The following is a 57,541-nucleotide window of genomic DNA, read 5'->3' on the forward strand; positions in this document are numbered from 1 at the left end:
TCGCAGTGGCGCCCGACCGAGTACGAGCGCCCCATCGACTCCTTCGGCGGGGTCGCCCGCAAGCCGTGACGTGCGACGGCGGCCGGACCGGGCCGGCCGCCGTCGAAGTCACGGAGGGTCAGTCGTCGTCGGTGTCGTTCGCGTCGTCGGCGTCGTCGTCGGCCTCGTCCGCGGGGGCCTGGACGACCGTGCCCTTGGCGGCGTCGACGTAGACCTCCTTGACGGTCCCGTCGGTGCCGGCCACCTCGATCTCCCACGTCGTGCCCTCGAGGTCGGACGAGACGACCCAGCCGCCGCTCACCTGGCCGAGCGCGGTGCGCTGGGCGGCGTCGACGAGCACGGTCGGCCGGGTGGGGGACTTCTCGGCCGTGTCGTCGGTGGCGGCCGACGCGATCCCGACCCCGGCGACACCGGTGGCCAGGCCGGCGGCGAGGACGCCGGTGACGATGAGGGTCTTCCTGCGCATGGTCCGTCTCCTTTTGGTGGTTCCGTGCTTGTTCCTCCACCATCGCGGGACACGGCTTATCGGGGCCCTGCGGGTTTCCTAAGGAATTCCCAAGTCCACGACCACCCGCGCGCCCGCCGGCCCGTTCCCCGCCCGCAGCGACCCGCCCGACTCCTCGGCCGTGCGCCGGGCGATGTCCAGGCCCAGCCCGGTCGACCCGGCCCCGCTGGCGCCCCGTTCGACCAGGCCGGAGCCGGGGAAGCCGGGGCCCTCGTCGGCGACGGTCAGCCGCGCGCCGCCGGGCCGCGCGTCGAGGTCGACCGAGAACGCGGTGCCCTCGGGGGTGTGCGCGAACACGTTCTCCAGCAGCAGGTCGACGAGCGCGGCCAGGTCTTCGGCGCGGACCGGGACGGGGAGGGGGCCGGGCGCGAGCCGTACGGAACGGCGGCGGTTCTGGTCGTCGGCCAGGGCTGACCAGAACGCGACCCGCTCGGCGACCACCTCGGCGGCGTCGCAGCCGGGGCCGCGTTCGGCCCCCGACCGGCGGGCCTCGGTGATGACCTGGGTGACCATGCGCTCGACGCTGGCCACGGCCGCGCCGACGCGGGCGGCGTCCTCGCGGTCGCGCATCGCGTCGACCTCCAGCCGCAGCGCCGTCACGGGGGTGCGCAGCCGGTGGGACAGGTCGGCGACCGACTCGCGCTCGCGCCGCAGCAGGCCGTCGATGCGCCCGGCGAGCTGGTTGAGCGCCGCGCCGACGTCGCGGATCTCGGGCGGGCCGCCGGGGGTCACCCGCGCCTCCAGGTCGCCGCCGGCCAGCCGCCGCGACACCCCGGCCGCCTCGGCCACCGGGCCGATCAGCGACCGGGCCAGCCGGTCGGCCACCAGCGCGCCCACGGCCAGCAGCGCCAGGCCGATCAGGCCGAGCACCAGCCAGGTGCGCGTCACCCCTTCGCGCAGCCGCTCGGGCGGCACCAGCGCCCGGACCACGGTCGTGCCGTCGCCCTGCACGGCGACCAGCACCTCGCGGCCCTGCGGCGTGTCGACGGTGAGGCTGCGGCCGAGCCGCGCCAGCCGCACGCCCGGCCCACCGGCGGCGGGCTCGCCGACGAACCGGTCGCCCGGCAGGAACACCGTCACCGGCACACCTGCGGCCTTCGCCTGCGCGATGGCGGCGGCCAGCGCCTCGCGGTCGCCGAGCGCGGCCGTCGCCGCCACCGACCCGGCCCACGCCGCCGCGGTGCCGGTGGCGCGTTCGGCGGCCAGCGCCTGCACCAGCACGGCCAGCGGGACCAGGAACGCCACCAGCACCAGCGACGTGGTCGCCAGCGCCAGCGACGAGAGCCGCCGCCTCACCGGCCCGGGTCGACGATCTTGACGCCGACCCCGTGCACGGCGTGCAGGTAGCGGGGCCGCTGGGCGGTCTCGCCGAGCTTGCGCCGCAACCACGACAGGTGGACGTCGACCGTCTTGTCGCCGCCGCCCCAGGCCATCCGCCACACCTCGGCCAGCAGTTCGCGTTTCTGCACGACCTGACCGGCCCGCGCCGCGAGGTAGGAGAGCAGGTCGAACTCCTTGGGCGTCAGGTCGAGCCGGCGGTCGTCGAGCCAGGCCTCCCGCGCCGCCGGTTCGACCCGCAGGCCGCCGACGACGATCACCTCGGGCTCGGCCTGCTCCCGGCCGCGCCGCAGCACCGCCCGCACCCGGGCGTCGAGCTGGGCCGCGCCGAACGGCTTCACGACGTAGTCGTCGGCGCCCGCGTCGAGCGCCTTGACGATCTCGGGTTCGGCGTCGCGGGCGGTCGCCACGATCACCGGGATCGCGCTGACGGCCCGCAGCATGCGCAGCACCTCGCAGCCGTCGACGTCGGGCAGCCCGAGGTCGAGCACGACGAGGTCGGGCCGGTCCTCCAGGGCCCGCGTCAGCCCCTCCATGCCGTGGGGCGCCGACGTCACGGCGTGCCCGAGACCGGTCAGCGCCCGGGTGAGGGCCGATCTGACCTGGGGATCGTCCTCCACGAGAAGCAGGTGTGCCACCTGTCCGCCTTTCTGGGTACTACCTGTCGAGGTTCCCCGAGAAAGGCGGACGATGCGCGGAGCGGGACTGGCGGCCTGGCTGCTCGCGGCGGTGTGCGCCGCGTCGGCGGGCACCTGGGCGGTCTCGCTGATCGCCCCCGGCGGGGCCCTGTCCGAGGCCCAGGTGGAGGAGGCGCTCGTCACGGCCTCGGCCCAGCCGCCCCCGCCCCCGGGCGTGACCCTGCGCGCGGGCGGCAGCTTCGCCTACGCCGAGGGCTCCGTCACCGCCGCCTGCTCCGGCGACCGGGCCGTGCTGCTGTCGTGGACGCCGGCCCAGAACCACAGCGTGGAGGACGTCGACCGGGGCCCGGCCCCGCGGGCGTCGGTGACGTTCGAGTCGGCCGACGACCGCACGACCACGGTGACGGTCCGCTGCCCCGGCCCGGTGGCCTCGGTCGTGCGCGGCACCGACGACTAGCGGGTCGTCCAGAAGATCAGGATGCCCTCGTAGACCGACTCGGGGCCCTCGGCCAGCAGCCGGAGCTGTTTCCCGTCGAGGTCGAGCAGGACCACCTCGAACCTGTCCTCGCCGATCCGGGTCGCCATGACGTGGTCGTCGTCGAGCCAGCCGCCCACGCTCAGCCCCTTGGCCAGGGGGAAGCGGCGGCGCTCCGCGCCGGTCGCCGCGTCGAGCACGCACAACCGCCCGGCGGCGCAGCCGGTCAGCAGCAGTCCGTCGCGGGTGGCGTGCAGGTCGCCGGTGCCGGTCAGCTCCCTGACCACCTCGCCGGTCAGGGTGTAGACGGTGGTCGTGCCGCCGGTCTCGCGGGCCAGGGTGCCCTTCTCCGGTCCCCAGCGGAACGGCTCGGTGCCGCCCGCCGCGACGCGCACCACGGACGAGGTCCCCTTGACGGCGTCGACCAGCACGAACCCGGTGACCGAGTCGCCGTCTTCGGTGCCTCCCGTGGACATCAGCAGGGTCGAGCCGTCGCCCGACCAGACGGGGTGGCGGCCCAGCTCGGGGCGGGAGACCGTGTCCACCTCGCGGGTCGTGCCGGAGCGGCGGTCGGTGATCTGGACGAAGTCGAAGTCGGGCGCGAACAACCGCCGCCCCGGGAAGACCGCGACGAACTGCCCCCCGGGTGAGACCCGCACGTCGGCCAGGGCCCCGGCCGAGGTGAAGGCGCCGGTGCCCGGGTCGCGGACGTACCCGGTGTTGCCCCCGCCGTCCCGCGTGTCCTCGTAGGAGGACGCCCAGAGGCCGTCGGCGGGGTTCTCGTGCAGCGTGACGCCCACGGACGCGATCTCGACCTCGACGGTGGCGGTCGCGGCCATGGGCCGCGCCACGACCGGGGCGACCACCACCGCGGGGGCCCGCGGCGGCGCGGCGGCCGGGGCGTCGGGCCGGGTCAGCACGACGGCCGCCGTCACGCCGGCGGCGATCAGGAGGGCGATCCACCACGACCGGGGACGGCGCGGCCGGCCGGGCTCGCCGGGGACCGTCGTCTCGCCGAGCAGCCGCATGAGCGCCGCCTGGGCGGTCGGCCGGGCCGCCGGGTCCTTGTCCAGGCACGCCTCCACCAGGTCGCGCAGCTCCCCGTCGAGGCCGGTCAGGTCGGGCTCGCGGGTCAGGATGCGGTTGACGACGGCGGGCACCGGCTCGGTCCCGAAGGGCGGCCGTCCGGTCGCCGCGCAGACGATCGTCGACCCCCACGCGAACAGGTCGGCCGCGCTGCCCGCCGGGCCGCCGCGGAACTGCTCGGGGGCCATGTACGGCGGCGTCCCGACGACGTCGGCGACGGCGGCCGAGTCGCCGAGCTGGGCGATGCCGAAGTCGATCACCCGGGGCCCGTCGCGCCCCAGCAGCACGTTGGCGGGCTTGAAGTCGCGGTGCACCACGCCCGCCCGGTGGATCGCCGCCAGGGCCGTCATCGTCCCGATGGCCAGCCGCCCCAGCTCCGCGCCGCGCAGCGGCCCCCGTTCGGCCAGCGCCAGGGCCAGGCTGGGGCCGTCGACGTACTCGCTGACGATGTAGGGCGACCCGTCGGCGACGCCGGTCTCCAGCACCTGGGCGGTGCAGAAGGTGCGCACCCGCCGGACCATCTCCGACTCGGCCAGGAACGCCTCGGCGTCGCCGTCGCGCAGCACCTTGACCGCCACCCGCTCCCCTGAGGGGGACTCGCCCAGGTAGACGACGCCCTGGCCGCCCTCCCCGAGCCGGCCGACGATCCGGTGGCCGCCGATCATCACGGGAGCACGCCGAACCGGAAGAACACTTCGTCGCTCGTGTCGTCGATGGTCGCCAGCACCCGCACGACCTCGCCGAGCAGGTCGACGACCCGGACCTCGTCCCCCTTCTTGAGCGGCACCCGCACCAGGACGTGGCGGTCGGTGAACCACCCGTAGAACAGGGAGTCCTTGGGAATCGGCACGGTCGCCAGCCGGGCGCCCGAGCCCATGTCCCAGACGCAGATCTCGTCGGACTTCGGGCAGAGCGTCGCCAGCCGCCGGCCCGACGGGCTGAACCAGCTGCGGTCGCGGGGCATGCCCACCCAGTGGAGGGTCCGGGTCACGAAGCCCCGGCCGTCGTAGATCTTCACCCCGACGTGGGTGGCGTCGGCGTACCCGCGCGCGACCTGCCCGTCGGGGGTGAAGCCGTAGGGGTAGTTCGGGCCGCCGGTGTACTCCGACTCCACGATCTGCGCGGTGCGCCGGTTCACGTCGACGACGGCGAACCCGTCGGTGCGCTCCTCGTCGGTGTTCTCGACGGAGAGCACGACCCTGGTGCTGTCGCGGGACCAGCTCGGGATGACGGTCCGCTGGGGTTTGCGCACGGTGTTCACCGAGAACTCGGCCCCGGTCCGCAGATTGCGGAACCGGACGTAGTCGAAGTCCGACTGCAGGTACTTGGCCCACGGGCTCAGCACCACCCACTGGCCGTCGGGCGACACCGAGGGCTCCTCGCCCCGCCCGACCTCGGTGTAGGTGCCGTCGGCACGCCTGACGTACGCGGCGAAGGGGTTCTTCAGCGTCAGGTAGCTGCTGAACCGCACCGGGTCGTCGGGGCTCTCGTGCAGCGTGATCGGGGTGCCGGGGACCTTGACCTCGGTCGTGTCCTCGGGCACCGACTCGAGTTCGGGGGCGATCGTCGCGGCGGTGGTGACCGTGGGCGCGGCCGCCTGCACCCGCACGTACTCGACCCGGGGCGGCACGGCGAGGTAGACCGCCAGGCCCGCGACCAGCGCGCCGGCGAGGAAGGCGGCCGCGGCCGGCCAGGGGAGCCGGCGCCGCGCCGGGTGGGTCACCCGGCCGGTGACCTGGAGCAGCGACTCCTCGCCGATGAGGCGTAACAGCACGTCACTGGCGACCGGCCGTTCGGCGGGGTTCTTCGCCAGGCAGGCCGACAACACGCCGCGCAGGTCGACGTCGATCCCGGTCAGGTCGGCGGGCTCGCGCACCACCCGGTTCACGGTCGCGGCCACCGAGTCGCCGGCGAACAGGTCGCGCCCGGTCGCCGCGAACACGATCGTCGCCGCCCAGGCGAACACGTCGGCCGGGGGACCGGGCGGCGCCGCGTCGAACTCCTCGGGCGCCCGGTAGGCGGGCTTGCCGACGTGCCGGGTGACGGTGGTCTCCGACGTCCGCAGGGCCTCGTTCAGCCCGAAGTCGGCCATTCGGGGACCGTCGGGCCCCAGCACGATGGTGGCGGGCCGGATGTCGCCGTGCAGCACCCCCGCCTGGTGGATGGCGACGACCGCGCTCATGGTGCCGACCGCGAGACGGTGCAGCGCCGCCCCGGTCAGCACCCCGCTCTCCTGTACGGCCTCCGCCAGCGTCGGGCCCTCGACGTGCTCGGACACGACGTAGGGCCGGTCGCCGAGCGTGCCGCCGCCGAGCACCTGGGCGACGCAGAACGCGGGCACCCCCCGCAGCGGGTCGACGGCCGCCGTCACCCTGTGGGGCTCGGCGACGGGCGCCAGCAGCCGGATGACGACGGGAGTGCCCCGTGGATCGGTGGCCAGGTAGGCGTCCTCGGGCCCCGGCTCGTCGATCTTGCCGGTGATCCGGTACTCCCCGACGTCGGTGGGATCGTCGGGCCCCAGCGGAACGGCGCGCCCCATGCGGACATTATGGGCGCGTGCCTACGGATGCCACATCTTCTCCAGAGGATGTTTGTGCACCTGCCGGTAGACGGCCCGCTGCGCCCACCGCCCGGTCGTGAGGAGCCCGATGCAGAACACCAGGGTTCCGCAGGTCACGATGATCGCCCAGCTGATGCGGTAGGCGGCGGTGAAGCCGGGACCGGGCGCGAGCACCGTGACATGGGTGGCGATGACGCTCCCGATGATGGCCACGCCGAAGGTGACGCCCGTCTGCCGCATGGTCGAGACGATGCTGGCGGCCACCCCGGCCTGCGCGTTGGGCATCCCGGAGACGGCCGTCGTGGTGATCGCGGCGTTCATCCAGCCGAGCCCGAACCCCATGAGGCCGTAGCAGAGGAGCATGCGGGGGCCGGTCGGCAGGTCGGCCGGGACGGCGGCCAGCAGCCCGGCGCTGATGCTCCCGATGCTGCCGATCACCAGCGACCGGCGGGGTCCGTACCGGCCGACGACCCGCCCGGAGATCGGCCCGCACAGCGCCTGCAGCAGCGGCATCGGCAGGATCGCCAGGCCCGCCTCCAGCGGTGAGAAGCCCCGGACGTCCTGCAGGTAGAGGGTGTTGGCGATCAGGAAGCCGCCCTGCGCGGTGTACATGAGCAGCGCGATGGCGGTGGCCCCCGCGAACGGCGGCGCCTTGAAGAACCTGACGTCGATCAGCGGTTCCACGCGGCGGCGTTCGACGACGACGAGCGCGACGAGGCAGACCGCCGAGCCGAGCAGCGACAGCAGCGTCTGCGGCGACCCCCAGCCGGAGCCGGGCGCCTCGATGATGCCGAACGTCAGCAGGAACACGGTCCCGATGACGAGGATCTGCCCGGCCGGGTCGAACCGCCGCGCGTGCGCCGCCCGCGACTCCGGGACGTGCAGCTTGGCCAGCACGAAGGCCGCGATCCCGATCGGGACGTTCACCCAGAACACCGACCGCCAGCCGACGAACTCGACCAGCGCGCCCCCGATGAGCGGCCCCGCCGCGACGCTGACCCCGACCACGCCGCCCCAGACCCCGATGGCTCTGGCCCGCTCGGCCGGTTCGGTGAACGTGTTGGTGATGATCGACATGGCGACGGGGTTGAGCATGCTGCCGCCGACCGCCTGCAGGGCCCGGAACACGGTCAGCGTCTCGAGCGTCGGCGCGATGCTGCACAGCAGCGAGCCGATGGTGAAGACGACCAGGCCCGTCTGGAACACCTTCCGCCGGCCGATCCGGTCGGCCGTCGAGGCCGACAACATCAGGAACGAGGCGAGGGTCAGCGTGTACGCGTCGAGCGTCCACTGCGCGCCCGAGATGCTGCCGCCGAACGCCTGCCGGATCGAGGGCAGGGCGACGTTCAGGATGCTGCTGTCCATGCCGACGATGAACACGCTCACACAGCAGATGGCCAGCACGACGCCGGGCCGCGCACAGGTCGACACTCGCAGGGCTTACCCCGGCTGACCTGTGGCGATGTGGCTCCCGACAGGTCTTTGCCGTGATCATCAACGCCGTTTATACGAGGGCTATACGGCCGCTCACGAGGCTGGCCGTCGATAAGCCGGATGACTCTTCTCGGAGGCCCGACGGTGTTGCGCGAACGGCGGCAGGGCGCCGCATTACCCACCCTCATCTCGCTTGCTCTGTTATCCAGTCTGGTCACCTCCGTGCCGGCGAAGGCGGTCGCCCCGCCCGTCCAGGCCCCCGTGAGCGCCGCGGCGGTGAAGTGCCCCGAGGAGATGCCCACCGAGATCGCCGCGCGGCTGGCCGCCCAGGTCTGCGGCGCGCGGGTCAGGGCCGCCGCGATGACCACGGAGAACGACGAGTACTTCGTGAACCCCGACGGCACGCTCACCGTGGAGCACCGCTACCGCCCGGTCAGGATCAAGCGGGACGACCGCTGGGTGCCGGCCGACGCGACGCTGGTGGTGGCCGACGACGGCACGGTCGTGCCGAAGGCCGCCTCGGTCTCCTACGGCTTCTCCGGCGGCGGCGACGGGCCCCTGGTGCGCGCGGCCCGCGAGGGCGTGGAGTTCGCCCTCGGCTCGCCGCTCGGGAAGCTGCCCAAACCGGTGCTCTCCGGTACGACCGCGACCTACCCGGAGGTGCTGCCCGGCGTCGACCTGGTGCTCACCGCCGACGTCGACGGCTTCGCCCAGAAGCTGATGGTGAAGAACCGGCAGGCGGCCGCCGACCCGAGGCTGAAGTCGCTCACCTTCGGCACCGAGATCGAGAAGGGCACGCTGAAGGCCGACAAGCACGGCAACCTCACCGTCGTCGGCAGGAAGGACGAACCGGTCTTCGCCGCCGTCGCCACCGAGATGTGGGACGCCGCCGCCGAGAAGGCCCCGGCCGCCGCGGCCAGGACGGGGGCGTCCAACCCGGGCAAACGGGCCACGATGGGCGTCAAGGTGGGCCGCGACGCGGTCACCGTCACCCCCGACGCGGCGCTGCTGGCCGACCCGGCCACCGTCTTCCCGGTGACGATCGACCCGAGCTTCACCGCCGCCAAGTCGGCCTGGACGTACGTCGACTCGCGCTACCCGACCAGCACGTACTGGAACAGCTCGAACGACGCCACGGCGGGCACCGCCGAGTCGGGCGCGTTCAAGCGGCGCTCGTTCTTCACCATGAACCTGTCGGGCATGGGCACCCGCAAGCAGATCGTGGCCGCCACGTTCAACATCTACGAGCACTGGGCCTGGTCGTGCACGCCCAGGAACGTCGAACTGCACCGCACCGCCGCGGTGTCGTCGTCGACCAACTGGAACAACCAGCCCGCCTCGAACCTGTCGATCGGCGCCAAGAGCGTCGCGCACGGCTGGTCGTCGAGCGGCCAGGGCGGGCCGTCGAGCTGCCCGTCGGCGTGGGTCGGCTGGAACGTGGCCTCGGCCCTCCAGGGGATCATGGACGCGGGCGGCACCTCGGTGACGTTCATGGTCAAGGCGTCCAGCGAGACCGACAACACCTACTGGAAGCGGTTCGCCAACAACCCGAACATCTCCATCACCTACAACTCGGTCCCGGGCACGCCCGGCTCCCTCGCAGTGGCCCCCTGCTCGACCTGCTCCAGCCCGGCGCTGGTCGGGGCGGCGCAGCCGAACCTGTCGGCGAAGGTCTCCGACGCCGACGGCACGGCGCAGCGGGCCGACTTCGAGGTCTGGAACGCCGCCAAGGCCACCAAGATCACCGGCGGCTCGGTGTCGGGCGTCGCCAACAACGGCACCGCCACCTGGCGGGTCGCCACCCCGCTCGCCAACACCTCCTACAACTGGCGGGTGCGCACCTACGACGGCACCGCCTACGGCGCCTGGTCGTCGTGGTTCGCCTTCACCGTCGACGCCGCCGCGCCCGACGCGCCCGAGGTGAGCTCGGCCGACTACCCGGCCGACGCGTGGTCGAAGGGCGCCGGCCAGGCCGGGACGTTCACCATCACGCCGGCGGGCTCCGACGTGTCGGCCGTGCTCTGGTCGTTCGACGGCGGCGCGCAGCAGTCGGCCGCCAGCAGCGGCGGCGCGCACACGGTGACCTGGACACCCGCCGCCGACGGGCCGCACACCCTGCGGGCCTGGGTGAAGGACAAGGCCGGCAACCTGTCGGAACCCGCCCAGTACGACTTCGGCGTGGGCCGCTTCGCGGTGACCTCGCCGCAGGACGCGAGCTCCACGGCCCGGCGGACCGTGCTGGCCGCGGCCGGCAGCGCCGGCGTCACCGCCGTCAGCTTCTCCTACCGGCGCGGCGAGGCCGACGACTGGCACCAGGTCCCGGCCGCCGACGTGCGCCGCCGCTCCGACGGCGCGGCGATCACCTGGCCGGTGGCGATGGCCGCGGGCGTCTCGCCCGACCTGGTCTGGGACGTCACCCGCACGCTGGCCGAAGACGGCGCGATCGAGATCCGCGCCGAGTTCACCACCTCGGGCGGCACCGCCGCCTCCCCGAAGGTGGACCTGACCGTCGACCGCGACGCCGAGGGCGCGACCACCGGCCCGATCGGCCCCGGCACCGTCAACCTGCTCAACGGCGACTTCCGGATGACCGCCACCGACGCCAGCATGTTCGGCGTCGGCCTGATGCGCTCCTTCTCCTCCCGCGACCCGCGCAAGGGCTCCTCCCTGCCGGGCGTGGCCCCCATCTTCGGCGCCGAGTGGACGCCGAACGGCCTGGCCCAGTCGGGCGACGGCACCTTCACCGAGCTGCACGCCACCTCCGCCACCTCGGTGGAGATCACCGGCGACGGCTCCTCGGTCGCGTTCACGAAGAACGCCGACGGCTCCTGGACGCCGCAGTCGGACGCCGGGAACCTGAAGCTCACCTACGACGCGGGCGCCGACCGCTACACCCTGACCGACTCGACCACCGCGGGCAGCACCGTGTTCGCCAAGGTCAACGACGCCTACCTGGTGCGGGCGGTCTACCCGGCCGGCGGCAAGGGCGGCACCGTCTTCGTCTGGGAGCCGGTGACCGCCGCCGACGGCACCCGGCTCGCCCGGCCCACCCGGATCATCGCCCCGGCCTGGTCGGTCGGCTCGGCCGCCGACTGCGACGTCGCCACTCTGGCCGCGCTGCCCGAGGGCTGCCGCCTGATCGTGGTCACGTACGCCACCACGACGACCGCCGGGGCGCAGCTCGGCGACGTCGCCGGGCAGGTCAAGCTGATCAGCCTGTGGGAGGGCGGCGCCGCCGACCCGCAGCACCTGTCCGAATACCGCTACGACGACCTCGGCCGGCTCCGCGAGCGCTGGGACCCGGCCACCCCGGCCGTGAAGACCCGCTACGACTACGACCTCGCCGGCCGCGTCAACCGCTTCACCCCGCCCGGCGAGCTGCCGTGGACGCTCACCTACGGCCGCGCCGGGAACGCCGACACCGCCGCCGACGGCATGCTGCTGGCCGCCTCCCGGCCGACCCTGCGCCCCGGCACCCTGAACGAGACCAACGGCACCGCCGTCACCTCGGTCGTGTACGACGTGCCGACCAGCGGCAGCGGCGCGCCCTACAACCTCTCGCCGGCCGCCACCCTGACGTGGGGCCAGACCGACCCGCCGTCGGACGCCACCGCGGTCTTCCCGCCCGACCAGGTGCCCGCCAACCACACCGGGCGCGGCGGGCTGGCCGGGTCGGACTACGGCCGGGCCACCGTCACCTACCTGAACGCCAACGGCGCGACCGTCAACCGGGCCGAGCCCGGCGGCGGCCTGTCGGCCAGCCAGTACGACGCCCAGGGCAACACCGTGCTCAACCTGTCGGCGGGCAACCGGGCGCTGGCCTTCGGCCAGGGGCCGGGCGCGGCCGAGGAGCTGACCCGCCTGGGCCTGATCAACAGCTCGACCGCCGAACGGGCCCGGCTGCTGTCGGAGGAGACCGTCTACTCCGCCGACGGGCAGCGCATGCTCGGCGAGTTCGGCCCGCTGCACCTGGTGCGGCTGAACGGCGTCCCGACGCCCGCCCGCAAGCACCAGGTCAACACCTTCGACGAGGGCCGGCCCGACGACGCCAAGGTGTCGGGCCTGGTCACCACCACCGCCGTCGGGGCCTGGACGCCGGGCGGCGGCGCGGACGCCGACGTGCGCCTCAGCCGCACCTCCTACGACTGGGCCACCGGCAAGGTCGTCAGGTCGGTGACCGACCCGGGCGGCCTGGCCGTCACCCGGACCACCGGCTACGACGCCGACGGCCGGGTCGTCAGCGCCACCATGCCCAGGTCGTCGGGCGACGACGCCGGCACCACGACCAGCGCCTACTACACCGCCGACGGCTCCGGCGAGTGCGGCGGCAGGCCCGAATGGGCCGGGCTGCTCTGCCGGACCAAGGCCAAGCAGGCCGTGTCGGGCGGCGGGTCCAACCCGTCCGAGCTGGTCACCAAGGTGTACTCCTACGAGGAGGGCGGCCGGGTCGCCTCGGTCGCCGAGACCGCCAACGGCGTCACCCGCACCACCGCCACCACCTACGACAGCGCCGGCCAGGTGCTGACCACCACGGTCACCGGCGGCCTCGGCGCGGCCGTGCCCGCCGTCACCAACACCTACGACGCCGCCGGCCGGCTGACCAGGACGACCGCCTCCACGGGCGGGTCGATCACCCGCGAGTTCGACGTCCTGGGCCGCCAGACCTCCTACACCGACGCCGACGGCGGCGTCACCCGGGTCGAGTACGACGCGCTCGACCGGGTCGTCAGGAAGACCGACGGCGCCCCGTCCACGATGACCTACGAGTACGACCTCGACGCCGACCCGCGCGGCCTGCTCACCGCGATGACCGACTCGGTCGCCGGGCGCTTCACCGCGACCTACGACGCCGAGGGCGGCATCGTCGCCGAGCAGCTGCCCGGCGGGGTGGCCTACACGGTGAGCAAGGACCCGACCGGCGCGCCGACCCGGCGCGTCTACCAGAACGCCGCCGGGGTGAAGCTGCTCGACGACGCGGTCGCCTGGTCGATCCACGGCCAGCAGGTCGTCCGCACCGGCCTGTCGGCGCAGCTCGTCGGCTACGACAGGATCGGGCGCATCGCCTCCGTCGACGACACCGTGGGCGGCGTCTGCACCCGGCGCGCCTACGGCTACGACGCCAACTCCAACCGCACCTCGCTGACCAGCGGCGGCTGCGACGGAAGCGGCGTCACCACCCGCACCCACGCCTACGACACCGGCGACCGGCTGGTCGACGAGGGCTACGTGTACGACGCCTTCGGCCGCACCACCGCCACCCCCGACGGGCTGGCCGTCGACTACTACGCGACCGACCTGGTCAAGACGATGACCTCGGGGGACGCGCGGCAGTCGTACACGCTGGACCCCCAGCTCCGCCGCAACAGCACCCTGACGGAGGCGCGGACCGGCGGGACGTGGGCCGCCGCGGCCCGGCGGGTCGAGCACTTCGACGCCGACGACGACACCCCCGCCTGGGTGGTGGAGGACGTCGCCACCGGGCGGGTCTCCCGGAACGTGCACTCGGTGTCGGGCGGCCTGGCGGCGATCACCTCCGCCACCGGCGAGGTCCGGCTCCAGCTCACCAACCTGCACGACGACATCAACGTCGTGCTCGACCTGACCACCGGGGTGCCGCTCGCGCTCGACTTCGACGAGTTCGGCAACCCGCGTCCCGGCCAGCCGGCGGGCCGCTACGGCTGGCACGGCGCGGCCGAGCGGGTCACCGACACCCCCGACGGCACGATCCTCATGGGCGTGCGGCTCTACCAGCCGAAACTCGGCCGGTTCCTGCAGACCGACCCGGTCGAGGGGGGCAGCGCCAACGCCTACGACTACGCCGCCCAGGCGCCGACGTCCAACGCCGACCTCGACGGCCGCAAGTGGTACTGGTGCCGCACGTTCTCGCACTTCGCCTTCAACCACTGCGGCGTCACCCGCGCCTGGTACCACGGCAGCTGGCGCACGGTGCGCTGGGTGAAGACCCCGCGGGGCTGGTGGGTGCGCGGCGTGCTGTACGACTACTGCACCAGCAGCCCCGACCGCCCGCTGGGCTTCGACTTCCGGCAGGCGTGCATGATGCACGACTACGGATACGCCCTGCGGCGGATGGGCTACATCTCCAGCAAGTACCAGGCCGACAGCATCTTCTACCACGTGCTCTACAACGGGGTCTGCCCCGCGTACGCCTGGTACCGGCGCGGCCTGTGCCGCAACCTCGCCACCAACTACTACCTGGCCGTCTACTACTTCGGCCGGGTCTGACGACCCGGTGACACCGCCGGCGGGGGCCGTCCCACGGTCCCCGCCGGCGTCTTTCTGACCCACGGGTTGACGCTGGTGACTCCATCGTGCACATTTGAGCGGCTTTGATCGTTTTCATCGCCGTTTCACTGGAGCCTGATTGGAATTCGCCGTCCTGGGGCCGCTCCGCGTGTCGGACGACGCCGGGGTGCTGGCGCTGAGCGCCGGCAAACAGTGCGTCATGCTCGCCGAACTGGTCTGCCGCGCCAACCGGCCGGTGTCCGCCGACACCCTGGTCGAAGCGCTCTGGGGGCACCGTCCGCCCCGAACCGCCGCCGACAACCTGCGGCTGTACGCCCACCAGCTGCGCCGCGTGCTCGGTCAGGACCGGGTCACCCGCACCGGCCACGGCTGGATGCTCACCGTCCACCCGGGGGAGCTCGACGCCGAGGTGTTCGAGACCCTGGCCGAGCAGGGGCGCGCCCTCCTGGCCGCCGGCGACCACGAACGGGCCTCCGGGGTGCTCGCGCGGGCGCTGGAGTTGTGGCGCGGCCCCGTCTACGACGGCCTCAACGTCACCGACGGGCTGCGCGACCACGCCCGCCGCCTGGAGGAGGAGCGCCTCGGCGCGCTGGAGAACCGGGTCGACGCCGACCTCGCGCGCGGCCTGTCGGCGGCGCTGGTGCCGGAGCTGACCGCGCTCGTCGACGAGCAGCCGCTCCGCGAGCACCCGCGCGCCCAGCTCATGACGGCCCTGGCCAGGTCGGGGCGGCAGGCCGAAGCGCTGGCCGTCTTCCACGACGCGCGCCGGGTGTTCGCCACCGAACTCGGCCTCGACCCCGGCGACGAACTGCGCGACCTCCACCAGGCGATCCTCACCGGCACCCTCCCCGACGACCCGGTCCCGCCGCCCCCGCCGCCGAGGGAGGCCACGCCCGCCCAGCTCCCCGCCGACATCTCCGACTTCACCGGCCGCGACGACCAGCTCGACCGGATCACCGCCCTGCTGGGCGGCCCGCCGCCCGCCGGGCCGGGGCACGTCCGGGTGTGCGTGATCGCCGGCATGGGCGGGGTCGGCAAGACGACCCTGGCCGTGCACGCCGCCCACCGCCTCGCCCGCGACTACCCCGACGGCCAGCTCCACGTGAACCTGCACGGCGTCGAGCCGTCGCCCGCCGACCCCGGGCAGGTGCTGGCCTCCTTCCTGACCGCGCTCGGCGTGCCCCGGACCGCGATGCCGGAGACCACCGAGGAACGCGCCGCCTACTTCCGCAGCCAGGTCGCCGACCGCCGCATGCTGATCGTGCTCGACAACGCCGCCTCCGAACGTCAGGTGCGCCCGCTGCTGCCCGGCTCGTCGGGCTGCGCCGTCGTCGTCACCAGCCGCACCCGGCTGACCGGCCTGTCGGGGGCGACCCTCATCGAGTTGTCGGTGCTGCTGCCCGCCCAGGCGGTGCAGCTGCTGTCGCGGATCGCCGGGGCGGGGCGGGTGGCCGCCGAACCCGAGGCCGCCGCCGAGATCGCCCGCCTGTCCGACCGCATCCCGCTGGCGGTCAGGGTCGCCGGGGCGCGCCTCGCGGTGCGCCCCAACTGGCCGCTCAAACGGCTCGCGGGCCAGCTCACCGACGAGCGGCGGCGGCTCGACCAGTTCGCCACCGGCGACCTGGCCGTACGGGCCAGCCTGGCGCTCAGCTACCTCGGCCTCGACCCGCTCACCCGCCGGGCCTTCCGCCTGCTCGGCGCCCTGGACGCCCCCGACTTCGCCGCCTGGACCGCCGCCGCCCTGCTCGACCTGCCGCTGGCGGCCGGCGAGGAGCTCGTCGAGTCCCTGGTCGACCGCCAGCTGCTGCTCATCAGCGGCGCCGACGCGGCCGGCCAGTCCCGCTACCGCTTCCACGACCTGGTGCGCCTGTACGCCCGCGAGTGCGGCGACCTGGAGGACGACGCCGCCGCCGTGCGGGCCGCGCTGGCCCGCGCCTTCGGCGGCTGGCTGGCCCTGGCCGAACACGCCACCGAGCGGGTGCACGGCACCTCGCTGGCCATCATCCACGGCGACGCCCCCCGCTGGCGGCCGCCCGGAGAGGCGCCCGGGGAGTCGTGGGAGCCGCTGGCCGGCCACGACCCGCTCGCCTGGTTCGACGGCGAACGGGCCGCCCTGGTCGCCTCGGTCCGGCAGGCGTGCGGGCTGGGCCTGGTCGCCCTCGCCTGGGACACCGCCTGCTCGCTGGAGCGCTACCTCGACGTGCGCGGCCGGTTCGACGACTGGCGCACGATGCACGAACCGCTGCTGGACGCGTGCCGGGAGGCCGGCGACCGGCTCGGCGAGGCGACCGTGCTGCGCGGCCTCATCTCGGCGACGAGCTGGATGGACAACGAGGCCATGGCCGCCCACTACGACGGCGCCGGGCAGCTCATCGCCCTGTTCACCGAGGTCGGCGAGGACCGCGGGCTGGCCGACGCCTACGTGATGCGGGCCTGGGGCCAGGCCGCCCGGGGGGCCCTGGCCCTGGGCCTGGAATCGGGCCGGACCGCGCTGCGCCTGGCCGAGGGGGCCGGCCACCTGAGCGGCCAGGCCCGCGCCCACGTCTGCATGGCCGTGACGTACGGGCTGTCCGACCTCGACAGGGCGATCGTCCACCTGCACCAGGGCCTGGAGCTGGCCGAGCGGGTGGGCAACGCCCGCTTCGAGGCGACCGCTCTCCAGTTCCTCGGCCTGGCCCACGCCCACCTGCGCCAGTACGAACCCGGCATGGCCCACCTGAGCCGCGCCATGGCCGGCCGCCGTTTCGGCGACGCCCTGGTCGACGCCACCGGCATGGTCGCCCTGGCCCGCCTCTACGCGGTGGCCGGCGACCCGAGGGCGCGCGGCGCGGCCGAGGCCGCCGAGGAGCTGTGCCGCAACCACCGGCTGGCCCACCACCGCGCCGACGCGTTGTGGGTGCTCGGCGAGGTCGACCTGGCCGAGGGCCTGGTCGACGACGCCGTCGCCCATCTGGAGGAGTCGGTGCGCCTGTGGCGGGTGCGCGGCTGGCAGGCGTTCATCGCCGCCGCCCTGGCCAGCCTCGCCGAGGCGTACACGGCGGCCGGGCGGACCGAGGAGGCGGCACGCGCCCGCGAGGAGGCCGAGACGCTGAAGCAGAAGGGCCGGGAGCAGATCGGCCTGCCGGGCTGACCGTCAGAACCGGGGGTCGTTGCCCGCCCTGGTGCTGACCTTTAGCTTCAGCGCGCGGGCCACCTCACCCCACGACACGTAGGAGAAGTTGGTCGCGTCGCGCTCTTCGTCCACGTTCGCGCCGGTGTCGGGCTCGTCGTGGGTGACCAGGAGGCCCTGGGTGTACTTGCCGACCGGGCGGTTGGTCACCGTGAGGCCGTCGGAGCCGTTGACGTCGTCCACGCCCTTGACGCCCTTGACCCGGAAGGTGCCCAGGGACTTGTTCGCGCCCTGGCGGTCGTAGACGGTGAAGGTGTCGTCGCCCTGGCTGGAGACGATGACGTAGCCGGTCGCGCCGCCCGCGTAGTAGACGTCGACGCCCTCCGCGTCGGCGGTCAGGTGGTCGCCGCCGAAGCCCGAGGCGTTCGGGTCGACCGGGGCGCACTCCTCGGTCTCCTCGTCGTAGACGTCCTCGACGCCGAAGTCCCTGACCTTGTCGACGAGCGTCGGCTGCTTCGTGCCGAGCGGCAGCGGCACCCGCCACAGGCCGACGTCCTCCTGGGCGGCGTACAACACCCCCGAACGCTGGTCGACGGCCAGGCCCTCGAAGTGGGGCAGCACCCCGGGCTCCTCGCAGGGCTTCCAGGTCGTCCCGTCCGGGAGGGGGAACTCCGACGGCATGGTCAGCCGCTCGACCGAGGAGTAGCCGAGGCGGCCGTCCTTCTCCACGATCCGGGCGGTCGCCAGGGTCGTCGCGCCCTCCTGGGTGACGACCGCGTAGGCCGTGCCCGGCGTGGGCTGCCAGACGGCGAGGCCGTAGGCGGTGTGCTCCTCGCCGACCGTCTTCCGGTCGGGGCTGAACAGGAACCTCTGGTCGGGCGCGGTCACCTCGCGCAGCGGCTTCGCCGCCGACGGGTCGATGGCGAAGAAGCGGATCTGGTCGTTGTAGCGGTCGGAGACGACCGCCACGTCGACCTTCCGGCCGCCGAGCCGCAGGCCGTAGGCGATGTCGACGTTGTTGTAGCGGCCCTCGACGCCGTCGCGCCGCGGGGCCTTCGCCGCCTTCAGCGACTGGATCTCGCGCGACTTCAGGTCGTAGACGCGCAGGCCGCCCTCCTTGGCGGTCACGATCACGATCGACTTGCGGGAGTCGTGCGGGTCGACCCAGATGGCCGGGTCGTCGCCGGAGGCGTCGCCGCCCCGGTCGTCGTCGTAGAGGACCGGGGTCTCGTTGTCGGTCGTCACGACCGCGGGGCCCTCCGCCGAGGCGGGGGCGGCGGACAGCAGGACGGTGGAGAGGAGGCCGATCGCGAGCGCGGCCCTGGAGGTGCTGATCACGTGTGCGAGGCTGCCCGAGCAATCTGACCGGCAGGTTAACGCTGCGGTGCCGCCAGGAGCCGGAGCATCTCCTGGATCTGCGCGCCGCGCGACTCCTCGATGCGCTTGGCCAGGTCCTTCGTCGAGGTGTCCAGGCCCGTCTTCACCTCGGTGCGGGCCATGTCGACGGCGTTGTGCTGGTGGCCGGCGAGCAGGTTCAGGAAGTTCACGTCGAACTGGCCGGCCGGGGCCTTCTCCAGCGACAGGATGTCGGACGGGCGGGTCTCGTGCAGGCCGCCGTGGGCGTCGTGGGAGCCGGGCGGCGCCTCCATCGGCTGCTCCCACCGGGTCAGCCGCGATGTCATGGTCTTCGCCTCGTCCGACTGGGTGGCCCGGATCGCCGACGCCAGGGCCCGCACCTCGGGGCGCGCGGCGCGCTCCTCGGCGATCGCCGCCATCTGGATGCCCTGCTCGTGGTGCGGGATCATCATCTGCAGGAACATCACGTCGGCGGCGTTGAACGCGGGCTCGGCCGGGGCGGAACATCCGGCCACGAGGGCGAGGACGATTGCCAGACGCTTCATGGCTCCCTCATTGTTGGTCGGAGCCGGCACGGCGCGCGGACTGCGCCGTGCCGGCGGCTTTCAGGTGACAGGACGCGTCACTACACGCGGGACCAGAGCGCGGGCACGTTCGGCGGCTCCCAGCCGGCGAGCGAGGTGTGCGCCTGGAGGCAGCGGTAGGTGGCGCCGCCGTAGGTCACGGTCGACCCGGTGGCGTAGTAGGTGCCGGTACGCCAGGTGCCACCCGCCGGGGGCGGGGTGACGGTGGGCGTGGGCGACGGCGGACGGGGGGTCACGGTCGGCGTCGGGGTGGGCTGCGGGTTGCCGCCGCCACCGCCGATCTGGAGGTCGACGCAGCTGTAGAAGGCCATCGGGGTGTCGGCGATGTTCCAGATGGCCAGCAGGCGCTGACGGCCGGAGAAGCCGCCGAGGTTCACGTTGTGGGAGACCGTCGCACCCGGCTGGCGTCCGCCGTCGTTGAAGACGGCGACCCGGGTGTTGCCGATGTAGTACTCCCACGTGCTGGTCGCGTGGCGGGCGGTCAGGATCCAGTTGAACGTCACGTTCTGCCCGACCGACGTCGCCGGCCAGGGCTTGCTCTCGTCGCTCAGCTGGGCGAACTGCGAGAGACCTCCGTGACAGTTGCGCTGGCCCTTGGCGCCCTCGACCGACTGCGGCTCGTAGATGATCGGACCGCAGTTGGCCACCCGGCCCTGGGCGCAGTTCGCCTGCCGGCTCGGCGGCGAGGAGATGTAGCCGTGGGCCTGGGCGGGACCGGTGAGCACGACCAGAGTCGACGCCACGGCCGCCAAGGCCGTGACGATCGACAAGATCGTTTTTCTCATGTGAAGCACTCCTTCCTGGGGGGCTTCCGAGCAATGTAAAAGAAAGTTTCCTAAGAGTAAATGGTGTGCAGAGTCTCCTGTCAGGGCCTTGGTCAACTTCTCCGTTTAGTTGTCGGTACACCCAGATACGGTGCCTTGGACGCTCGCGTTCAAGGAGGTTTCCGATGGTCGGAGTCGACGACGTACGCCGGGTCGCGCTGGCCCTGCCGCGCACCACCGAGCACCTGATCCGCGACCGGGTCAAGTTCCGGGTCGGGCGCATCGTCTACGTCGCCTTCTCGCGCGACGAGACCACGATGGGCTTCGGCTACCCGAAGGAGGAACGCGCCGCCCTGGTCGCGGCCGAGCCCGACGTCTTCTTCCTGCCGGGGCCGGTCGACCTGCGCTACCAGTGGGTGGAGTGCCGGCTCGACCGCCTCGACCCCGCGCGCATGCACGAGCTGGTCGTCGACGCCTGGCAGATGTGCGTCCCGAAGAAAGTGGCCCGCGAGCACCTGGGAGATCCCTCATGACCGTCCCCACCGGCACGATCGGCTTCGGCGCGATGCGGCTCGCCGACGCCGGCATCTGGCACGGCCCCGCCGACCGCCCGGCCGCCGTCGCGGTGCTGAGGAAGGCGGCCGAGCTCGGCGTGCCGCTGATCGACACCGCCGACGCCTACGCCCTCGGCGACAACGAGACCCTCATCGCCGAGGCGCTGCACCCCTACCCCGACGGCCTGATCGTGGCGACCAAGGCCGGGGAGGCCCGGCCCTCACCCGGCGAGTGGGTGCCCGTCGGGCACCCCGCCTACCTGCGCCAGCAGGCCGAGCTCAGCCTGCGGCGGCTGCGCACCGACCACATCCCGCTGTTCTACCTGCACCGCGTCGACCCGCTCGTCGCGCTCGACGACCAGCTCGGGGCGCTGGTCGAGCTGCGGGAGGCGGGCAAGATCGGGGCCATCGGCCTGTCGGAGGTGAGCGTCGAGCAGCTCGACGCCGCGCTGCGCGTCACCGACATCGCGGCGGTGCAGAACGCGTACAACGCCGCCGACCGCAGCCACGAGGCGATGGTCGAGCGGACCGCCGAGCTCGGCATCGCGTTCGTGCCCTTCTACCCGATCGCGTCCTCGCACCCCGGCGTGAAGGAGGTCGCCGCCGAGCTCGGCGCGACCACCTCGCAGGTGTCGCTGGCCTGGCTGCTCCGCCGCGCGCCGAACATGCTGCCCATCCCGGGCACCACCTCGCAGGTCCACCTCGCCGAGAACGTGCGCGCCGCCGAGCTGGTGCTCACCGACGAGCAGTACGACCGGATTCAGTCGCCCGCCGGAGGATAGAGGGTGGTCGCCGCCGTCAGCACGAAGTCGATCAGCCGGTCGGCGTACTCGGGCGCCTGGGCGCGCATGTCCTCGCGGAGCTCCTCCGGCGTGGCCAGCACGTGCTGCAGCACCGCGCCCAGCAGCGTGTCGAGGATCAGCGTGGGCGACGCCCCGGGGCCGAGCTCGCCCCGGGCGATGGCGCGGCGGATCATCTGCCGCGCCTCCAGCACCCGCGACTTCCTGATCACGCCCGTCACCGGGGAGAACAACTCGGGATACGCCCGCGCCTCGACGTGCAGCCGCAGCCCCGCCAGGCCGTAGGGGCCCAGGTAGTGCGCCAGCATCGAGCCGATGAGCTCGCGTAGGTCCTGGCGCAGGGTGCCGGTGTCGATGTCGAACGAGGGCACGACCAGCGCCGATTCGATCGCGTCGGCGATGAGCTTCTCGCGGCTGGGCCAGCGCCGGTAGAGCGCGGCCTTGCCGATGCCGGCCCGGCGGGCGACCGCGTCGAGCGTGAACTTCGCCCAGCCCAGCTCGGCGTACAGGGCCAGCGCGGCTCTGAGGGCCTTCCGGTCGACCTGGGCGTCGCGCGGACGGCCGGGTCCCGGAACGGGCATGCCGGGGTCGGTGCTCACAAGGTCAGCAGGCTAACCGCGCGGCCTGCGGCCGAACCCCGTTCGCGGGGGGCTGTCGCCGAGCAGTCGGGCCGGTGAGATGAACGGCGTTTCAGTCAAATTGACGATTCCGCTGGTCACCAGTGACGTCAGGGCGTGAGGCCCAGGTTGATACGTTGATGATGATATGAACGATCACCGCATCCCCGTCCTCGTCGGGGTAGGGCAGGTCTCCGAGCGCCTCGGCGACCCCGGCTACCGGGCCCGCTCACCCGTCGCCCTGGCCGCCGACGCCGCCGCCCTGGCGCTCGCCGGCGTCGACCCCCGCGAGCTCGACACGATCGCGGCCGTACGGCAGTTCGAGATCTCCGCCCCGCAGGCGGTGGCCCCGCTCGGCCGGTCGGACAACTTCCCCCGCTCCGTCGCCCGCCGCGTCGGCGCCGACCCCGCCCGCGCGATCCTCGACGTGGTGGGCGGCCAGTCGCCGCAGCGCCTGGTGACCGAACTGGCCGCCGCGATCGCGGCGGGGGAGTCGTCGGCCGCCCTGGTCGTCGGCGCGGAGGCCATCTCGACCGTCGCCCACCTGATCGCCCGCCCCGACCGGCCCGACTTCACCGAACACGAGCCGGGCAGTCTGGAGGACCGGGGCCACGGCCTCGACGGCCTCTTCGACCCGGAACTGGCCCGCCACGGCCTGACCGGTGCCCCCGCCCAGTACGCCCTGTTCGAGAACGCCCGCCGCGCCCGCCTCGGCCAGACCCGCGAGGTGTACGCCCACGGCATGGGCGCCCTGTTCGCCCCCTTCACCCGGGTCGCCGCCGCCAACCCGCACGCCGCCGCCCCCACCGAACGCACCGCGGCGGAACTGGTCACGGTCTCGGACCGGAACCGGCTGATCGCCGACCCCTACCCGCGGTACGTGGTGGCCAGGGAGAAGGTGAACCAGGGCGCGGCCGTCCTGCTGACGTCGGTGGCGACCGCCCGCCGCCTGGGCATCCCGTCAGGCCGGTGGGTGTACGTCCACGGCCACGCCGACGTCCGCGAACAGGACGTCCTGGCCCGCCCCGACCTCAGCCGCAGCCCCGCCGCCGTGCTCGCCGTGACCGACGCCCTCGCCCAGGCGGGCGCGACCCCCGCCGACGTCGCCGCCGCCGACCTCTACAGCTGCTTCCCGATCGCCGTCACCAACGTCACCGACAGCGTCCCGCTGACCTGCCCGCTGACCCTGACCGGCGGCCTGCCGTTCTTCGGCGGCCCCGGCAACGCCTACTCCCTGCACGCCGTCGCCGAAGCGGTGGCCTTCTGCCGCGCCCACCCCGGCGACCTGGCCCTGGTCGGCGCCAACGGCGGCCTGCTGAGCAAATACTCCACCGCCCTGTACGCCACCACCCCCGCCCCGTGGCGCGAGCAGTCGAACCTGCAGAGCCAGGTAGACGCCTGGCCGAAGGTCGCCACGACCACCGAACCCGAGGGGGAGGCGATGATCGAGACGTACACGATCAGACAGAGCCGAGACGGCCGCCGGACGGGCATCGTGGTAGCCCGCCTGACCGACGGCCGCCGCTTCGTCGCCACCGCCGACCCGGCGTCACTGACGGTGGGGGAACCGATCGGCACCCGCGTGGTCGCCCACACGTCGAGGGAGGGCAACCGCGTGACCGCTCTTTAGCCGAGGCTCATGTGTGTGGGCAGTGTGTCCTGGTGACTGCTGTCTAGCCGGTGCTCGTGCGGCATGGGACCGCGTCGGGTCGGTCACCTATGCGGGCGCGTCAGGTGAGGGCTGCGGTGAGGTCGGCGCGGTTCGATACGCCCAGTTTCCGGTAGACGTTGGACAGGTGCACTTCGACCGCCTTCGGGGTGACGAACAGGGTCTGGGCGATCTCGCGGTTGCCCGCCCCCTCCCCGGCGAGGGCCGCGACGCGGCGTTCGCTCGGGGTCAGGCTTGCGGCGCCCGTCTCGGTCAGCGGTCTCGGCTGGGCGCCCAGGGCGCGGAGTTTCGCCGTCGCCTCGTCCACCAGTGGTCCCGCGCCGCACCGGAACGCCAGTTCGCGGCCGCGTGAGACCATCGCGGCCGAGTCGCCGAGCGCGACCAGCGTCTTCGCGTGTTCCAGCCGGGCCGGTGACAGGGCCAGCACCTCGGACGACTCCTCCAGCAGCGCCCGCGAGCCGGTCACCGTGCCGGCCACCCGCAGCGCCCGGCCGAGCGCAGGGGCCGAGCCCCACGTCCGGGCCAGCGCGAGTTCTTCGCGGGCGTAGTCGGCGGCCAGGTCGCGGCGGCCCTGGCCGCACAGCGCGAGCGCGGCTTCCGAACGCCACGGCACGACGGCGGGGTTGCGGCCGCCGAAGGCGGCGTACCCGGCGCCGGCCTTCACTGCGGCGGCGCGGGCTTCGGCGAAGCGGCCGCGGGCCCGGTGGATGCGGGCGCGGGCGAACTCCAGGTGGTGGGGCGGGCCCGAGCGCGGCGCGGACGCGATCTCGCGGAAGCAGTCGAGCACGGCGGCGGCCTCCTCGGGGCCGCGCCGCTCCAGGACCGCTTCGGCCAGCCAGCCGACGCTCTGGCCGACGGTCACCTCGCTGTGGGTGAGCCGGGCGGTCCGGATGCTCTCCCGCAGGTCGTTCTCGGCCTCGGCCAGGTCGCCGCGCAGCAGCCAGCAGCCGCCCCTGATGTGGGTGTGCAGGCCGAGCAGCGCCAGCGACCCTTGCGCCAGCGACGTCTCCACCGCAGCCGTCGCCCCGGCCAGGCCCTCGTCGAGGTCGCCGAACGGCAGCACGCTGTAGGACGGCGCGAGCGAGCGGCCCCGGATCTCGGGGGAGTCGTGCGGGTCGGCGGGGTCGACCGGCCGTGCCGCCAGGCTCGCGACGGCCCGGCGGGCCAGGCCGAGGCCGCGTGGGTCGCCGGTGTGCAGGTCGTAGACGGCCAGGGTGCCGTCGAGGCTGGCGGCGGCGACGGTGCCGGTGCGGGGGAGGGCGTGCAGGCGGTCGACCTCCTCGGGGGTGAGGGGCGGCGCCGCGCCGGTCGACGGCCCGGCGACGACGATGGTCTCCAGGCGGCGGCACAGGTCGTCAAGGCCGGGAGGCAGCGTGCCGAGCAGGCCGGTGGCGAGTTCGGTCGCCTCGGCGCCGCGGCCGGCGTACACGAGAGACAGGCCGGTCAGCACCGTTAGCCTGACCCGGGTCGCGAGGTCGGGCTCCATCGCCAGCGCGCCCGACAGGTGGCCGACGGCGAGGTCGTGGTCGAAGCGCAGCGCCGCCAGGCCCGCCTCGATCTCCAGCTCGACGCGCTCGGGGCCGGGCGGCAGCGCGGTCAGGGCGTGCCGGAGATATTCGTGCGCCGCCTGCGGCGCGCCCCGCGACAGGGCGTCGGCACCCGCCTCCCGGAGCGGGCCGCTCATCGTGGCGGCGTCGACCGGGGTGACCCGCAGCAGGTGGGCGGCCACCTTCTCGGCGCCGGCCCCGGCCGCGCGCAGGCACGCGGCCGCGCGGGCGTGCGCCTCGGCGGCCCGGCCGTGCTCCATTCGCTCGTGGACGGCCGCGCCCACCAGCGGGTGGACGAACTCGTAGCCGCGCGGCCCCGAGCAGACAAGATCGGCGCGTTCCAGCGCCGCGACCGCCCCTTCGACCTCAAAAACGGGCGCGCCGGTCAGCGCGGCCAGGTTCGCGGTCGTCGCGTGCGGCCCGAGCACCGCCACCGCCTCGGCCACCCGCACGTGCCCCTCGGGCAGCGCCGCCAGCTCCAGCCCGACCCGCCGGGTCAGCGCCCGCGCGCCCAGCTCCCGCAACCGCCCCGCGTTGGCCGCCGTCGGCGCGGTGCCGGTCGCGACCAGCGCCCGGGACGCCTCGCCGACCAGCAGCGGAACCCCGCCGGTCGCCTCGGCGCAGGCGCGGGCGAACGCCTCGTCGGGCGCCCGCCCGGTGACGCCGCCGAGCACCGCCGCCACCCCGCCGGGCGTCAGCGGCGGCAGCGGCACCCGCTCGGCCTCGGTGAGCACGACGTCGAGCAGCCCGCCGTCGGACTCCGGCCGCGACCCGGCGGCCACCAGCAGCGGCAGCCCGTCGACCCGCGGCAGCAGATAGGCCAGGAACCGCAACGACGCCTCGTCGGCCCAGTGCAGGTCATCGACGAGCAGGACCGTCGGCCCGTCCTCGCAGAGGTTCGCCACCAGCCAGAACAGCCCGTTCAGCACGGCATGGTCGCCCGGCGGCTCCCCGGCGACCCCGAGCACCGCCGACGCCGCGGCAGCGGGCCCGGCCAGCAGCCGCTCCCGGTCGGCGGCCCGCGCGACGACCGGTTCGAGCAACTGCCGCACCACCCCGAACGCGTAGGTGCGCTCCAGCCGCGACGCCCGCGCCGACACCACCCGGCACCCGTCGGCGGCGGCCCGGACCGCCGCGAGCAACCGGCTCTTGCCCGCCCCGGGCCCGCCGTCGACCACGACGAACCGCCCGGCCCCACGGGCCAGCGCACGAAGATGACCGTCGAACGCGGCCAACTGCCGCTCCCGCTCGACCAGAGGTGTCTCGATCACGCGGGCATGGTCTCCGAACAGAGGCCTGCCGTCTATGGACGATTTCACGCTCGATCAAACCGGGCGCATGTCCGCTCGACGGCCGGGCGGATGCGCTGCTCGCCCGCTCGACCGCTCGCCCGCCGTGCCGCTCGCCCGCCGTGCCGGTGAGCCGCTCGCCCGCTGGGTCGCAGTCCCGATGTGCCGATCGGCCGCGGGGCTTATGACCGCTACACGTTCAGTCGGCGGGCCAGGCCGGTGTTCCTGGCCGTGCCCAGTTGGTGGACCGCCTGTTCGAGGGCGTCGCGGTGGCCCACCAGGACCACCCAGGACTTCGCCCTGGTCACCAGCGTGTAGAGCAGCCGCCTCCGCAGCATGACGCCGCCCGACTCGGCCACCAGGGGCGCGACCACGAACGGGTATTCGCTGCCCTGCGCGCGGTGAACGCTGATCGCGTAGGCGTGGGTGAGGTCGTCGAGTTCGTCGAAGCCGTAGTCGACCTCGCGCCCGTCGTCGACCCGGAGGGCGGCCGTGCGGCCGGGGAGGTCGATCGCGGTGATGGTGGCGGTTTCGCCGTTGAAGACGCCCTTGTCGTAGTTGTTGCGGACCGGCATGACCCGGTCGCCCACCCGGAACACCTCGGGACCCGACCAGAACTCGGCCACGCCGTCGCGGGCCGGGTTGCGGCGTTCCTGGAGCAGCCGTCCGATCTCGACCGTGCCGGTCACGCCGCGCCGCATGGGGCAGAGCACCTGCACCTGGTCGGGCGGCACCCCCTGCTTGCGGGGGATGCCCTCGGTCGCCAGCTCGACCACCCGTTCGGCGACGAGCTCGGGGTCGCCCGCCTCCTCGAACCAGAAGCCGCCGCGCCCCGGCAGGTCGGGCAGGTTCCCCGACCGGATCAGGTGGGCCGCCCGGACGATCCCGCTGCCCTCGGCCTGGCGGAACACGTGGGTCAGCCGCACCCGGGGCACACCCGGCACCTTCAGCACGTCGGCCAGCACGTTGCCCGGACCGATGCTGGGCAGCTGGTCGGTGTCGCCCACCAGCAGCAGGTGGCCGCCGTCGGGGATCGCGGCCGTCAGCCGGACCGCCAGGTGGAGGTCGAGCATCGACGCCTCGTCGACCACGACCAGGTCGGCCCCGGCGGGGAACTCGGCGAACAGGGTGGTGCCGTCGTCGTCGGGGGGCCGCAACATCCTGTGGACGGTCATCGCCGGCAGGCCGGTCAGCTCCGACAGCCGCTTGGCCGCCTTCCCGGTCGGCGCGGCCAGCGTCACCGTGCCGCCCATGGCGCGGACCGCCCGCGCGATCGAGCGCACGGTGTGGCTCTTGCCGCAGCCGGGGCCGCCGGTCAGCACCGTCACCTGGCAGGTCAGCGCGAGCGTCACGGCCGCCCGCTGGTCGTCGTGGAGGGAGGCGTCCTCGTCGTAGTGGCGCATCGGCATGCCCGACGTGGCCGACATGAGGCGCTGCAGGTGCCCGGCCAGCGCGACCTCGCGGCTGTGCAGCTCCTTGTCGTACACGACGACCCTGCCGGGTTGTTCCCCGGCCTCGACCACCACGCGGCGTTCGGCGGTCAGCGCGTCGACCATCGTGCGGACCAGCTCGGGATCCTGTTCGACCAGCTCGGCCGTCTGGGCGAGCAGGGCGGGCATCGGCAGGTAGCAGTGGCCGCCCCGCGCGGCGGCCGATTCGAGGCGGTCGAGGATCGCGGCCTTGATCCGCTGCGGGCTGCGTTCGGGCACGCCCGACCGCAGGGCGATGCGGTCGGCGACGTGGAACCCGACGCCGCGCACCCGCCCGATCAGCCGGTAGGGGTCGGTGGTGACGACCTCTTCGCTGTCGGAGCCGAACGCCTGGTAGATCTTGGCGGCCAGCAGCGGGGAGACCCCGAACCCCTGCAACGTCACCATGAGGGCGGCGACCGCCTTCTGGTCGAGCCACGCCTCGACGATCTGGGCCCGCCGTTGCGGGCCGATGTTGATCACCTCGGTCAGCCGGCCGGGCTCGGCGTCGATCACGGTCAGGGTGTCCGCGCCGAAGTGCCCGACGATCGCCGCCGCCAGCCGGGGGCCGATGCCCCTGATCAGCCCCGACCCCAGATAGGCCTGGATGGCCGGGATCGTCGCCGGGGTCACCCGCTCGCACGCCTCGGCCGCGAACCTGCGCCCGTGGCGGGGGTGGTCGGACCACGCCCCGGTCAGCCTCAGGGTCTCGCCGGGCTGCACGCCCGCCAGCACGCGACCGGCGGCGACGAAACCGCCGCCGCCGTCGCTCATCCGCGCGACCGTGTATTCGTCGTCGCGGACGAACACCAGCCGCTCGACCGTCGCCTCCACGGGCGCCACTCTAGGAGCACCCGGCGACAGTTCCGGTTACTGCGTCACGATGTCGAACTGCTCCCAGCCGCCGATGGCCGCCCGGTTGGCGATCAGCGCGGCGGCGCCGTTGTTCTCGGCGCAGACGTACTGGTTGTTGGCCTGCGACCGGAGGCTGACCGAGCCGTTCGGGTTCTGCACCAGCGTGAACGTCTCCCACGGGCCGACGGCCGTCCGGTTGGCGATCAGCGGCGCGGCGCCCGCGTTCTCGGCGCACACGTACTGGTTGTTCGAGCGGGCCCGCAGCGCGATCTGGCCGTTGGCGAGATTGACGCGCTCGAACTGCTGGGCGGTGCCGACCGTGGTGGCGTTCGCGATCAGGTTCTGGCCGGCGCTCGCCGTCACGAACCTGCTGTTGACGCGGGCCCGCAGCGCGACGTAGGCGGTGGTCTGCGCCAGCGTCGTGGCCGACACCCCGCTCGACGGCGCCGAGGCGTTCCCGGCGGCGTCGCGGGCGACGACGGTGAAGGTGTAGGCCGTGTTCGGGGTCAGCCCGGTCACCGTGTACGTCGTCGCCGAGGTCGTGCCGGCCGCCGTGCCGCCCCGGTTGACCTGGTAGGACGCCACGCCGACGTTGTCGGTCGAGGCGGCCCACGACAGGGTGACCGACGTCGCCGTCCGGTTGGTCACCACCAGGTTCGCGGGCACCGACGGGGCCTGGGTGTCGCCGCCCGACGAGGCGACCGGCGGGGTCGGCCGGGTCGCGGTGAGCGCGATCTGGCCCTTCAGCATGCGGCCGCCGTCGCCGGTCAGGCGCAGGTAGTAGTCGCTGGAACAGAAGGTGCCGTCTTCGTCGAGCGACAGGATGCCCGAGCCCGCGGGCACGGTGGCCTGCGTCTCGGTGGTCTTCGCGATCTGGTTGCCCTCGTTGTACTCGTCGAACATCGAGATGTAGAGGCCGTGCGACCCGGCGCGGATGGTGTTGTAGAACATGCGCCACATGAAGTCGCCGTGCGCGCGGGCCCGCGACTGGAGGTCGCCGGGCATGACGCACGGCTGGTAGTCGATGCCGTTGGCGTTGCAGTCGGCCACGTCGGGCACGACGTTGTTGGCGTAGAAGCCGTCGAGGCCCGAGATGGTGTGGGTGCGGCCGACCATCCACGGCGAGATCATGTTGAAGGCGCGGTAGACCTCGCCGAACCCGCTGCGCGAGTCGTTGATGCCCTGCCGCCAGTAGGTCGGCACGCCGCCGATGACGTAGCAGCCCTGCGCCTTGAACCAGTTGATCACTTCGAGGCAGGGCGCCGGGGGGAACGGGCGGCCGGGGTCGTTGAACCCGAATCCCCAGATGCAGACGACGGGCTTGCCGTTCTGGCGGGCGTACATGGGGCTCTGGGTGTACGCCGACATCTTCGACGTCCAGTCGGTCTTGATCTCCGACTGGAAGTTCGTCCAGCTGGTGACGTCGTACATGATGTAGAACTTGCGGCCGTAGGCCTCGGCGGCCTGCCGGACCTTGGCGGTGATGCCGTCGCGGATCGGGCCCTCGGCCCCGAACGGGTTGAAGCGCTGCAGCGCCGCGGTGTCGCAGTTGTAGTCGCGCATCCACTTGAAGTGGGTGTCGATCGTCTGCTGGTCCCACGAGGAGAACAGGTTGGCCGTCTGGCCGTTGTTCAGGTTCTGGTAGAGCGTCGGGTAGGTGCGCGTGTAGTCGCGGATGTCCGGCCACGACACGATCGTGGTGTTGGAGGGCGACGGCGGCACGGTGTTGTCCTGGCCGCTCCAGTGCCACCACCGGTCGATGGGCGAGCCGTCGCCCCGGCAGGCGAACCAGCCCTGATATCCGACGGTGATCTTCCCCACCACGTCGCCGGGCGGGCTCGCCGCGTGCGCCGGGCTGGAGAGCGCGGACAGCACACCGGTCGAGGACACCGCGGCGAGGGCGGAGCCGGTCATGGCGGAGGTCATGAACCCCCGGCGGGAGACGGCCACGTGGGACTCCTTCGGTCTGGCGGAGGGAAGGGCGCGTCACGGTGTTATCGCCGCGTAACATCGGACGGCTCGGCGTCATCTTGACAGCCGTCGACACACGAACGCAACATTCGGCAGCCTTTTGGAAACTTCTGGATGAAACCTCGGTAAGAGTCCGCAGGTCAGGGTGTCGAGGTGGACCGGTCCAGGTTGTCGAGTTCTGTAAAGAACCCTTCGACTTACTCGAAAAGATCGGATCTCTACGTACTCACTTGAATGGGAGTTGAGTACTTGGTAGCGTTTGAGTACCGGAACGGAGGAGGAGTTGTGGAACTGTCCGCTGGTGCGGCTCTCGACGAGGTGCGCAGGGTCGAGGAAGAGGTGCGCAAGACGCGCCGGTCCTACGGTGCGGTCCTGCTGGCGCTGGGCCTGGCGTCCGGCCCCTATTGGGGGGCCATGCTGCTCGGCCCCGACTGGGCCGGCTACGTCGCGGGCGCCGGCTGGATCGCCCTTTTGATCTGGCTGCTGGCCCGTCCGCGCCGGTCCGGCCTGGGAGGGCGGATCAACACGCCCTGGGTCTCCCGCCTCGCGCTGCTGGGCGGGGTGACGTTCCTCGCGCCGATGGTGGTCGCGACCGGTCTTAAAATCGCGGGTGTGGAGAGCGCGAACTGGCTGGTGGCGTCGTTGTGCCTGGTCTCGGGTCTGCCGATGATCTATGCCGGGTGGCGGCTGCGGAGGGCCAGCCGATGAGCGCGGCCCGGCCGCCGCAGGAGCACACCCACCCGCGCCACGACCTCGACGACCTCATCCACGCCCCCGTGCGCCTGTCGATCATGGCGACCCTGGCGGCGGCCGAGCAGGCCGACTTCCGCTTCCTCAAGGAGACCATCGAGGTCAGCGACTCGTTGTTGTCCAAGCACCTGCTGGCGCTCGAAGAGGCGGGCTACGTCAACGCGACCAAGGCGTTCGAGGGCAAACGCCCCCGAACCTGGTTGTCGCTGACCGACGAGGGCCGCGCGGCGTTCACCCGATACATGGACGTGCTCCATCAGATCATCGGGAAACCCTCCTGAGCCGACGGCGGCAGGTCCTCCAGGGGTAGGCGGAGGACCATGCACGCGCCCCCGTTCGCGTCCTCGACGGCGAGCGAAGCCTGGTGGGCCTGGGCGATCTCGCGGCAGATGGCCAAGCCGAGGCCGGTGCCGCCGGGGTCCAGCTCGCGCGATTCCGGCAACCGCGCGAACCGCTCGAAGACGAGCTCGCGATATTCCGGGGCGATGCCGGCGCCGTCGTCCGCGACCACCAGCACCCCGGTGCCCTCCTCGGCCCTGACCGCGACGGTGACGCGGCTGGCGGCGTGCCGCTGGGCGTTGTCGAGCAGGTTCGTCAGCAGCCGGGAGATCAGCAGCCGGTCGCACGAGACGATCACGCCTTGGGCCAGGTCGGTCTCGATCGGCACCCGGCCGGGAAGGCGGCGCTCGACCTCGCGTCTGGCCAGCAGGCCCAGGTCGGCCGGCGCCTGCGGGGGCAGGTGCTCGCCGCTCAGGCGGGCCAGGGTGAGGATGTCCTCGGCCAGCGCCTGCTGGCGTTCCATGTCGTTGAGCAGGTCCCTGGCCGTGCGCGGCCAGTCGACGTCGGGATCCGTCAGCGCCTCCTCCAGCCGCAGCCGGGCCGCGGTGATGGGGGCGCGCAGGTCGTGGGAGACGTCCGAGGTGAACCGGCGCTCCCGCTCGATCGCCTCCTCCAGGTGCCGCAGGGTGCGGTTGGCGGTCGTGGCCAGATAGCGGATCTCGTCGTGGTGGGCCGGGACGGGCACCCGGCGGCCGGGGTGTCTCTCGGTGATCTCGGCGAGTTCCGAGGTGATGGCCACCACGGGACGCAGCGCGCGGCCGACGAGGAAGTCGGTGCCCACCGCCACCAGGATCAGCCAGATCAGCGCCCCGGCGACGAGGATCGCCGCGAACGCGCCGTCGCCGTACCAGGGGTGGACCGGCTCCCCTCCGTAGACGATCAGGGGGCCGCCCGGGGCCATGATCCACATCGCCGCGACGGTCAGGCACTGGCCGGGGAAACCGGGCACGTCGCAGACCTCCTGGTCCATGCCTCCGGGCCGCTTCGGCGGGACGAAGTAGGCCATCCGCGGCTGACCGGCCATCTGGGCGTTGGCCGACACGACCCGGCCGCCCGCGTCCACCACCTGCATCGCGACCGGCCCCTGGTCGGGCAGCACCGGAGGCACCACCGTGGCGCCGGCCAGCCGGTGCAACACCCGCAGGTCGGCCGAGTACACCTCGCGGAGCTGGTCGGACGTCCTGGACTCATGGTTGCTGTCGAGGACGAACCCCACGGTCACCGCGCACGCCAGCGTGGCCGCCGCCGTCGCCCAGACGGTCAGCCGCAGCCGCACCGGCCACTGCCGGGGAGACCTCATCCCGGCCGGTCCGTGCGGCGCTCATCCAGGTCCATCACTAAAAGTTAGCAATGGCTACTTTTCGTGAGTGATGGCGGGATCGGCCCGGTCGTGCCAGTTCGGGATGACCGTGCCGAAATAGATCATCACGGCCCCCAGGGCGACGAACGCCACGGCCACCGGGACCCGCCACGGGTCGTGCAGGTGCAGGGCCAGGAACCAGAGCCGGGAGTCGCCGCCGGTCCAGATCGTCCACAGCGGCACCAGCCCCTGCGGGAACAGCGGGATCCAGCAGAAGATCCACAGGAACGTGACCAGCGCCTGCTTTCCGGCCGGGAGCTTCACCTTCGCCCGCCCGAGGGCCGCCGCGCCGGAGCCCGGCGTCACGGTCCCGCCCGAGCGCATCAGGCCCAGCAGTTCGGGCCCCTTCGACGCCAGCCGCCGGTGGGCCAGCCGCCCGAACCACCACGTCAGCCCGGCGCCCGTCGCCGCCCCGGCCACCACGGCCAGCCACGAGACGACCGGCAGGTCGAGCGCGTCGCCGAGATACGCGACGGCGCCGGCCGGGACGGCCGTCACGGTCACCAGCAGCAGCATCAGCACGACCTGGCCGAAGATCGCGCCCGCCTCCAGCGGGTTGCCGCTGCGCCGGTTCGGCTCGGTCACCGGCACCAGCATGGTGACCGACACCAGGGCGATCAGGCCGGCCCCGCCGCCCAGCACGGCGGCCAGGATCGACAGGGTCCACGGCCAGGTCCAGCCCTCGCCGCCGGCGATGGTCCCGGCGACGGTCAGGACGGTCGCGATCGGGGCCACCCGCAGCAACCAGGCGACCTGGCGGCCGCGTACCTCAGCCCTTTCGGTGCCGGGGTTGACCAGGGTCAGCCACAGGGAGGTGCCGTCGAGGCCGAACAGGTTGGCCGAGGTCGCGGCGGCCATCACGACCACCAGCACGCCGGCCCACGGCAGCATGCCCCACCAGCCGATGATCAGCGGGACCAGCGTGTAGAGCACGCCGAAGAAGACGGCGAACCACAGCAGGTGGGTGCGCATCAGGTCGCGCGACCAGGTCCGCAGCTCCTTGGCCGCCACCGCGCCGACCGGGCCGCGGGCGGGCAGGTCACGCCCGGTGCCCTGGGGCACCCAGTGCAGGGGCTTAGTGGTGGTCCGCCTGACCAGCAGCCGCGACCACACCAGCAGCGCCAGCGCGATGAGCGCGCAGATCCCGAGGAGGGCCGCCGCCGCCACGAGCCAGTCGCCGCGCCCGGCCGCCTCCACGGCCGCCAGGCCCCAGCCCGACGGCAACCAGCGCACCACCGACGAGAAGGCCGGCGGGAAGCCCGAAGACAGCAGGTCGAACTGGATCGCCGCCCAGATCAGCACCCACGACTGGTTCAGCACGACGTTCATCGACGCGTTGACGAACGCCGCCAGGATCGCGCCGGTCCGCGACCTGACCGCCACGCCCAGCACGCCGATCATCAGCCGCGACAGCGCCACGACGAGCGCCACCATCAGCGGGATCGCGACCAGCGCGACGGTGAACCCGGCCAGGCCGAACGAGGCGGCGTAGACCGCCAGGGCGCTGAACGCGACCAGGCTGACCAGCGGCGGGACGCCGACGAAGGCGGTGCCGAGCAGGCCGAGGGCCAGCTTGCGCGGGTCGATCGGCAGCAGCGAGAAGTGCTCGGGGCGCACGCTCTCGTCGCCGCCGCCGGTGTAGACCGGGCCGAGCATCCAGCCGAACAACCAGACCGCGAAGACGGCCGCGAGCAGGTCGCCGTCGAGGCCCGCCACCACGATCGTGCCGACCGCCAGGGCCAGGCCGGCCAGGCCGCCCATGACCATGCCGGCCGCGCGGGACCCGCCGATCGAGTGCCGCAGCACCCGGACCTTCATGGCGATCAGGACGCCAACCACGACGGCCCCTTCATGTCGTCGACGTCGGCCCCGACCAGCTCGACGAACCGGTCTTCGAGCGACCGCCCGTCGCGCACCTCGTCGAGGGGTCCGGCGGCGGCGACGCGGCCCCGGTCGATCACCGCGACGTGGTCGCAGAGCTGCTCGACCAGCGCCATGACGTGGCTCGACAACACGACCGAGCCGCCCCCGGCGACGAAGCCCTTCAGCATGCCCCGGATGGTCAGCGCGGAGACGGGGTCGACCGCCTCGAACGGCTCGTCGAGCACCAGCAGGCGGGGGCCGTGCAGCATTGCGGTGGCCAGGCCGATCTTCTTGCGCATGCCCGTCGAGTAGTCGATCACCAGGGTGCGTTCGGCCTGGTCGAGCTCCAGGATCTCCAGCAGCTCCCCGGCCCGCGCGCCGGCCGTCTCGCGGTCGAGCCCGCGCAGCCGGCCGAGGTAGGTGAGCAGTTCGCGGCCCGTCAGGCGCTCGGGCAGGGCCAGCCCGTCGGGGAGCACGCCGACCCGCGCCCGCGCGGCGACGGGGTCGGCCCACACGTCCACGCCGAAGATCCGGGCGTGGCCGGTGTCGGGGCGGAGAAGGCCCACCGCCATCGACAGTGAGGTCGTCTTTCCGGCGCCGTTGGGACCGACCAAGCCGTAAAAGGATCCGGGTGGGACAGAAAGGCTCACATGGTCGACCGCAATTTTCGGGCCGAACCGTTTGCCGAGTGCGTCGAGTTCCAAAGCCGCAGCCACCACGGCACCTTATCGGCCCGAAGCCCCATATTTATATATGCGGCAATTAACCAAAAATGTCCCGCTTGCGCCATCTTCGCCCGGAGCCCGAACTTCTCTCGTCGAACTCGCGTAACGAACGTCGAAATCCCGGCAATATGCTCATATGACTTCACCGGACGAGGACGTCGAACGGGCCCTCCGCGCGTTGAAGCACGACCCCACGCCCGCCGCCGCGATCGAGGCGGCCCGTGTCGTCGACGAGCGGCTGCGGACCGCGGGGGCCACCCCCGCCCTCGTCCAGGCCGCCGCGACCGCGCACTCCCGCGCGGGGGAGCTCCTCCTGGAGCACGCGATCCCGGGGCTGGGCATCTCGTTCCTCGACGCCGCGGTCATGGCGCGGCGGACCTCGCCGGATCTCGCCGAGGCGGCGCGGCACCTGCTCGCGGGGCTGCGCCACGACCCGCACGACGCCCACGCCCTCCTGTTACTCGGCTCCGTCGTGCTGGTCACCGGCGAGCACGGGACGGCCGCGCTCGGGGCGGTCGGGAAGGCGCGCCCGGCCGATCCCGAGCACGCCGCGATGCTCGGCACCCTGTACGCCTGCCTCGCGGCCTACGACCCCGGCAGCCCCGACGGCCGGAGGTTGTCGATCCTGCGCGCCGCCGTGGGCGCCCCGCCCAGCCTGATGCGGCTGCCCGCGCTGCTCGCCCTGGGCAACCTGCAGACCACCAAGTCGGAGGCCCCGCACGACCTGGCCGAGGGCGTCGACGCCTTGGTCGAGCTGATGGAGCAGGCCAAGCCCGGCGACCCCGAGTTCGACCACGCGATGATCCTGGTGCTGACGGCGATGTGCCGCCACCTGACCGTCGAGTTCCCCGCCGACTTCGGCCGCCTCGCCGTGGCGCTGCCGTGGGGCACCCGCGACGACCTCACCCTGGCCTGCGCGGCGGCCTGCCGGGCGCGGGTCGAGCGCGAGCCCGGATACCTCACCGAGGCCGCCCGCCACCTGCGCAAGGTGGTCGAGCGCCCCCGGCCCGACGACCGGGAGATGTTCCTGCTGGCGGGGGCGGGGCTGGCGCTCTTCTACGACCGGTTCGTGGCCGAGTTCGCGCTCGAATGGCTGAACGCGGCCGACCGGTGCTGCGACATCCTGGAGGCGCTGCCCTACCACGCGGACGTGTCGGCCATGCGGCGGCGCATCGCCGAGCAACGGTCGGCCTAGAGCAAAATGTCCCTTATGACCGACACGCTCACCCGGTACGCCCGCCTGCTCGCCGCCTCCGCCGACGCCCACGTCGCCCTCCAGGGCGGCAAGGTGGCGCGGAGCGACGACATGTGGCTGGCCGACTTCGGGGGAGCGGCCGGGTTCGCCAACGGCGCGACGCTCGTGCGGGAGCCGCGGAACCTCGACAGGCTGGCGGGCGAGGCGCTCGAGTTCGCCGGGCTGCACGAGGGGCCCGGCCTGTTCTACTTCTGGGGCGGCTGGCCGCTGCCCGAGCCGGTCGCGCCCTGGCGGGCCGACGGTCAGCCGCCGCTGATGATCCGGGAGCCCGGCGAGCCGCCGGTCCTGGCCCACCACGTCGAGGAGGTCACCGGCGACGCCGCCGAGTTCGAAGCGACGGTCGCGCGGGCCTACCCGCTCGACCGGGCGGGCTGGCGGCCCGGCCGCCTGTTCGGCCCGGACATCCACCGCACCGGGTGGCGGTTGTTCCTCGGCCGGCTCGACGGAGCGCCGGTGGCGACGGCGGCGGCGTACACCCATGACGGGCTGACCGAGGTGAACTACGTCTCGGTGGCTCCCGAGGCGCGCGGGCGGGGGTTCGCGGCGGCCGTGACCTTCGCGGCGGCGTGCGCCGACCCGGCCGCCTCGGCCATGCTCTTGGCCAGCGACCTGGGCCTGCCCGTCTACCGGAAGATGGGGTTCCGGGAGCTGACCCGGTTCCACATGTGGGCCTACGAGCGCTGACGCGGCGGCAGCGGGAAGAACCCGCTGGTCCGGTTCACGTAGTCGACGAACTCCTGGCCCTTGCTCTGCGCCATGCGCTTCTCGGTGAGGGCCTTGCCGCTCTTGGAGATCAGCAGGTACGTCATCAGCCACGGGCACACGATCGTGACGAGCGCCCACGGGGTGCCCAGGGCGATGAGGAACAGGCCCCACCACACGGCGGCGTCGCCGAAGTAGTTGGGATGCCGCGTCCACGCCCACAGGCCCTGGTCCATGACCCGGCCCTCGTTGGCGGGGTCGGCCTTGAACCGGGCCAGCTGCGCGTCGCCGATCGCCTCGAACGCGAACCCGACGATCCAGAGCGCCACGCCGAGCCAGGTGAAGACGTTCAGCGGCTGCGGCTGGAACATGGCGATCTGCACCGGCAGCGACACGAACCACATGACCGCGCCCTGCGGCAGGTAGATCTTCTTGAGCACGAAGGGCACCACCGGGCCGCTGTTCTGGCGCAGCATGGCGGCGTACCGGGGATCTTCGCCCTTGCCCCGGTTGCGGTGGTGGATGTAGGCGCCGAGCCGCACCCCCCAGATCGCGGTGAGCACCAGCGCGAGCAGCGACCGCGCGAGGTTGCCCTCGCCGGCGGCCAGTGAGACGACGAACGACACGATCGCGACGACGACGAAGCCGAGGCCCCAGACCGAGTCGACGATCGACTGGTTGTTCGTGCGCAGCGCGTAGGTCATGGTCAGGGCCATGGTCAGCGCGACGGCCACGAGGGTCGCCGCCAGATTCATCCAGATCACGTCAACCGTCTACCCGTTCGATGAGGACTGCCACCCCGAGCCCGGCCGCGCCGCTGACGGCGGCCACCCCGTAGCGGCCGCCGAGGCGGGTCAGGTTCTCGGCGCACTGGCCGACCATGATCGCGCCGGTCGCGCCGAACGCGTGGCCCATCGCGATCGTGCCGCCGCCGGGGTTGAGCCGGTCGGGGCCCGGCCCGAGGTCGCGCCGCAGCCGCAGGCACAGGGCCGAGAAGGCCTCGGCGAACTCGTAGACGTCGACGTCGGCGGGGGTGAGCCCGGCCCTGGCGACGACCTTCTCGACGGCGGCCTGCCCGGCGGTCAGCATGATCACCGGGTCGACGGCGGCGGTCGCCGCGCCCACGATCCTGATCGGGCTCTCCGCGGCGCCCAGGACCAGCAGCGCCGCGCCGTCGGCCAGCGCGGGGGAGGAGCCGACCGTGTGGTGGTGGACGATCTCGCCCGCTTCGGGGTGGGCCTTCAGCACGATGGCGTCCTGCGCCGGGTCGGCGAAGGCGGGGGGCAGCGTCGCCAGCGACTCCATCGTGGTGCCCGGCCTGATCAGCTCGTCGCGGTCGAAGACCGACCCGTCGGCACGGGCCGCCGGGATCACCGAACCGGCGAAGTCGCCCCGGTCCCAGGCCGCCGCGGCCTTCGTGTGGGTCTCGACGGCGTAGGCGTCGAGCTGCTCGCGGGTCCAGCCGTCGAGGGTGGCGTTGAGGTCGGCGGCCACCCCCATGTGGACGGAGCCGACCCGCTCGATCGTCTCGGGGTCGGTCCAGAGGGGCGCGCGGTCGCTGAACATGGCCACCCGGGACACGCTCTCGACGCCCCCGGCGACCGCGAGGTCCATTTCCCCGGTACGGATGCGCGCCGCCACCTGGGCCACCGCGTCGATCCCGCTGGCGCAGAAGCGGTTGACCGTGCCGCCGGGGATCTCGTCGCCCCATCCGGCCAGCAGCGTGGCCACGCGGGCGAGGTTGCCGCCCTGCTCGCCGACCTGCGAGGCCGACCCGACGATCACGTCGCCGACGGCGGCCGGGTCGAGCCCCCGCTCGACGAGCGCCCGTTGCAGCCCGGTCACCAGGTCGACCGGGCTCCGGTGGTGCAGCGAGCCCTTGGGGGAGCCCTTGGCCCGGGGGGTGCGCACGTAGTCGTGAACGTAGACGTCAGACACGTTTGCACTGTAACTCTGTTTGTTGTAGTACGGAAAGATGCCGGAAGCCGTATGGGTCCTGGGCGGCCACCAGACCGACTTCGCCCGCAACTGGTCCCGCGAGGGGCTCGACTTCGCCGACCTGACCGCAGAGACGGTCCGCGGCACCCTCGACGACGCGGGCGTCTCCGCCGCCGACGTCGACGTCATCCACGTCGGCAACGCCTTCGGCCAGCTGTTCACCGGCCAGGGCCAGCTCGGCGGCATGCCCGCCACGGTCGTGCCCGAGCTCTGGGACGTGCCCGCCACCCGCCACGAGGCCGCCTGCGCCTCCGGCGGCGTGGCCCTGCTCGCGGCGATGGCCGACATCGAGTCGGGCCGCTACGACTGCTCCCTCGTCCTCGGCCTGGAGCTCGAACGCACCGTCCCCGGCGACGACGCGGCCGGCCACCTCGGCGCCGCCGCCTGGGTCGGCCACGAGGGGCAGGAGGCGAAGTTCATGTGGCCCCACATGTTCAGCGCCCTCACCGACGAGTACGACCGCCGCTACGGCCTCGACGAGGCCCACCTGCGCGCCATCGCCCGGCTGAACTTCTCCAACGCCACGGCCAACCCCAACGCCCAGACCCGCAAGTGGGCCTTCACCGACGCGAGCTTCGCCGCCGACGACGCGGCCAACCCGGTCGTGGAGGGCCGGGTCAGGCGCACCGACTGCTCCCAGATCACCGACGGCGGCGCGGGCCTCGTCGTGGTCGGCCGCCGGTTCCTGGAGCGCACGCGGGCCCGCCCGATGGCGCAGATCCTCGGCTGGGGCCACCGCACGGTCGGCCTGCCGCTGGCCCAGAAGCTCGCCCGCAGCTTCGACGAGCCCTACGTGCTCCCGCACGTCCGCCGGGCGATCACCGACGCGTTCACCCGCGCGGGCGTCTCTTTGCCGGAAATCGACGGCATAGAGACCCACGATTGCTTCACCATGTCGGAGTACGCCGCGATCGACCACTTCGGCATCACCGAGCCCGGGGAGAGCTGGAAGGCCGTCGAGAACGGCGACCTGGAGATCGGCGGGCGCATCCCGGTCAACCCCAGTGGGGGCCTGATCGGCGGCGGCCACCCGGTCGGGGCGTCCGGCGTACGGATGGTGCTCGACGCGTGCAAGCAGGTGTCGGGACGGGCGGGGGCCTACCAGGTCGAGGGGGCCCGCCGCTTCGGCACGCTCAACATCGGCGGCAGCACGACCACGACCGTCGGCTTCGTGATCGGGACAGGGGAGTAACAATGGACGTCGACGTCGTCGCACGGGTCCTGTCGACCCTTCCGGAGGATGACGACCACCCCTACCGGACCGGCCCGTGGCGGCCGCAGACCACCGAGTGGCGGGCCGACGGCCTCGACGTCGTCGGCGAGATCCCGGCCGACCTCGACGGCGTCTACCTGCGCAACACCGAGAACCCCGTCCACCCGGCCTTCGAGCGTTACCACCCGTTCGACGGCGACGCCATGGTCCACGTGATCGGCTTCCGCGACGGCACGGCCTTCTACCGCAACCGCTTCGTGCGCACCGACGGCTTCCTCGCCGAGGCCGAGGCGGGCGGGCCCCTGTGGGCGGGCCTGGCCGAACGCCCCTCGCTCTCGCTGCGCGACGGCTGGGGCGCGCGCGGCGGCCTCAAGGACGCCTCCTCGACCGACGTCGTCGTGCACGCCGGAGTGGCGCTGACGAGCTTCTACCAGTGCGGCGACCTCTACCGGCTCGACCCGCTCACCCTGGAGACGCTCGGCAAGGCCGACTGGCACGGCGACTTCCCCTACGCCTGCGGCGTCTCCGCGCACACGAAGGTCGACCCGCGCACCGGCGAACTGCTGTTCTTCAACTACGGCACCGACGAGCCCTACATGCACTACGGCGTCGTCTCCGCCGACAACCGGCTGACCCACTACGTCGACGTCCCGCTGCCCGGCCCCCGGCTGCCGCACGACATGGCGTTCACCGAGAACTACGCGATCCTCAACGACTGCCCGATGTTCTGGGACCCGGCGCTGCTGAGACAGGGCAGGCACGCCGCGCGTTTCCACCCCGACCTCCCGCTGCGCATCGGCGTCATCCCCCGCACGGGCACGAGGGTCCAGTGGTTCGAGGCCGCCCCCACCTACGTCCTGCACTGGGTGAACGCCTACGAGGAGGGCGACGAGATCGTGCTCGACGGCTTCTTCCAGGAGGACCCGGAGCCCAAGGACATCGGCGACGGCAGCTACTACCAGCGCATGTTCCGCTTCCTGGCGCTCGACCGGATGAAGACCAAACTGCACCGCTGGCGGCTGAACCTGAAGACGGGACAGTGCAGGGAGGAACGCCTCACCGACTCCGTCACCGAGTTCGGGGTGCTCAACGCCCGCCACGGCGGCGTCGGCTACCGCTACGCCTACGCGGCCACCGGGGTCGAGGGCTGGTTCCTGTTCGACGGGGTGACCAAGCACGACCTGCTCACCGGCAAGGAGGAGACGTACAAGCTGCCGGCGAACGTCTACGGCAGCGAGCCCGCCATGGCCCCCCGCGCCGGGGCGGCCGCCGAGGACGACGGCTATCTGGTCACGCTGACCACGGACATGAACCACGACCGGTCGGAATGCCTGATCTTCGACGCCGCCCGGGTCGCCGACGGCCCGCTGGCCCGCATCCGGCTGCCCGAACGGATCTCCAGCGGCACCCACGCCACCTGGGCCCCCGGCCACACCATCCCCGGCTGGGGCACCGCGGAGTCACCCGAACGGGCCGTCGGGCTTGCCTGATCCGGGATCCCGCCCCACCGTCCTCGAACCGGGGGGCACGAACGCGGTCGGCATGACCCTCGGCCTGGTCGGCGACGAGTGGAACCTGCTCATCCTCCGGTACGCCATGATGGGCGTCCGGCGCTACGGGGAGTGGCGCAGGGCGCTGCCGATCTCCCACGCCGTGCTGACCGGGCGGCTGGCCGCCCTCACCGAGGCGGGCGTCTTCAAGAAGACCTCCACGGTCTCGAAGCGGCCGGAGTACCGGCTGACCAAACGCGGGCGCGACCTCTGGCCGGTGCTGCTCACCGTCTGGGCGTGGGAGTCGGCCTGGGTGCCCGACCACGCCGAGTCGCTGCCGGTGATGGTCCACCGGGGTTGCGGGTCGGCGTTCACGCCGGTCCTGGGCTGCCAGGCGTGCGGCGCGGCGACGGCGCCCCGCGACGTCGCCGGGACCTTCGGCCCGTCGGGCACGTGGGCGCGGTCGGCGCCCTCGGGCACCACCCGGCGGCGGGTCGCCTCCCCCTCGGCCGGGCTCTTCCCGCAGACCATGAGCCTGATCGGGAACCGCTGGTCGGCGGCCATGCTCGGGGGCGCGTTCCAGGGCCTCCACCGGTTCCGCGACTTCGAGCGGCTCCTCGGCGCGCCGCCCGCCATCGTGGCCGACCGGCTGCGCGTCTTCTGCGACCTGGGCATCTTCGAGCAGGCGCCGTCGGCCGACCGGGCCGACTGGTCGACCTACCACCTCACCGGCAAGGGGCGGGCGTTCTTCCCCGTCGTGGTGACGGCCATCACCTGGGGGCAGCGCTGGTTCCTCGCGCCCGAGGGGCCGGCGCTGCTCTACCGGCACCACGGGTGCGGACAGGACTTCCTGCCCCGGCTGGCGTGCGGGACCTGCGCGACGGCGCTGCGCGGGCAGGACGTCGTGGTTCAGGCGACGAGCGGACCGGCCGCCTTGATCTCGCCGTCGTCGACCAGCCGGCGGACCGACTCCAGGATGGCGGCCTCCGGCGAGTACCCCGGGTCGTAGCCGAGCAGGGCCGTCGCCTTCGCGATCGAGCAGTAGTGGTCGCGGTGGAGGTGCTCCCAGCTCGCCTGCGCGTGCTCGGCGGGCGTCTCGGCGCGGAACTCCTCCCAGGTCACCGTCTCCAGCGTCGCCTCCTGCCCGAACCAGGCCGCCGCGTGGTGGGCGTAGCCGCGCACGTTCAGGGCGGTGGCGGCGACGACGTTGAAGTCCTGGCCCGCCGCCGCGTCCCGCCGGCCGAGGGCCAGTTCGAACGCCTGGGCGACGTCGTCGGCGTGGACGTGGTGCATGAGCTCGGCGCCGATCCCCGGAATCCGCAGCGGGCGGCCCGCCGAGAGCGTGGTCCAGACGCCCGGGTCGAGGTTGCCCAGGGGGCCGATCGGGTGCCAGCCGGGGCCGACGATGTGGCCGGGGTGGAGGGAGGTGGTGACCAGGCCGCCGCCGGCCGTCTCCTCCTTCAGCATGCGGGCGATCAGGTCCTTCTGGACGCCGTACTCGCCGACCGGCGGGGTGCCGGTGGCCTCGGTGATCGGCAGGGCGTGGCTGGGGCCGTACCGCCAGATGGAGCCGCAGTGGAGCAGGTGGCCGGTCGCGCCGCGCAGCCGCCCGACCAGCGCGGTGGCCGATTCGAGGGTGAAGCAGACCAGGTCGACGACCGCGTCGGGGTTCAGGGCGGCCACCGTGTCGCCGAAGACGCCCTCGCGGTCCTGCTGCTCCCGGTCGGCGACGACCTGGCGCACCTCACGCCATTCGGGCGAGTCGGTGTAGGCGGCCCGGGAGCCCCGGCTGACGGTGACGACCTCGTGCCCGGCTCGTACCAGCCGGGGCACCAGGTAGGTGCCGATGTGTCCGCTTCCACCGATGACGACGACGCGCATGTTCGTTCCAATCCGTGCCGGATGTCCGCTGCGTCCCATCATCGTGCCAATGACGCCTCGCGGGGGGCGTCCACCGGGGGTTCGGGCGTCTTGCGGGTGACCGGGCGGCCCAGCAGGATGCCGGCGAAGGTCAGGACCAGCCCGCCGACCTGCACCGGGGTGAGGGTCTCGGCGGCGACCACGGTGCCGACCACCACGCCGGTCACCGGGTTGAGCAGGCCGATGAGGCCGACCGTGCCGGCCGGCAGGTGGCGCAGGCCGGTGAACCAGGCGGCGAAGGCCAGGGCGGTGCCGACCAGCGCGATGTAGGCGAACGCGCCGATCGCCGGGGCGTCCACGGCCGGGGGCGCGCCCTCGGCGATGACGGCGACCGGCAGCAGCACCAGGCCGCCCGCCGTGAGCTGCCAGGCCGTGGACGGCAGCACGCCGGCCCCCCGGCCCCATCGTTTGGCCAGGATGAAGCCCACCGACGAAAGGATCATCGCGGAGACCGACGCCAGCACGCCCCAGCCGTTGACCGCCTCCGCGCCGGTCAGCACGGTCAGCGCGACGCCGGCCACGCCGACGCCCGCGCCGATCAGGTGGGTGACGGCGGGGCGTTCGGCGACCAGGCCCCAGGCGAGCAGCATCATCACCATCGGGGAGGTCGCCATGATCGTGGACGCCACGCTCGACGGGAGGAGCTGCGCGGCCAGGTAGATCAGGGCGAAGAAGACGCTCATGTTCAGCGTGCCGAGCACGAGCGAGCGCCACCACCACGAGCCGTGGGGCAGCTTCCTGGTCACCAGCAGCAGAAGCAGACCGGCGGGGAGGGCGCGGAACACGGCGCCGTAGAGGGGGTGGGAGGCGGGGAGGAACTCGTGGGTGACGTAGTAGGTCGTGCCCCACGCGATGGGGGCGACGGCCGTGATCGGGACCCACCGCCAGGTAGCTTCCATGGAAGTAAATATAGCTTCCATGGAAGATATATCCTGACCCGCGTGATGGATCACGTCGCGCGCATCCAGCAGGAATGGGCCCGCGAGCGGCCCGACCTCGACGTCACGCCGGCCGGGGTGATCGGCCGCCTCCACCGCGTCGCCGGGCACCTGACCGAACGGCTCTGCCTCGTCTACCGGCGGTTCGGGCTGGCCGAGGGCGAGTTCGACGTGCTGGCCACGCTGCGCCGGGCCGGGGCCCCCTACGAACGGGCCCCCGGCGAGCTCGCCGCCCACACCATGGTCACCACCGGGGCGATGAGCAAACGCGTCGACCGGCTGGAGCAGGCCGGGCTCGTCACCCGCCGCCCCAGCGAGTCGGACGGCCGCGGCCGCGTGGTCGCCCTGACGACGGCCGGGCTGGAGCTGATCGACGCGGCCTTCGCCGAGCACATGGCCAACGAACGCCGCCTCCTCGACGCCCTGCCCCCCGAAGACGCCGAACGCCTCGAAGCGATCCTCACCACGTGGCTGGCGGTCTTCGAACTGCCCGTCGCCGAACCTCCCGCCTGAGGCGGTCCGTCGCGGCGCGGGCCTTGAGCGGGTGCGGAGCGCCGGTCACGGCGACCGCCCGGGTGCGGCGGGCGGTGCCGTGGCGGGCGGAGCCGTAACGGAAAAGAGCCGTTAAGGACCTCGGCCGGAGCGGACCCGGGTTGTGCACGGGCCGCCCTCGGTTCAGCGGCGGAAGGGGCCGGTCACGCAGTAGGTGATGCCGCCCGACGACGAACCCGACGTGCCCCGCTGGGAGGAGAAGTAGAGGCGGTCGCCCGCCGGGTTGAAGGCGGGGCCGGTGATCTCCGAGGAGCTCTGGCCGCTGATGCGGAGGAACGGGGAGATCCGGTCGTCGGGGGTGATCATGCAGATCTCCATGTTGCCGCCGTCCTCGGCGACGTAGAGGTCGCCCGAGGTCGAGCCGGTCACGTTGTCGACGCCGGTCAGCGGGGGCGTGCCCGAGGTGACGAGGCTGTCGTCGTAGGCCAGTTCGTAGGTGTTGTTCACCAGGTTGACCTGCCACACCCGGTTGTCGCCCTTGGTGGTGAACCAGACGGTGTCGTTCGCGTAGTAGCAGCCCTCGCCGCCGTTGAACGACTTCGACCCCGGCACCTGGTTGCGGGTCAGGGTCGGGCTGCCGTCGGGGTCGGGGACGGTCGCCCAGGTGAACGAGCCGCTGGTGCCCGAGCCGGCCACCATGACCTGCAGGGTGCCCGCCGACAGGTCGCCCCAGGTGGCCGGGACGAAGCGGTAGAAGCGGCCGTTCGTCTCGTCTTCGGTCAGGTAGACGACCCGGCGGACCGGGTCGGCCGCGGCGGCCTCGTGGGTGAACCGGCCCATCGCCGGGCGCTGCACCGCCGCACCGCCGAAGGGGTAGGTCTCGTAGACGAAGCCCCGGCTGACCTCCTCGCACGACAACCAGGTGTTCCACGGGGTCTTGCCGCCCGCGCAGTTCTGCCGGGTGTCCGACAGGATCCGGTTGGCCGAAACGACGGTGCCGGCCGCGTTGAAGCGGAGCGCCGACGCGCCGCCGCCGGGGTTGATCTCGGAGTTGGAGACGTAGATCCAGCCGGACCCGTCGGCGAAGCAGGCCCCGCCGTCGGGGGCGTCGTGCCAGGTGTACGAGGTGCCGGAGACCACCTGCCGCGACCGGGCGACCACCCGGCTGGTGAAGCCCGCGGGCAGCCGGATGCCGTTGGCGTCGGCCGCCTGGAGCGCGCCGTAGGGGCCGGTCGCGGGCTGGGCCGGGGCCGCCAGCGCGGCGCCCTGCCAGAGCGATCCGGAGAAGGCCACCGTGCTCGCACCCAGGACGGAAGCGCGAAGGAAATTGCGTCTTTCCATGATTTCTTACCTCCTTGACTGGGACTGTAAGCCTCGTAATGTTTACACACGGTGAACGCAGTGCGGGCGCTGAGTGACGGGTTTGGTATGTCCGAGTTTCCGGCATCATCCCGAAATGAGCCCGTACACCCTGCCCTTGACCAGCGAATCCGCCGACGCCGGCACCGCCGGGGGCAAAGGCGCGTCGCTCGCGCGGCTCGCGTCGGCGGGGCTGCCGGTGCCGGGCGGGTTCCACGTCACCGTCGCCGCCCGCGAGGCCGGCATGAACCGCGAGGTGACCGCCGAGATCACGGCGGCCTACCGGGCGATGGGCGACGACGTGCCGGTCGCTGTGCGGTCGTCGGCCACCGCGGAAGACCGGCCCGACGTGTCGTTCGCGGGGCAGCACGACACCTACCTCGGGGTCCGGGGGGCCGCGGCGGTGATCGACGCGGTGGAGCGGTGCTGGGGCTCGCTCGACAACGACCGGGCGCGGGCCTACCGCGAGCGGGCGGGCATCGAGCGGCCGGGCATGGCGGTGGTCGTCCAGGAGCTCGTCGACGCGTCGGTGTCCGGGGTGATGTTCACCGAGCTCGACGGGAAACTGGTGATCAACGCGGCCTGGGGCCTGGGGGAGACCGTCGCGGGCGGCACGGTCACGCCCGACGTCTACGCCGTCGACCGCGACGGCCACATCGAGGAGACGATCTCCGAGAAGACCGTCATGGCGGGCACGTCGGGGCTGGTTCCGGTGCCCGGCGACCTGCGGTCGGTGCCCACGCTGACGCGCGAGCAGGTGATGGCGCTGACCGGCCTCGGCCGGCGCATCGAGATCCTGTACGGAATGCCGATGGACGTCGAATGGGGCATCGCCGCGGCGAAGCCGTACATCCTGCAGGCTCGGCCGATCACCGGGCGGCGGGAGGTGTGGAACGACTCCCTGCTCGGCGACTACCTGTGGAGCAACGGCAACCTCGGGGAGGCCATCCCGAGCGTCATGACGCCGGTGACCTGGTCGGTCATCCAGCGGTTCATGGCCGACGCGATGATCGCCGGGTCGTTCGCCGGGCACCCGATGTGCGGCAACATCGGCGGGCGCTTCTACATGAACCTGTCGGTCCTGCTGACCATCGGCGACGCCTTCGGCCTCAACCGGGTGATCAGGGACGGCCTGCGCCCGGTCTTCGGCCGGCTGCCCGACGACGCCGAGGTCCCGCTCCTGCGGCTGACCAGGCCCCAGCTCGTGCGGGCGATGATCCCGCTGCTGCGCGGGCGGCTGGCGCTGATCCCCTACGCCCGGCGGCTCGACCGCATGCTGCCGCGCGTCCGCCGCCGGGCCGACGACCTGCGCACCCTGATCGCGGTCAGCAACGACCTGACCGGCCTGTGGCGGGGCGCGGTCGAGCCCTACTTCCGCGAGTGCAACCGCCTGCTGGCCGCCGCCGGACGGCAGGACGCCGGCAGCCTGATCTACCTGCGCAACCGCTTGGAGGACCTCGTCGGCGCGGCCGACGCCAACGCGCTGACCAGCGGGTTCGGCGCCCACCTGGAGAGCATGGGGCCGCTGCTCGGCCTGGGCGAGGTGAAACGCGGCCGGCTGTCCCGGGAGGAGTACGCCCACCGCTGGGGGCACCGCTGCCCCGACGAGCTCGAACTGTCGGCCGCCCGCCCGGGGGAGGACCCGGAATGGCTCGGCAGCGAGCTCGACGGCCTGTCGGAGGACCCGATCGAGCTGCTCAACCGGCAGGAGGGGGCTTCGCGGGCGGCGTGGCGGCGGTTCAAGGAGCACGACCCGCGCAACGCCTACCGCTACTGGGGCCGGATCCGGCGGTGGAGCGAGATCGTCCAGGACCGGGAGGAGGCGCGGTCGGAGGCGGTCCGGGCGTTCTGGGTGCTGCGCGACTGGGTGCGCCGGGCCGGGTCGGTCACCGGGATCGGCGAGGACGTCTTTTTCCTGCGCGTCGGCGAGATCCTGCGGCTGCTCCGGGGCGACCGGGGCGTGCTCGGCCTGATCGACGCGCGGCGCGCCGCCTACCACCACTACCGGTCGCTGCCGCCCTACCCGGGGGTCGTCCGGGGCGCGTTCGACCCCGAACGCTGGGCCGCCGACCCCGACCGGCGGTCCGACTACGCGGGCGAGACGACGGGGGCCGCCGTCGGGAACGGGGCGATCAGCGGCTTCCCCGGCGCGGCCGGGGTGGTCGAGGGCATCGCCCGGGTCATCCCGTCGATGACCGAGGCCGGGCACCTGGCCGCCGGGGAGATCCTGGTGACGAACGTGACCAACGTCGGCTGGACCCCGCTGTTCCCGCGCGCCGCCGCCGTGGTCACCGACGTCGGCGCGCCCCTGTCGCACGCCGCGATCGTGGCCCGCGAACTGGGCATCCCCGCCGTCGTCGGCACCGGCGACGCGACGAGCCGCATCCGCGACGGCGCCCGCGTGCGGGTCGACGGCTCGGCCGGGACGGTCGAGGTCCTGGACTAGGGAAGAATGGCCGGGTGGTCGAGACGGGCTGTCCTTGCGGATCCGGCAAGGGATATCGGGAGTGTTGCGGGCGGTTCCACGCCGGCGCGGCGGCGGCGCCGACCGCCGAGGCGCTGATGCGGTCGCGGTTCGCCGCCTACGCCAAGGGCGACACCGCCTACCTGCTCACCACCTGGCACTCCACGACCAGGCCGGCGCGCCTCGACCTCGACCGCAAGACCCGCTGGACCAGCCTGGAGATCCTGGAGACCTCCGGCGGCTCGGCGGTGCACACCGAGGGGACCGTCCGGTTCCGGGCCCACTACGCCGAGCGCGGCCGGGCCGGGGTGCTGGAGGAGCACAGCACGTTCTCCCGGGAAGACGGCCGCTGGGTCTATGTCGCCGCTCTCTGACCTCGGCCTGCGCCGCTTCCCCGACGACCCGCGCGACCCGTTCCGGGCCTGGGACGCCGCCGACGAATACCTTCTTGACGAGCTCGGCGAGCCCCACGGCACGGTCGTGGTGTTCGGCGACCGCTGGGGCGCGCTGGTCACCGCGCTCGCGGCACACCGGCCCGTCCAGATCACCGACTCCTACCTGACCCAGCAGGCCACCCGCGCCAACCTGGCCCGGCTCGGCCGGCCCGAGGCCACGCTGCTGTCGACCCACGACGCCCCGCCGCCGCGCATCGACACGCTGCTGGTCCGCATCCCCAAGAGCCTCGCCCTGCTCGAAGACCAGCTGATCCGGCTCGCCCCGGCGGTCCACGAGGGCACCCGCATCCTCGGCGCGGGCATGGTCAAGGAGATCCACACCTCCACGCTGGCCCTGTTCGAGAAGATCCTCGGCCCGACCCGCACCTCCCTGGCGGTGAAGAAGGCCCGGCTGATCTTCACCGAGCCGCGCCCGGCGCCGGTCGCGAGCCGGTTCCCGGTGACGTACACGCACGAGGGTCTCGACCTGGTCAACCACGCCGGGGTGTTCTGCGCCGACCGGCTCGACGTCGGCACCCGGTTCTTCCTGAAGTACCTGCCCGCGACCGCCAAGGGCCAGCGGGTGGTCGACCTCGGCTGCGGCAACGGGATCGTCGGGGCGTTCGTGCTGCGCGCCAACCCCGACGCCGAGGTGCTGTTCGTCGACGAGTCCTACGCGGCCGTCGCCTCCGCCCGCGCCAACGCGCCGGGCCCGGCCGATTTCCTGGTCGGCGACGGGCTGGCCGGCGCCGAGCCCGGGTCGGTCGACCTGGTGTTGTGCAACCCGCCGTTCCACGAGCACCAGGCCGTCACCGACGCGACGGCGTGGCGCATGTTCACCCAGGCCAAGCGGGCCCTGCGGCCCGGCGGCGAGTTGCGGATCGTCGGCAACCGGCACCTCGGCTACCACGTGAAGCTGAAGCGCCTGTTCGGCAACGCGGTTCTGGTCGCCGGCGACCCCAAGTTCGTCGTGCTCAGCGCCGTCAGACGCGGGCCTCGATGACCAGGTTGAAGTCGGTCGTCAGGGCGGTCCGCACCCGGCCGAAGCCGGCCTCCCGCAGCAGCGCCTCGATGCGCGCGGGGCCCGACTGGTTGCCCAGCCCCAGCCTGGCGCCCTCCGACAGGCTGTGCGGCAGGCACAACATGACCGACGACCCCGCGTAGATCGCCGCGATCGGGTTGCCGATCGTGTCCTCCAGCCGGTCGGCCGAGAAGGGCTCGACGACCAGGACGGTGCCGCCCTCGGCCAGCGCCGCGCGGGCCCGGGTCGCCGCCGCCAGCGGGTCGCCCATGTCGTGGAGGGCGTCGAAGAAGCAGATCAGGTCCCATTCCCCGTACTGCTCCTCGCCCGAGTCGGCGACGTGGAAGCACACCCGGGCGTCGACCCCGGCGTCCTTGGCGGCCAGGCGCGCCGCCTCGATCGACGGCTCGTGGGTGTCGAGGCCCTCGAAACGGGAGTTCGGGTAGGCCTCGGCCATCAGGATCGACGAGGTGCCCATGCCGCAGCCGACGTCGAGCACGCGCGCCCCGGCCTCCAGCCGTTCGGTGACGCCGTCGAGGGCGGGCAGCCAGTGGTCGACCAGGCTGAAACGGTAGAGCGGGGCGAAGAACCGCGACACGCCGTCGAACAGGTTGACGTCGTGGCGGTCCCAGGCGAAGCCCTCGCCGGTGCGGAACGCCTCGGCCAGATGGTCGGCGGCCTTCCACGAGGCGGCCTGGATCTGCGACGCCGAGGCGCGGGCGGCGATCGTCTCGTCGTCGGCCAGCACCAGTGCGTGCTCCTCGGGCAGGTCGTACGTGCCCGCCGCCGGGTCGTAGACGACGTGCTCGGCGACGGCCTGCACCCGCAGCCACTCGCGGACGTACCGCTCGGACAGGCCGGTGCGGGCGGCCAGTTCGGCGCTGGTCAGCGGGCCGGCGCCGGCCATGGCGCGGAAGAGGCCGAGCCGGTCGCCCAGGTGGGTCTGGAGGGTGAGGCCGGAGCCGAGGGCCTCCAGGGTGATCTTCATCGCGAAGTCTTCGAGTTTCTTGGTGTCCATGTCGTCCACCCTGCCCGATTCGCATTTCACCGCCCTTTCACCGTTCTGTCGCCGGTCATGAAAGGGTGAAATCTCGGCCATTAGTATTGACGCCATTTCGCTGGGTAATGTGCATATTCCGGAACGGGGGATTCGAAATGCCGTACATCACCACGAACGACGGGGTCAGGATCTTCTACAAGGACTGGGGGACCGGGCAGCCCGTCGTCTTCAGCCACGGCTGGCCGCTCACCGCCGACGTCTGGGACGGCCAGCTGCGGATGGTCGCCGAGCACGGCTTCCGGGGCCTCGCCCACGACCGGCGCGGCGGCGGGCGCTCCGACCAGCCGTGGAACGGCAACGACATGGACACCTACGCCGACGACCTGGCCGCCCTGCTCGACACGCTCGACCTGCGCGAGGTCGTCCTCGTCGGCCACTCGACCGGCGGCGGCGAGGTCGCCCGCTACATCGGCCGCCACGGCACCGGCCGGGTCGACAAGGTGGTGCTGGCGAGCGCGGTGCCGCCGCACATGGCGGCCTCGATCCCGATCGAGGTCTTCGACGAGATCCGCGACGGCGTCGCGGGCGACCGGTCGCAGTATTACAAAGACCTCGCGATGCCCTTCTACGGATTCAACCGGCCCGACGCCGAGATCAGCCAGGGCGCGATCGACGCGTTCTGGATGTGGAGCATGCAGGTCGGGGTCAAGAGCGCCTTCGAATGCGTACGGGCGTTCTCGGAGACCGACTTCACCGAGGACCTGCGCCGCATCGACGTGCCGGCCCTGGTGGCCCACGGCGACGACGACCAGATCGTGCCGTTCGAGGCGTCGGCCCCGAAGACGGCGCGGCTGATCCCCGACGCCACCCTGCAGATCTACCCGGGGGCGCCCCACGGGATCAGGGGCGCGTACGAGAAGGCGTTCGACGCCGACCTGCTGACGTTCATCTCGAAGTAGCGACGCGGTGGTGCAGGGCCTTCATCTCGGCCTCCAGCGAGGGGACCGGGCCCTCGACGACCACTTCCGGCGCGACCTCCTGGATCGGGAGGGGGCGCACCGGCGCCGACGGCGCGCCCCACCCGTCGCGCCACTCGGTCAGCTGAGCGGCCGAGACGGCGTACACGATGCGGCCCAGGCCGACCCACGCGTGGGCGGCCGAGCACATCGGGCAGTGTTCGCCGGAGGTGTAGACGGTCGCGCCCGCCCGCTGCTCCGGCGTCAGGTTGTTGGCGGCCCAGCGGGCCAGGTCGAACTCGGGGTGGCGGGTCTGGTCGCCGGCGGCGGTCCGGTTGTGGTCTTCGGCGAACACCGTCCCGTCGGCCGAGGCCAGCACCGAGCCGAACGGCTCCTCGCCCGCCTCGACCGCCTCGTGGGCCAGCTCGACGCAGCGCCGCAGATGCCGCAGGTCCGTCTCGGAAACCGCCATCGTCACCCTTTCACCGCACCGACCAGCCCGTTGACGAAGTAGCGCTGCAGGAACGCGAACAGCACGATCACCGGCAGCACCATGATCAATGATGCCGCGAGCACCTCGTTGTAGCGGACGACGGTACCGGAAATCAGGGACTCCAGCCCGAGGGGCAACGTGTAGAGCGACTCGTCGTTGAGGGAGACCCGGCTGAGCACGTACTCGTTCCACGTCGGCACCGCCGTCAGCACCGCGATCGTGACGTGCGCGGGCCGGGTCAGCGGCAGGTAGACGCGCAGGAAGATGCGCGCCTCGCTGGCGCCGTCGGCCCGCGCGGCCTCGCGCAGTTCCTTCGGCACGCTCCGGTACGCCGCCGTCAGCAGCAGCACCGTCAGGGGCGCCGTGCCGTTGACGAACGGCAGCACCAGCCCCATGTGGGTGCCGAGCAGGCCGAGCCGGTTCTCCAGGATCACCACCGGCAGCAGCACCGTGATGCCCGGCACGAACAGCAGCGCCACGAACAACCAGTAGAGCGCCTTCGCGCCCGGGAACCGGAGCACCGCGAACGCGTAGGACGCCAGGCTGTAGACCACCAGCACGCCCAGCACCGTCAGCCCGGTCACGATCAGGCTGTTGCGGAAGTAGTCGACGAACGCCAGCTGGTTCCACGTGGTGACGATCGTGTCGAACGTCGGCGCGCGCGGGATCAGGTGGCCGCCGTCGAGGATCTCCTCGCGGGTCTTGAACGCCCCCGACACCATCCACAGGAACGGATAGAGGCTCAGCGCGGCGTAGGCGGTCAGCGCCGCGTAGGCGGCGGTCTTCGCGATGCGGGCGGCGGTCACCGCACCCTCCTCAGCAGCCGGGCGTTGGCCAGGGTCAGCAGCACGGCCCCGACGAAGAGCAACCAGCCGAGCGCGCTCGACAGGCCCAGCGTCGGCGCCAGCCCCTTGAAGAAGGCCAGCTCGTAGGTCTCCAGGGCGAGCACGTTGGTGTGCCCGCCGGGCCCGCCGTTCGTCATGATCAGGAAGATCTGGAACCCGTGCAGCGAGTCGCGCACGCCCAGCAGCACGATCCCGGCCGTCATCGGCGTCAGCAGCGGCACGATGATGCGCCGCAGCACCTGGCGCGGGGCCGCGCCGTCGATGCGGGCCGCCTCGACCATGCTCGGGTCGATCGCCTGGAGCCCGGTCAGGTAGAGCAGCGTCGCGGTCGGCACCGACGACCACACCAGGATCAGGATCAGCGTCCAGAGCGCCGTCGACGGGTCGGCCAGCCAGCCCTGCGGCCGCGCCAGCGAGCCGAGGCCCGCGGAGCGCAGCAGCAGGTTGATCGAGCCCTCGGGTTCGAGCAGGTAACGCCACGCGTAGTAGGTGGCGATGCCGGTGGTGACGTACGGGAGGAAGTAGACCGAGCGCAGCAGCCCCCGCAGGCGGCGCACGGAGTTGAGCATGACCGCCAGCGGCAGCGAGATCAGCACGGTCAGCAGCGGCACCGCCACGCACACCTGGAGGGTGTTCCAGGCGGCCCGGCGCACCCCCGGGGCGAGCGAGGGGTCGGCCCACAGCAGGTCGGCGTAGTTCTCCAGGCCCACCCAGATCCACTCGGGGGTGAACCCGTTCCACGACGCGAAGCTGAGGGCCAGGCCGCTGCCGATCGTGTAGACGCCCATCACCGCGAAGAGGGCCACGGCCGGGAAGACGAACGCCCAGCCGGTGAGCCACTCCTTCCACCGGGTCGCCCTGGCTACTCGGCTGACTTCCACATCGCTCCGAAGATCGCGTCGAGCTCCTTGCCGGCCTGCGCCGGGTCGAGCTCCTTGAGCGGGGTCAGCCGGACGAAGGCGTCACCCGGTTTGACCTGGTCGTAGCCGCCCGGGAAGAACGTCGTGTCGCCCGCGTCGTAGGTGCTCGCGGGGTCGCCGGTGAAGTACTTCTGCAGCGCGGCCAGCTCGGGCCCCATCAGCGTCGCCGCCTCGGCGCCCAGGTCGGTGGCCGGCAGGTCGAGCGACTCCTTGGCCACGATGCCCGCCCCGGCCGGCGAGGTGACGTAGTCGATCCACTTCAGCGCGGCGGCCCGGTTCTTGGAGGTGGACGTGACACCGAGGGAGGTCAGGGCCAACGGGGCCATCACGATGTCCTTGTGCGCCCCGGTCGCCGAGGGCGGGATCGGGAAGGTGAGCACCTTGTCGGGCGACATGCCGTTCTGCGCCAGGAACGCGAGCGTGAACGTGCCGCCGACGTTGTAGGCCGACTTGCCCTGGGCGAACGCGATGTCGGCCTCGTCGATGCCGAGGGTCGTCGCGCCGGGCATCCAGTAGGGGGTGAGCTGCGCGAACAGGTCGAGGGTCTTGACCCCGTCGGGCGAGCCGAACCCGGCCGTGGTGTCCTTGGCGAACAGCCCCTGGAACTTCTCCTTGCCCAGGTAGGCGTGGGCGAGCGGCTGGTAGATCCAGTTGAAGCCGACCTGGCTGACCTTCAGGCCGAGCGAGAGGCCGCCCGCCTGCGGGTCCTTCTCCGTGGACGTCTTCAGCGCCGCCACGAACTCCTCCCAGCTGGCCGGGGGAGTGTCGGGGCTGAGCCCGGCGGCCTGGAGCTTCTCCTTGTTGGCGTAGACGATGCCGAACGCGCCGGCGGTGAACGGGACGGCGTACATCGACCCGGCCTTGGCCTGCTTGAACGGCGAGTCGGCGGCCGCCCGGTCGATGCGGCCCTGGTCGAGCACGCCCGCGTTCTGCGTGGACGGCAGGAACCGCCCCTTCCAGGCGTCGTTCACGTCGCCGCTGATGTCGGCGAGCAGGCCGGAGGCGCCGAGCTCCAGGTCCTCACCGGCGGCGTGGGCCTCCAGCACGTCGGGCAGGTCGCCCGTCTGGGCGGCGCTCTGGATCTTGCTCTTGAAGACGTCGTCGGGCGTGACGGCCTCGACCTTCACGCTGATGCCGGTCTGCGTGGTGAACTGTTCGGCGGCCTTCTGGAGTGCGGCCGCGTGGGACTGTTTGAAGGTCCACATCGTTATCGACTGTCCGGACGCGGCCGGTTCGCCGGTCTGCCCGCCGGTCTGCCCGCCGCCTGACGAGCAACCGGCGGCCACCAAGGTGGCGACGGCGGCCAGGGACAGGATTCGCGCTTTCATAGATGCCATGTCGGCCCCCTGGGGGTGGGACGCAAATCGTTAAGACTGTCCCTGGAATTTACACGCGGGAAATCCCCTGTCAAGGGTCAGGCCGACTCGCGGCGGACCAGCCGCGCCGGGATGATCGTCTCGGTCGAGCTCTCGGCGACCGTGCCCGCCAGGCGGGCGAGCAGCCGTTCGCCGCAGGCCCGGCCGATCTCGCGGGCCGGGTTGGCCATCGTGGTCAGCCGCGGCGAGACCAGGCTCGCGGCCTCGATGTCGTCGAAGCCCATCACCGCCAGGTCGCCGGGGATGCGCAGGCCGCGGGCCATCGCGGCGTCGATCGCGCCCAGCGCCATGATGTCGTTGGCGCACAACACCGCGTCGGGCGGGTCGGGCAGGCCGAGCAGCCACGACGTGCCGCCCGCGCCGCCCGACCGGCTGAAGCTGGTGTGCACGACCAGCCGGGGGTCGGCCTCGATCCCGGCCGACGCCAGGGCCAGCCGGTAGCCCGAGACGCGCTCGGCGGCGGGCCCCTCGGCGCGCGGCCCGCAGACGAAGCCGATGCGCCGGTAGCCGGTCTCCAGCAGGTGGCGGGTCGCCTCGGCCGCGCCGCCCTCGTCGTCGCTGTGCACCAGGTCGACGCCGTCCTGCACCTGCACGCCGCCCAGCCGGACCACCGGCAGCCCGGCCTCGATCACCGGCAGCAGGTCTTCGGCGTGGGTGTGGAAGACGGCGAACGCCAGGCCGTCGACCTGCCGGGCGATCATCTGCTCGATCGCGGCACGTTCCATGTCGCGGTCGCCGTCGGTG

The 57,541-nt window shown here is 72.9% G+C and carries 46 protein-coding genes (2 of these 46 only partly in view); 19 read left to right on the forward strand and 27 right to left on the reverse strand.

What is annotated here, in order from left to right; all coding sequences use genetic code 11:
• Positions 1-69: the 3' portion of an SAM-dependent methyltransferase gene (locus tag AW274_RS18680; RefSeq protein ID WP_062433723.1), read on the forward strand. Its footprint begins 735 nt before the window's first position; only the last 69 of its 804 coding nucleotides appear in the window; its start codon lies off the left edge, out of view; the stop codon is at positions 67-69.
• Between the two features lie 49 nt (positions 70-118).
• On the opposite strand, the gene AW274_RS18685 is transcribed toward AW274_RS18680, so the two are convergent.
• The 3 genes from AW274_RS18685 to AW274_RS18695 form a co-directional block, all read right to left on the reverse strand.
• Positions 119-466 (reverse strand): PepSY domain-containing protein, encoded by a 348-nt coding sequence (locus AW274_RS18685; RefSeq protein WP_062433726.1) that lies wholly within the window; start codon positions 464-466, stop codon positions 119-121.
• A gap of 78 nt (positions 467-544) precedes the next feature.
• Positions 545-1,801: a sensor histidine kinase gene (locus tag AW274_RS18690; protein WP_062433731.1), complete on the reverse strand. Its 1,257-nt coding sequence runs from the start codon at positions 1,799-1,801 to the stop codon at positions 545-547.
• A complete protein-coding gene (locus tag AW274_RS18695) occupies positions 1,798-2,481 on the reverse strand; it encodes a response regulator transcription factor (RefSeq protein ID WP_062433734.1) in 684 nt (227 codons plus the stop codon). Before AW274_RS18695 ends, AW274_RS18690 begins: the two co-directional genes overlap by 4 nt.
• 52 nt (positions 2,482-2,533) lie before the next feature.
• Here AW274_RS18695 and AW274_RS18700 point away from each other — a divergent pair, with 52 nt between their 5' ends.
• Positions 2,534-2,938, forward strand: a complete 405-nt coding sequence (locus tag AW274_RS18700) for a hypothetical protein (protein WP_062433736.1) — start codon at positions 2,534-2,536, stop codon at positions 2,936-2,938.
• Here AW274_RS18700 and AW274_RS41350 read toward each other — a convergent pair.
• From AW274_RS41350 to AW274_RS18715, 3 genes are read right to left on the reverse strand one after another with little or no spacing between them, the layout of a single operon-like run.
• Positions 2,935-4,707, reverse strand: coding sequence for a serine/threonine-protein kinase (locus tag AW274_RS41350; RefSeq protein WP_198169278.1), 1,773 nt, complete (start codon positions 4,705-4,707; stop codon positions 2,935-2,937). The two genes, AW274_RS18700 and AW274_RS41350, sit on opposite strands and share 4 nt — an antisense overlap.
• Positions 4,707-6,581, reverse strand: a complete 1,875-nt coding sequence (locus tag AW274_RS18710) for a protein kinase domain-containing protein (RefSeq protein WP_062433742.1) — start codon at positions 6,579-6,581, stop codon at positions 4,707-4,709. The genes AW274_RS41350 and AW274_RS18710 overlap by 1 nt, the downstream gene beginning before the upstream one ends.
• 21 nt (positions 6,582-6,602) lie before the next feature.
• On the reverse strand, positions 6,603-8,033 hold the full coding sequence (locus tag AW274_RS18715; protein WP_232320178.1) for an MFS transporter: 1,431 nt from the start codon (positions 8,031-8,033) through the stop codon (positions 6,603-6,605).
• Positions 8,034-8,156: 123 nt separating this feature from the next.
• On the opposite strand from AW274_RS18715, the gene AW274_RS18720 reads away from it, so the two are divergent.
• Both AW274_RS18720 and AW274_RS18725 read left to right on the forward strand, forming a co-directional pair.
• Positions 8,157-14,279, forward strand: coding sequence for a phospholipase A2 (locus tag AW274_RS18720; RefSeq protein ID WP_157520412.1), 6,123 nt, complete (start codon positions 8,157-8,159; stop codon positions 14,277-14,279).
• Positions 14,280-14,418: 139 nt separating this feature from the next.
• A complete protein-coding gene (locus AW274_RS18725) occupies positions 14,419-17,430 on the forward strand; it encodes an AfsR/SARP family transcriptional regulator (protein ID WP_062433755.1) in 3,012 nt (1,003 codons plus the stop codon).
• Between the two features lie 3 nt (positions 17,431-17,433).
• Here the strand turns inward: AW274_RS18725 and AW274_RS18730 are convergent, their stop codons facing one another.
• The 3 genes from AW274_RS18730 to AW274_RS18740 all read right to left on the reverse strand — a co-directional run bounded on the left by AW274_RS18730 (position 17,434) and on the right by AW274_RS18740 (position 20,134).
• A complete protein-coding gene (locus AW274_RS18730) occupies positions 17,434-18,747 on the reverse strand; it encodes a phytase (protein ID WP_083974465.1) in 1,314 nt (437 codons plus the stop codon).
• A gap of 35 nt (positions 18,748-18,782) precedes the next feature.
• The gene (locus AW274_RS18735) at positions 18,783-19,310 is read right to left on the reverse strand and encodes a DUF305 domain-containing protein (protein ID WP_062433758.1); all 528 of its coding nucleotides are present in this window, start codon (positions 19,308-19,310) and stop codon (positions 18,783-18,785) included.
• 80 nt (positions 19,311-19,390) lie between these two features.
• Positions 19,391-20,134: a lytic polysaccharide monooxygenase gene (locus AW274_RS18740; protein WP_062433761.1), complete on the reverse strand. Its 744-nt coding sequence runs from the start codon at positions 20,132-20,134 to the stop codon at positions 19,391-19,393.
• 164 nt (positions 20,135-20,298) lie between these two features.
• Between AW274_RS18740 and AW274_RS18745 the strand changes: the two genes are divergently transcribed.
• Positions 20,299-20,646, forward strand: coding sequence for an MmcQ/YjbR family DNA-binding protein (locus tag AW274_RS18745; protein WP_062433764.1), 348 nt, complete (start codon positions 20,299-20,301; stop codon positions 20,644-20,646).
• Positions 20,643-21,449: an aldo/keto reductase gene (locus AW274_RS18750; RefSeq protein ID WP_062433767.1), complete on the forward strand. Its 807-nt coding sequence runs from the start codon at positions 20,643-20,645 to the stop codon at positions 21,447-21,449. Before AW274_RS18745 ends, AW274_RS18750 begins: the two co-directional genes overlap by 4 nt.
• On the opposite strand, the gene AW274_RS18755 is transcribed toward AW274_RS18750, so the two are convergent.
• A complete protein-coding gene (locus tag AW274_RS18755; protein ID WP_062433769.1) occupies positions 21,428-22,066 on the reverse strand; it encodes a TetR/AcrR family transcriptional regulator in 639 nt (212 codons plus the stop codon). The genes AW274_RS18750 and AW274_RS18755 overlap by 22 nt on opposite strands.
• Positions 22,067-22,232: 166 nt before the next feature.
• On the opposite strand from AW274_RS18755, the gene AW274_RS18760 reads away from it, so the two are divergent.
• Positions 22,233-23,714 carry a TLP1 C-terminal extension domain-containing protein gene (locus tag AW274_RS18760; RefSeq protein WP_062433771.1) on the forward strand — a complete coding sequence of 494 codons (1,482 nt, stop codon included), beginning with the start codon at positions 22,233-22,235 and terminating at the stop codon, positions 23,712-23,714.
• A gap of 100 nt (positions 23,715-23,814) precedes the next feature.
• Here AW274_RS18760 and AW274_RS18765 read toward each other — a convergent pair whose 3' ends face one another.
• The 3 genes from AW274_RS18765 to AW274_RS42045 form a co-directional block, all read right to left on the reverse strand.
• Positions 23,815-26,571 carry a helix-turn-helix transcriptional regulator gene (locus tag AW274_RS18765; protein ID WP_062433773.1) on the reverse strand — a complete coding sequence of 919 codons (2,757 nt, stop codon included), beginning with the start codon at positions 26,569-26,571 and terminating at the stop codon, positions 23,815-23,817.
• A 209-nt stretch (positions 26,572-26,780) separates the two neighbouring features.
• Positions 26,781-28,892, reverse strand: a complete 2,112-nt coding sequence (gene recD2, locus AW274_RS18770; protein WP_062433775.1) for an SF1B family DNA helicase RecD2 — start codon at positions 28,890-28,892, stop codon at positions 26,781-26,783.
• Positions 28,893-28,928: 36 nt separating this feature from the next.
• Complete coding sequence (locus AW274_RS42045; RefSeq protein ID WP_062433779.1) at positions 28,929-30,863, reverse strand: fibronectin type III domain-containing protein; 1,935 nt, start codon at positions 30,861-30,863, stop codon at positions 28,929-28,931.
• Between the two features lie 306 nt (positions 30,864-31,169).
• Here AW274_RS42045 and AW274_RS18780 point away from each other — a divergent pair, with 306 nt between their 5' ends.
• Positions 31,170-31,592: a hypothetical protein gene (locus AW274_RS18780; protein ID WP_062433781.1), complete on the forward strand. Its 423-nt coding sequence runs from the start codon at positions 31,170-31,172 to the stop codon at positions 31,590-31,592.
• The gene (locus tag AW274_RS18785; RefSeq protein ID WP_062433783.1) at positions 31,589-31,915 is read left to right on the forward strand and encodes a winged helix-turn-helix domain-containing protein; all 327 of its coding nucleotides are present in this window, start codon (positions 31,589-31,591) and stop codon (positions 31,913-31,915) included. Before AW274_RS18780 ends, AW274_RS18785 begins: the two co-directional genes overlap by 4 nt.
• On the opposite strand, the gene AW274_RS18790 is transcribed toward AW274_RS18785, so the two are convergent.
• Genes AW274_RS18790 through AW274_RS18800 form a run of 3 tightly spaced genes read right to left on the reverse strand, consistent with a single transcriptional unit; the run spans position 31,891 to position 35,915 of the window.
• Entirely contained in the window at positions 31,891-33,273 is a 1,383-nt protein-coding gene (locus AW274_RS18790; RefSeq protein WP_063813437.1) for a sensor histidine kinase, read from the reverse strand. The genes AW274_RS18785 and AW274_RS18790 overlap by 25 nt on opposite strands.
• A 54-nt stretch (positions 33,274-33,327) precedes the next feature.
• Positions 33,328-35,172 (reverse strand): hypothetical protein, encoded by a 1,845-nt coding sequence (locus AW274_RS18795; RefSeq protein WP_062433789.1) that lies wholly within the window; start codon positions 35,170-35,172, stop codon positions 33,328-33,330.
• A complete protein-coding gene (locus AW274_RS18800; protein WP_062433792.1) occupies positions 35,157-35,915 on the reverse strand; it encodes an ABC transporter ATP-binding protein in 759 nt (252 codons plus the stop codon). The genes AW274_RS18795 and AW274_RS18800 overlap by 16 nt, the downstream gene beginning before the upstream one ends.
• A 142-nt stretch (positions 35,916-36,057) precedes the next feature.
• Between AW274_RS18800 and AW274_RS18805 the strand changes: the two genes are divergently transcribed.
• The gene (locus tag AW274_RS18805) at positions 36,058-37,116 is read left to right on the forward strand and encodes a hypothetical protein (RefSeq protein WP_062433796.1); all 1,059 of its coding nucleotides are present in this window, start codon (positions 36,058-36,060) and stop codon (positions 37,114-37,116) included.
• 15 nt (positions 37,117-37,131) lie between these two features.
• Positions 37,132-37,860 carry a GNAT family N-acetyltransferase gene (locus AW274_RS18810; protein WP_062433800.1) on the forward strand — a complete coding sequence of 243 codons (729 nt, stop codon included), beginning with the start codon at positions 37,132-37,134 and terminating at the stop codon, positions 37,858-37,860.
• Here AW274_RS18810 and AW274_RS18815 read toward each other — a convergent pair.
• Together AW274_RS18815 and AW274_RS18820 are read right to left on the reverse strand one after the other, a co-directional pair.
• The gene (locus AW274_RS18815; RefSeq protein WP_062434685.1) at positions 37,848-38,633 is read right to left on the reverse strand and encodes a DUF1295 domain-containing protein; all 786 of its coding nucleotides are present in this window, start codon (positions 38,631-38,633) and stop codon (positions 37,848-37,850) included. The two genes, AW274_RS18810 and AW274_RS18815, sit on opposite strands and share 13 nt — an antisense overlap.
• Before the next feature lie 10 nt (positions 38,634-38,643).
• A complete protein-coding gene (locus tag AW274_RS18820) occupies positions 38,644-39,816 on the reverse strand; it encodes an acetyl-CoA C-acyltransferase (protein ID WP_062433803.1) in 1,173 nt (390 codons plus the stop codon).
• A gap of 37 nt (positions 39,817-39,853) precedes the next feature.
• On the opposite strand from AW274_RS18820, the gene AW274_RS18825 reads away from it, so the two are divergent.
• From AW274_RS18825 to AW274_RS18835, 3 genes are read left to right on the forward strand one after another with little or no spacing between them, the layout of a single operon-like run.
• Complete coding sequence (locus tag AW274_RS18825; RefSeq protein ID WP_062433806.1) at positions 39,854-41,068, forward strand: acetyl-CoA acetyltransferase; 1,215 nt, start codon at positions 39,854-39,856, stop codon at positions 41,066-41,068.
• A 2-nt stretch (positions 41,069-41,070) separates the two neighbouring features.
• A complete protein-coding gene (locus AW274_RS18830; protein WP_062433809.1) occupies positions 41,071-42,579 on the forward strand; it encodes a carotenoid oxygenase family protein in 1,509 nt (502 codons plus the stop codon).
• Entirely contained in the window at positions 42,572-43,588 is a 1,017-nt protein-coding gene (locus AW274_RS18835) for a winged helix-turn-helix transcriptional regulator (RefSeq protein WP_198169279.1), read from the forward strand. Before AW274_RS18830 ends, AW274_RS18835 begins: the two co-directional genes overlap by 8 nt.
• Here AW274_RS18835 and AW274_RS18840 read toward each other — a convergent pair.
• Both AW274_RS18840 and AW274_RS18845 read right to left on the reverse strand, forming a co-directional pair.
• Positions 43,489-44,460, reverse strand: coding sequence for an NAD-dependent epimerase/dehydratase family protein (locus tag AW274_RS18840; protein ID WP_062433812.1), 972 nt, complete (start codon positions 44,458-44,460; stop codon positions 43,489-43,491). The genes AW274_RS18835 and AW274_RS18840 overlap by 100 nt on opposite strands.
• A 38-nt stretch (positions 44,461-44,498) precedes the next feature.
• A complete protein-coding gene (locus AW274_RS18845; RefSeq protein WP_062433815.1) occupies positions 44,499-45,398 on the reverse strand; it encodes an EamA family transporter in 900 nt (299 codons plus the stop codon).
• 45 nt (positions 45,399-45,443) lie between these two features.
• On the opposite strand from AW274_RS18845, the gene AW274_RS18850 reads away from it, so the two are divergent.
• On the forward strand, positions 45,444-45,950 hold the full coding sequence (locus AW274_RS18850) for a MarR family winged helix-turn-helix transcriptional regulator (RefSeq protein WP_062433819.1): 507 nt from the start codon (positions 45,444-45,446) through the stop codon (positions 45,948-45,950).
• 162 nt (positions 45,951-46,112) lie between these two features.
• Here the strand turns inward: AW274_RS18850 and AW274_RS18855 are convergent, their stop codons facing one another.
• The gene (locus AW274_RS18855) at positions 46,113-47,270 is read right to left on the reverse strand and encodes an alkaline phosphatase PhoX (protein ID WP_062433822.1); all 1,158 of its coding nucleotides are present in this window, start codon (positions 47,268-47,270) and stop codon (positions 46,113-46,115) included.
• A gap of 115 nt (positions 47,271-47,385) precedes the next feature.
• On the opposite strand from AW274_RS18855, the gene AW274_RS18860 reads away from it, so the two are divergent.
• From AW274_RS18860 to AW274_RS18870, 3 genes are read left to right on the forward strand one after another with little or no spacing between them, the layout of a single operon-like run.
• The gene (locus tag AW274_RS18860) at positions 47,386-49,734 is read left to right on the forward strand and encodes a PEP/pyruvate-binding domain-containing protein (RefSeq protein ID WP_062433825.1); all 2,349 of its coding nucleotides are present in this window, start codon (positions 47,386-47,388) and stop codon (positions 49,732-49,734) included.
• A 14-nt stretch (positions 49,735-49,748) separates the two neighbouring features.
• The gene (locus tag AW274_RS18865) at positions 49,749-50,126 is read left to right on the forward strand and encodes a YchJ family protein (protein ID WP_062433827.1); all 378 of its coding nucleotides are present in this window, start codon (positions 49,749-49,751) and stop codon (positions 50,124-50,126) included.
• On the forward strand, positions 50,110-51,189 hold the full coding sequence (locus AW274_RS18870; RefSeq protein ID WP_062433831.1) for a methyltransferase: 1,080 nt from the start codon (positions 50,110-50,112) through the stop codon (positions 51,187-51,189). Before AW274_RS18865 ends, AW274_RS18870 begins: the two co-directional genes overlap by 17 nt.
• Here the strand turns inward: AW274_RS18870 and AW274_RS18875 are convergent.
• Complete coding sequence (locus tag AW274_RS18875; protein WP_063813493.1) at positions 51,170-52,225, reverse strand: class I SAM-dependent methyltransferase; 1,056 nt, start codon at positions 52,223-52,225, stop codon at positions 51,170-51,172. The genes AW274_RS18870 and AW274_RS18875 overlap by 20 nt on opposite strands.
• 137 nt (positions 52,226-52,362) lie before the next feature.
• On the opposite strand from AW274_RS18875, the gene AW274_RS18880 reads away from it, so the two are divergent.
• Positions 52,363-53,166, forward strand: coding sequence for an alpha/beta fold hydrolase (locus tag AW274_RS18880; RefSeq protein ID WP_062433836.1), 804 nt, complete (start codon positions 52,363-52,365; stop codon positions 53,164-53,166).
• On the opposite strand, the gene AW274_RS18885 is transcribed toward AW274_RS18880, so the two are convergent.
• The 5 genes from AW274_RS18885 to AW274_RS39295 all read right to left on the reverse strand — a co-directional run.
• Positions 53,153-53,635, reverse strand: a complete 483-nt coding sequence (locus AW274_RS18885) for a nucleoside deaminase (protein WP_062433839.1) — start codon at positions 53,633-53,635, stop codon at positions 53,153-53,155. The genes AW274_RS18880 and AW274_RS18885 overlap by 14 nt on opposite strands.
• 2 nt (positions 53,636-53,637) lie before the next feature.
• Entirely contained in the window at positions 53,638-54,462 is an 825-nt protein-coding gene (locus tag AW274_RS18890; protein ID WP_198169281.1) for a carbohydrate ABC transporter permease, read from the reverse strand.
• Positions 54,459-55,382 carry a carbohydrate ABC transporter permease gene (locus AW274_RS18895; RefSeq protein WP_062433843.1) on the reverse strand — a complete coding sequence of 308 codons (924 nt, stop codon included), beginning with the start codon at positions 55,380-55,382 and terminating at the stop codon, positions 54,459-54,461. The genes AW274_RS18890 and AW274_RS18895 overlap by 4 nt, the downstream gene beginning before the upstream one ends.
• Complete coding sequence (locus tag AW274_RS18900) at positions 55,364-56,749, reverse strand: ABC transporter substrate-binding protein (protein WP_062433846.1); 1,386 nt, start codon at positions 56,747-56,749, stop codon at positions 55,364-55,366. Before AW274_RS18900 ends, AW274_RS18895 begins: the two co-directional genes overlap by 19 nt.
• Positions 56,750-56,835: 86 nt before the next feature.
• On the reverse strand, positions 56,836-57,541 hold the final stretch of the coding sequence (locus AW274_RS39295) for a substrate-binding domain-containing protein (protein WP_062433849.1). Its footprint extends 836 nt past the window's final position; 706 of the gene's 1,542 nt are visible here — the last part of the coding sequence; its start codon lies beyond the right edge, outside the window; it ends in the stop codon at positions 56,836-56,838.

Source organism: Herbidospora daliensis (assembly GCF_001570585.1).
Classification (GTDB): Bacteria; Actinomycetota; Actinomycetes; order Streptosporangiales; family Streptosporangiaceae; genus Herbidospora; species Herbidospora daliensis.

What these genes read in the sequence shown, in the direction of transcription:
- AW274_RS18810 (WP_062433800.1), top strand. Translation starts at nt 37,132, where the DNA reads ATGACCGACACGCTCACCCGGTACGCCCGCCTGCTCGCCGCCTCCGCC.
- AW274_RS18855 (WP_062433822.1), bottom strand. Translation starts at nt 47,270, where the DNA reads ATGGAAAGACGCAATTTCCTTCGCGCTTCCGTCCTGGGTGCGAGCACG.
- AW274_RS18720 (WP_157520412.1), top strand. Translation starts at nt 8,157, where the DNA reads ATGACTCTTCTCGGAGGCCCGACGGTGTTGCGCGAACGGCGGCAGGGC.
- AW274_RS18735 (WP_062433758.1), bottom strand. Translation starts at nt 19,310, where the DNA reads ATGAAGCGTCTGGCAATCGTCCTCGCCCTCGTGGCCGGATGTTCCGCC.
- AW274_RS18790 (WP_063813437.1), bottom strand. Translation starts at nt 33,273, where the DNA reads ATGAGGTCTCCCCGGCAGTGGCCGGTGCGGCTGCGGCTGACCGTCTGG.
- AW274_RS18805 (WP_062433796.1), top strand. Translation starts at nt 36,058, where the DNA reads ATGACTTCACCGGACGAGGACGTCGAACGGGCCCTCCGCGCGTTGAAG.
- AW274_RS18685 (WP_062433726.1), bottom strand. Translation starts at nt 466, where the DNA reads ATGCGCAGGAAGACCCTCATCGTCACCGGCGTCCTCGCCGCCGGCCTG.
- AW274_RS18750 (WP_062433767.1), top strand. Translation starts at nt 20,643, where the DNA reads ATGACCGTCCCCACCGGCACGATCGGCTTCGGCGCGATGCGGCTCGCC.
- AW274_RS18700 (WP_062433736.1), top strand. Translation starts at nt 2,534, where the DNA reads ATGCGCGGAGCGGGACTGGCGGCCTGGCTGCTCGCGGCGGTGTGCGCC.
- AW274_RS18785 (WP_062433783.1), top strand. Translation starts at nt 31,589, where the DNA reads ATGAGCGCGGCCCGGCCGCCGCAGGAGCACACCCACCCGCGCCACGAC.
- AW274_RS18745 (WP_062433764.1), top strand. Translation starts at nt 20,299, where the DNA reads ATGGTCGGAGTCGACGACGTACGCCGGGTCGCGCTGGCCCTGCCGCGC.
- AW274_RS18870 (WP_062433831.1), top strand. Translation starts at nt 50,110, where the DNA reads ATGTCGCCGCTCTCTGACCTCGGCCTGCGCCGCTTCCCCGACGACCCG.
- AW274_RS18815 (WP_062434685.1), bottom strand. Translation starts at nt 38,633, where the DNA reads ATGAATCTGGCGGCGACCCTCGTGGCCGTCGCGCTGACCATGGCCCTG.
- AW274_RS18900 (WP_062433846.1), bottom strand. Translation starts at nt 56,749, where the DNA reads ATGAAAGCGCGAATCCTGTCCCTGGCCGCCGTCGCCACCTTGGTGGCC.
- AW274_RS18875 (WP_063813493.1), bottom strand. Translation starts at nt 52,225, where the DNA reads ATGGACACCAAGAAACTCGAAGACTTCGCGATGAAGATCACCCTGGAG.
- AW274_RS18880 (WP_062433836.1), top strand. Translation starts at nt 52,363, where the DNA reads ATGCCGTACATCACCACGAACGACGGGGTCAGGATCTTCTACAAGGAC.
- AW274_RS18845 (WP_062433815.1), bottom strand. Translation starts at nt 45,398, where the DNA reads ATGGAAGCTACCTGGCGGTGGGTCCCGATCACGGCCGTCGCCCCCATC.
- AW274_RS18840 (WP_062433812.1), bottom strand. Translation starts at nt 44,460, where the DNA reads ATGCGCGTCGTCGTCATCGGTGGAAGCGGACACATCGGCACCTACCTG.
- AW274_RS18860 (WP_062433825.1), top strand. Translation starts at nt 47,386, where the DNA reads ATGAGCCCGTACACCCTGCCCTTGACCAGCGAATCCGCCGACGCCGGC.
- AW274_RS18885 (WP_062433839.1), bottom strand. Translation starts at nt 53,635, where the DNA reads ATGGCGGTTTCCGAGACGGACCTGCGGCATCTGCGGCGCTGCGTCGAG.
- AW274_RS18825 (WP_062433806.1), top strand. Translation starts at nt 39,854, where the DNA reads ATGCCGGAAGCCGTATGGGTCCTGGGCGGCCACCAGACCGACTTCGCC.
- AW274_RS18850 (WP_062433819.1), top strand. Translation starts at nt 45,444, where the DNA reads ATGGATCACGTCGCGCGCATCCAGCAGGAATGGGCCCGCGAGCGGCCC.
- AW274_RS18760 (WP_062433771.1), top strand. Translation starts at nt 22,233, where the DNA reads ATGAACGATCACCGCATCCCCGTCCTCGTCGGGGTAGGGCAGGTCTCC.
- AW274_RS18710 (WP_062433742.1), bottom strand. Translation starts at nt 6,581, where the DNA reads ATGGGGCGCGCCGTTCCGCTGGGGCCCGACGATCCCACCGACGTCGGG.
- AW274_RS18740 (WP_062433761.1), bottom strand. Translation starts at nt 20,134, where the DNA reads ATGAGAAAAACGATCTTGTCGATCGTCACGGCCTTGGCGGCCGTGGCG.
- AW274_RS41350 (WP_198169278.1), bottom strand. Translation starts at nt 4,707, where the DNA reads ATGATCGGCGGCCACCGGATCGTCGGCCGGCTCGGGGAGGGCGGCCAG.
- AW274_RS18830 (WP_062433809.1), top strand. Translation starts at nt 41,071, where the DNA reads ATGGACGTCGACGTCGTCGCACGGGTCCTGTCGACCCTTCCGGAGGAT.